This window comes from Carnobacterium sp. 17-4, from assembly GCF_000195575.1.
GTDB lineage: Bacteria > Bacillota > Bacilli > Lactobacillales > Carnobacteriaceae > Carnobacterium_B.
Genome location: NC_015391.1, coordinates 2400315 through 2457985, shown reverse-complemented (window position 1 = coordinate 2457985; position 57671 = coordinate 2400315). Strand labels below are relative to the sequence as shown.

Here is a 57671-nt window from a genome sequence, read left to right as displayed (position 1 = left end):
CATTTTGTTTACTGTAAAAAACAAGAAATACCGTTCTTAAAGAAAAGGTATGAGAAATTAACATTGAGTAGCTTAGCAATCTAACAAAAAGACGAAAGTAGGGGATCGTATGGAAAACAGCACCGTGAAAGAAAAAACACTATATACTAACTGGGAAAATGAACTAGAGGAGAATTACCAAGAAACGGTGAGTGTGCGAAGATACCTTCATCAACATCCCGAAGCATCGTTTGAAGAAACAGAAACGGCAGCGTTCATAGTGGAGCAGCTAAAGTCCTATGGCATAACAGACGTCCAAGAAAATGTCGGAAATGGTTATGGAATCGTGGCAAAAATTGGAGGTACTCATAGTGGGCCTACAATTGCTTTCAGGGCTGATTTCGATGCACTACGTATCCAAGAAGAAAATACGGTTGACTATAAATCCCGGAATCCTGGTGTTATGCATGCCTGTGGACATGATTCACATACAGCCACCTTACTTAGTGTTGCCAAAGTATTAGCTAATCATAAGGAAGACTTGCATGGGAGCATTGTGCTGTTGCATCAAAATGCTGAGGAGGTACTGCCTGGGGGTGCCAAAAGCATGGTAGAGGCTGGTGCAATGGAAGGCGTCGACTATGTATTTGGTCAACATGTCCAATCGTCGGTTCCAGCTGGAAAGGTTGCTTATGTGAATGGACATGCCATGGCAGCTGCCGATTTCTTTGAGATCCACATCCAAGGCAAAGGTGGACATGGTGCATATCCACAAGACACGATAGATTCTGTTATTATTGTGACTAAGATAGTGGAAGCTCTGCAGACTTTAGTGAGCCGAGCAATCAATCCGCTTCATCCAGCTGTCGTTACAGTCTCGACAATACAAGCAGGTGGGGAAGCGAACAATATTATCGCGGATACTGCAATCATCAGAGGAACGGTTCGTACTTATCAAGAAGAGGCTCGTGACACGATTCAACGGGAGATGGAAGTAATGGCTAATAGCGTGGCTTCTATGTATCACGGCACCTGCGAATTAGTCTACACAAGAGGCTATGATGCTGTCTATAATCACCCTAAAGAAACTAACCGTTTTGTAGAAGTGATGAAAGAAAAATTTGGTGAAGAGGAAGTGATCGAACGCGAACCCACAATGGGAGGAGAAGATTTTGGCTATTTCTTAAAAGTGACGCCAGGGACGTTCTTCAATGTGGGAGGTGGAAATCCAGAATTAGAAGCAACTTACCCGCATCACCATCCTCGCTTCAATATTGATGAAACAGCGATGATAAAGGCAGGAAAAGCCTTCTTGGCCATTGCTGAAGATTACTTGACTATTAAATAAAAAAGCAATGTGACAAAAAAAATTATGTGGAATTATCTTAAGTTACTATAAAAACACTTCTCCTTTTTGGAAAGTGTTTTTTGTTATGATAGTGACAGTGAGGTATGTATGCTGTCTACTAGAAAGTTGTTTGATAGTATATGACAAAATCAGAATTCATTACTTTATATGAGTAGTATAAAATCTTTACCCCTTTACTAATGCATTAATACAATTGCAAATATCCATATATGCAAATTAATATAATCGACATATAATGAAAACGTATTCAAGAGAGGTGAAAACATGATTAATATGTTTGACGTCAAACATAAAAGGATAATCCAATTTATTTTAGACAATAAAAGAACTAATTATGAAGAATTGTCAAAATATATAGGCATATCTAAAAGAACTATAGCAAAATATCTGAATGAGATACGCGATCTTATTCAGCCATTAAACGTTAATCTAGTAATCAAACAAGGCGAAGGTGTTCATTTTGAAGGAGAAATACAAAAACTAGAAGAAATGATAAAGTCTCTGAAGGATTATGAATTAAATTCTAAAGATAATAGACAGATGAAATTATATTCAAAATTTATTTTATCTTCAGATCATCTAAAAGTGCAAGAATTGGCGGATGAGTTTTACGTGAGTAGATCCACTTTAGAAAGCGAATTAAGAAATGTTAAGAAAGAGTTTTTAACTCAAGGATTTAAAATAAAAAGTAATCGACATGGCATGATACTGGACATAAATGAGAAGGAAAAAAGAGAGCTAATCTCAAAATTAATCAACTATTATTGGGGAGGTCTTTCATACAATAGTGATAAAGGTGAAGAATTGATTTTGCAAATTCAAGTTTCTTCAGATTTAGAAAAAATTTTTGACGTTGATGTACTAAAAAAAGTAGCAGATAATTTGAATTTGTTCTCACAGAATACAAAATTATTATTTACGGACTATGAATACCAGTCACTAGCTATTCATTTGGTCATTGCTTTGGACAGAATAAAAAAGAAACTATTTTTAACTAACAAAGATAACACGATGGAAAAAATGAAACTAGAAAAAAATACAGTTTTTTTGATTCAGTTAGTTGAAAAAGAGTTTAAATTATCTTTGCCAGATTTTGAGAAGGAACACTTGAATAATCATATTCTGGCCATACAAAATAGTGTCTTAAATAACAAAATCCAACAATATTATTCAATTAAAACAAATATTGAATTAAAAGAATTGATTACTAATAAATTAATAGGCATCAATGCAGATGATGAATTGATAAAAAGTTTGATGCTACATTTGGAAGCTGCGATTAAAAGATTACAATTAGGTCTCAATATCTATAATCCCTATACAGAAAAAATCAAATTTTCTTTTTCTAGAGCATTTGAAACAGCCGTTCTTTTAGTAACAACTATCGAAAAAAAATATTATATCAAAATGAATGATGACGAGATAGCATTTATTGCATTACATTTTGAATCTTTCTTTGAAAGAATACCGACGAAAAAAAAAGTAAAGAAAAAAGCAGTCATAGTATGTAGTAGTGGATTTGGAACGTCAAAGTTGTTGGAACAAAGGATCAAAAGTATTTTTTATGAAGAAATAGAAATAACGAGAGTACTTTCTTTAGGAGATTTAGAAAAAAGCGTAATAAGTGAAGATCTTATTATAAGTACCATTCCTGTTAAGCAACATGAGGTTCCGGTAGTTTTAGTTAGCCCATTGTTGGGTAAAGAGGATAGAGGAAAAATTGAAAACGCTGTAACTAAAACAAGTTACACAAAAAAAAGTTGTGATGTTTTTATTGAGAATCTAGAGGATAATCTCATATTTATTGAAGCGGGTAAAGAAACTAAACATAATGTTTTAACTAAGATTTGTACTACCTTAATAGAGGAACACTATGCAAAAAAAGGAGTACTTGAGAGTTCACTTACAAGAGAAGAAATATCGTCAACAGCAATGGGTGTTTTTGCTATGCCACATGCTCAAATCGAATATATCAATGAGTCTAAGATTGTAATCTATATAAATAAAGATGGAATTGTATGGAATGGGGACACAGTAAATATTATTTTCTTTTTTGCCTTAAATCAACAAGTGAAAGAGAGTATTAATGATATTTATTCCTATTTTAATGAGTTAATTTCTGATGATTTTGTAATGAATAAATTAATACACGCAAGCAGTAAAAATGATATATATCAATTATTAAAGCAGGTGAGAGAATGACAACTAATAAAAAAGTATATAAAGAAAATATTGTACTAAATTTAAATGCTTCAACCAAAATCGAGGTGGTTGAAAAATTAGCAGAAAGATTATTTAAGAATGGTTTCATAGATAATTTAGCAGAATTTATTAAAGATGTTAAGGATAGAGAAGAACATATGACAACTGGTATTGGAAACGGTATCGCTATTCCTCATGGGAAAAGTAGTTCTGTCTTAGAATCAACAGTCATTTTTGCGAAAACAACTGAGGATATTGAATGGGAGTCATTAGATGACAAACCAGTAAACATCATTTTTTTATTAGCTATATCTAAACAAGATGCTGGGGATAAACATTTGAGAATTCTAGCAGATATTTCTGGAAAGTTAATGGATGATGACTTTGTTTATGCTATTAAGAAAGCTGGCACAGAAAAAGAAATTGAAGAGTTGTTATCAAAAGTATAACTATAGAAAAGGATGGTTAATTATGACTAAAATTGTAGCTGTTACAGCTTGTATCGCAGGTATTGCTCATACTTATATGGCTAAAGCGAATCTAGAGAAATTTTCAAAAAAACATGATATCGAAATTAAAGTAGAAACTCAAGGAGCTATGGGAATGGAAAATAAATTATCAACTTCTGATATAGAATCTGCTGATATTGTTATTTTTGCAGTAGATACTAATGTGTCCGAAAGAGACAGATTTTCGGGTAAAAAAATTATTGAAGTTGGGACTACGGAAGTTATAAAAAATGGTGAAAAAATTATTGAGGATATTTTAAATAAAATAAATAATTAAAATGAGGAAGGAGAACAGAAAAATGAATATAAAAAAATTAGGTAAAGAAATGTTAAATCACTTCCAGAGTGGGGTTTCATATATGATTCCTTTAGTAACAGCAGCTGGATTATTGACATCTATTGCAGTTATATTTGGTGGCTCTGATGTTTGGGATCAAACAGAAACCTTCTGGGGTGTCATAAGAATGATAGGACAAACCGGGCTGAATTTTATTGTTCCTATGATTTCGGCTTATATTGCCTATTCTATTGCGGATCGACCAGGATTAGCTCCTGCTTTTATAACAGGTATGATTGCGAATGAAATGGGAACAGGGTTTATTGGAGGAATGTTCACAGGTTTAGCTGTAGGGTATCTAGTTAATCTTTTAAAGAAAATGCCAATTCCTCCTCAAATTATGAGTTTAAAGTCTCTTATTATCATTCCTTTTATTAGTACTGCTGTAGTAGGATTAGTTCTTTGGTATGTTATCGGTACGCCAATTACAGTTATGACTGAAACTTTGACAGTTTGGTTAACAGGAATGTCAGGGGCTAACGCTGCTTTATTAGGAGCGATACTAGGTGGTATGATGGCTTTTGATATGGGAGGTCCAATAAACAAAATAGCTTACGCGTTTGGTGTAGCAAGTTTTTCTTCAGGTGGGTTCGGAGCAAGTACTGCAATGCTACTGGCTATTGCTATCCCTCCACTGGGAATGTTCTTGGCTACTATATTAAATAAAAAATTGTATTCAGAAGAAGAGATAGAAAATGGGAAAACGGCAATCATTATGGGACTTGTAGGTATCACAGAAGGTACGATTCCTTTTGCAGTAGCGGATCCTGTACGGGTCATTCCAAGTATCATGGTTGGAACAGCAGTAGCAGGTGGGATAAACGGAGCATTCGGTATTACACAGGAAACGATGTTGTCAACATTTATGGCCATACCATTTACTTCTAGACCCTTGCTATACGTTGTTGCTATAGCAATTGGGGGTATTGTTACTGCCCTTATGGTAAATGCATTGAAAACAATGAAGTACAGAAAAGAACAAAAAAAAGAAGTTAACGTAGCGAAATAAAAAAAGTTTAAGAAGGGAAGTTTTAACAAATGCCAAAGGCACATTTTGTTCAGCATACTCATTGGGATAGAGAGTGGTATTTTACCACATCAGATGCACTTGTTTTGAGTGATCAAGTGTTTACAGAAGCACTCAAAGAACTGGAGGAAAACACACATGTTAACTTCTGTTTAGATGGACAATCTTCTATTTTAGATGATTATATTGAAATTCATCCTGAAAAAATTGATTTAATAAAAAAATTAATTGCAGAAAACAGATTATTTGTCGGTCCTTGGTACACACAAACAGATGCGTTGCTAGTAGATGCAGAATCAATATTGAGAAACTTAATTATTGGAATCAACGATACTGTCAATAAATATGGGAATCCGATGATGCTAGGTTATTTACCTGATACTTTCGGGTTTAATGCTCAGCTGCCCACGCTATTAAATCAGGTCGGTATTGATAATTTTTTAAGCTGGAGAGGCTTGAATTTTGATAAACTAGTAGAATCTCCTTACTTCATTTGGAAAGGTTTAGGTGGGAAATCAGTTTATGCCATTAATTTTCCATTTGGATATATGACAGGCCTACTTTATGTAGACGCACTGGATGATCTTCAAGAATTTGTTGAGGACAGATTAGATCCAGCTATTAGGTTTAATGCTAAGCGTGGTAATAATGAAGATATTTTAATTCCTTCAGGAATTGACCAGAAGAGTATGATAGAAAATTTTGATCAAGTTATAGAAAATATTAACGATATCAGTCAATATCGAAATGTTATTAGTAATTATCCTGAATTTGTTGATATTATTCGTAACAAAGGAAACTTGCCAACTTATCAAGGGGAACTACGTCAACCCGTTCACTCACGAGTGCATAGATCAATTGGCTCTGTTAGAACAAGAATCAAATTAGAGAACTATAAACTAGAACAGAAACTCATACGTCACATAGAGCCTTTAATGATTATTGCTAAGGGGAATGGTGTGTCTGTGGGAAATGGACTAGTAGAAAAAACTTGGAAAGTATTACTAGAAAACCAAGCTCATGACAGTATTGGGGGATGCGTATCTGATAACGTAGCAGAAGATATTCATCACAGATTCAAGCAAGCTAATGAATTAGCAGATGGTATTGAAAATCTTATAAGCAGGCGGATTGCTGATGCGTTAAACTTGAAAGATAATGAAGTAATTGTGTTCAATACTGATGTTAAGTCGTTTAAAGGAGAAAAGATAGTCCATGTAGTAGCTCCAAATAAAAATATTAAGTTTGATAGTGTTTCGGATGTTGTTTTGATCAATGAAACATATTATCCAGCACGAGAGAACATCAAAAGAGAGATACCTAAAGGCCATATATTTATTGAAGAACCTCCTTATTATGAATTAGATATCCGAATGAATATAGAGTTACCAGCACTAGGTTACAAAGTAATTAGTTTTAGAGAATCTGACAAACCTTTAGAAAATAGGAAAGTATTAGAAGAATCAACTTCTGTATCTATAGACAATGACTATTATAATATTAAATTTGATAAAGGGAATATCTCCCTAAATTATATCAAGGAAGATAAGGTAAGCTTTATTGAAGTAGTGGATTGTGCTAACGATGGAGACACTTATGACTTCTCTCCGCTTCTTGGAGATGAAGAAAAAATATTTGTATTTAAAAAGGCACAAATAATAGAAGATGAAATAGAAAAAACTATAGAAATTACTGGAATGATGGAGCTACCATATGACTTGAAAGATAGGGTCTCGAACGTTCCAGAATTAGGCACATTGGAAATGAAAATTCTTTTAAGCTTAAGAAAAAATTCTGATTTGATTATAGGAAAAATAATAGTAGATAATCAAATCTTGTCACACAGATTGAGATTAAGAATAAATAATTTGAATAAAGATGAGAGTTCGACTGCTCAAATTCAAAATGGTTTTATAAAAAACATACCTGATGAAGTTCCAGAAAATTGGAAAGAAATATATGTAGAAAAACCAGTAAATATTGAAATTTTTGACAAAAGTGTAAGTGTTCAAAGTGATAATGATTATATGACTATTTTTGTCGAAGGATTAAAGGAATATGAAAGAGTAGGAGATAGTTTATTTGTTACATTAATGTCAACAACAGGGGAATTAGGAAAGCCTGATTTGGCATGGAGACCAGGCAGGGCTTCTGGGGATACAACTAACGAAGGTCATATCATGATGCCTACACCGCTAGCTCAAGAGATAGGAGAAAATAATTTTTCATTCGCAATTAGAATGGCAGATGGCATGCTAGAAGAATCTAAAATAGCTCATATTGCACATGATTGGGTAAGTCCTTCTGTAGCCTATCAGCGCCAGGACCTTAATGTCTTTATCAATCGACTTGATAATAAAATATGGCCGTTACAGCATCCAATTAAGCCAGAGAGAGTATACTCTCAATTAGATGTTTCAGAAGAATTGATTGTATCTGCAGCTTACCCGTCTTATAAAGAAGAAGGAGCATTTATTATTCGGTTAGCCAACCCTACTGGGGAAAAAATAACAGTAGACCCTAAATTACTTGAAAAGGCAAAAATTGTAAATGCTCTAGAGGAAACCATAGAAAAAACGAATTCTATTTTACCGTATGATTATCTTACCCTTTTGTTTGCTCATGATGATTTCTAGATATAAAATAAAAGATTAAGTAGTGATTGAATGAAATAATCCCAGAAATTAGACTTTTTAAATCTAACTTCTGGGATTATTTTTACGGAGAAGTATAGCTTTGAATGTAAATTGTTCAGTTTTATGTAGTAGAGGTGAATTAAGGAGGCTACCGTTTTCTAATGCCAACTTTTAATTTATACAAATGAGTACTAAAAAGTTGTAGTTGAATGCAATTCGAACCGAGTTCTTGTCTGGCTAGATCTTACCTCTAGGCACATTTCCATGTTTGAAAAAATTCTTTCAGATAAATAGTTATGATTATTATAGTATGATTAATTTTTCTGTAAAAGGAAACTTGTATATATGAATTAGTGAGAAATATAATGTCTTAAATACCAGTATACTACTTCTATAAATGGATAGACGTTTGGATGGCGTTCAAAAACACAGTTGCTGCTTTTGAATGAATGGCATTCTTTTTCCATATCATATTTAAGTTAGCCTCTAAACGGGGTCTTAAAGGAACAAATGTTAGATTCGTTCCTTGCGTATTTATGATTCCATCAATACATAATGCACAACCTATGCCTTCACGTACCATAATAGAAGCATTGTACAAAAGATTATAAGTACCGATGATTTGTTGACTCTCAAGATTCTTCCCCATCCAGTCACCAATTTGATTATCGACTAAGGATTGGCTTGAAACAAAGAGTGATAGAAACTGTAGATCATCAGGTAAGATAGCTTCTTTTTTTGCATAGGGGTGATCATTGTGGAATAAAATGCCCCAATGATCGGTTCTAGGCAGTCTTAAGTAATCGTATTTTTTCTTTTCTACTGGATCGATAACGATCCCAAAATCCAAGATCCCCTTGTCCAATTTCTCAGAAACATCATCTGCATTTCCACTATATAAATGGATTTTCACATCAGGATATTCTTCAGTTAAGACACGTACACTTTCAGCTATAAATTGCATGGCTTTGGTTTCGCCACCGCCAATGACGATTTCCCCGCTGATCGTTTCATTACTCGATAAGTTTGTCATTGTGGTATCGACCAATGAAAGGATTTCTTTACCACGGTTTACCAAATAGTGCCCATCTTCAGTTAAGGTGATTTCGCGGTTTCCGCGAGTAAATAATTGAACGCCCAACTCTTCTTCCAGTTCTTTTAGTTGCTTAGATAAGGTCGGTTGAGACAAATGTAAGGATTCTGCTGCTTTACTAATTGTTTTTTCTTGAGCCACCGTCAAAAAATAATTCAATACACGAAAATCCAATAGGTATCCCTCCTAGGTATAGGTGAAAAGCATAGATGAGTATGCTGTATAAGTATTAGTCAGGTTCAGTTTATCCTAGTATGATGGGTTTAACAAGAAATAAACGAATAGGTGGTGAAAAGCTATGAAAGACTTATTAAGCCGAATTATTAGGAAAGAGATAGTGAAAGGTTCTTATTATTTTGAAGAAATACATGAGCAAAAGGTCGAAAATGAAAGGTTAGTCATGGAATTGAATACGGGTTACCATACTCCCACAGAGGTACGCACATCCCTTGAAAAAATTACGGGTCAATCGATTGATTCTTCGGTTACGGTATCTTTACCCTTTTACACAGATTTTGGAAAACACATTTCATTTGGGAAAGATATTTTTATCAATCAAAACGTTACCTTTGTTGATTTAGGCGGTGTTTTCCTTGAAGATAATGTCTTGATCGGACCTGGCGCGCGTTTAATCACAGTGAATCATTTGGTGGATCCAGCAAAAAGAAGAGGAATCATTGTAGATTCGATTCGAATCAAAGAGAATGCTTGGATCGGAGCAAATGCAACCGTTCTGGCTGGCGTAACGGTTGGCAAAAATGCTATTGTTGCAGCAGATGCTACAGTCACTAAAGATGTACCAGACAATGTGATTGTTGCGGGTACACCTGCGAGAATCACTAAAGAAATCGACTTTCATTAATCTGTTAAAAAATAAATAGAGATAGAAAGAAGGAACTAAAAATGGTAGTAAACGAAACGTATACATTAATAAATGGAGTTAAAATCCCTAAATTAGGTTTAGGAACTTGGATGATAGATAATGAAGCAGTTGTTCAAGTTGTAAAGGATGCGCTTGATTCAGGTTACCGTCACATTGACACAGCTGAAGCTTATCTTAACGAAGAAGGTGTAGGTCGTGGTCTTAAAGAGTCTGGTGTTAACCGCGAAAATGTTTTTGTCACTACGAAACTCGAAGGTGATATCAAAAATTATGAGGAAGCGGTCAAAGCAATCGAGAAATCACTCGAACTTTTAAATGTGGATTATATCGACTTAATGATTATTCATAGTCCACAACCTTGGGCAAATTTCCGTGATGGCAACCATTACTTCGAAGGGAACTTAGAAGCATGGCGTGCCTTAGAAGAAGCGTATGAAGCAGGCAAATTACGTGCAATTGGTGTGTCTAATTTCGAGCAAGTAGACTTGGAAAACTTGATCACTAATGGAACAGTCAAACCAATGGTAAATCAAGTTCTTGCACACATTACCAATGTTCCAACCGACGTCATTGAGTATTGTCAAAGTCAAGACATCATTGTCGAAGCTTACTCACCAATTGCTCACGGAGCTATTCTTGATCATGCAGTTGTTAAAGAGATGGCTGAAAAATATAAGGCTTCACCTGCTCAATTAAGTATTCGCTATGTCTTGCAATTAGGCACAGTTGCTTTACCCAAAACGACTAATAAGGATCATATGAAATCAAATGCTGATATCGACTTTACAATCTCTGAAGAGGATATGAATACGTTAAATGAGTTGCCTCTTATCGAAACCTATGGTGACGATCAGGTTATGCCAGTGTTTAGTTCACAATACAACAAAAAGTAAGTGATATGCGTTATACTGAAGGTCATTCGATACATTTATTGAGAGGAGTTTTTTAATGAAAGTATTAGTTGTAGGTGCCAATGGAAAAGTAGCTCGTCATTTTGCTGATTTTGCTAAAGAGGATTCTGCTATTGAAGAAATCGCAATGATTCGCAAAGCTGAACAAGTGAGTTTCTTCGAAGAACGAGGGATTGAAACGGTTCTTTTAGATCTTGTTAAAAATTCAGTAGATGAATTGGCAGAAGCTATGAAAAATGTCGATGCAGTTATCTTCAGTGCTGGAGCTGGTGGAAGTGGCGTGGACAAAACCATTTTGATTGACTTGGATGGAGCCATTAAAACAATGACTGCTGCAGAACAAGCAGGTGTTAAACGTTTTGTTATGGTCAGCACCTTCCGCACAGGACGTGAAGAAATGGCTAAAGAACATGATTTGCAAATTTACACCATCGCAAAAAATTATGCGGATGAATGGTTAAAAAATCGTACAGAACTAGATTGGACGATTGTCCATCCTGGTATGTTAGTTGATGAACCTGGTACCAATAAAATAAAAGTTGGTATGGGACAAGACATAAATGAGATTCCACGTCAAGACGTAGCTCAAACCTTGATTTCGGTACTTCATAATGACAACACGATCAAACAAGAATTTGAAGTTCTAGCTGGTGATACAGCTGTTGAAGAAGCTATCCGTAATTTAAACTAAATAAGCAAAAGACCCCAAAAGATAAGCTTTTGGGGTCTTTTTATGCAGTAAAACACATCATATGATTGGTGAGATCGTTTGATTCTTCTAAATTTCAGCCCGGATTTAGTTAGTCCAATTCCAACATCCATAAGCTGTAATCATGAGAATCTTCCTGCATCTCTGGCACATAGCGGTTTGTTACTGTCTTTTCATGGATCAATGCAGCCACTACTTCTGCTTTGCGCTGTTTTACCTGTTTGAAAACTGGGTAGGACATGGCTAATCCTAAACCCAAATGTTTAGAGTCTACACCTAAATACAGAATGATATAGCGTTTAGCACGCCATCGTGTATATAAAATTTTTGCTAGATTTAGCATAGTCATTTTTCGATAAATCAAATTGCCATAGTCTGGCAAGGTAATTAGAAAGCCAACAAGCTGCTGATCTTTGTAGGCCAACTTCACCATAGAAAAATCGATCACTTGTTTTAAATCGGCAAAAATTTGACTGAACTGTCCAGCTGTAACCTCTTGATACAATGGAAAGTCTTTGTAGAGTACTCTTAAAAGTTCAAAGACTTCAAGCGAAACGGTTGGCCAATCTTCTGGTTTAGGAGAAACAAATCGGTAGCCTTTTTCCACAAAGGATTGGTAACGTTTGGCTAATTTTTCTGATTCATATTGAGGCGGAATCGTGCGATAAAAATTCGATGTGTAGTGCTCGACCTCTTTAAAACCTGCCGCTTGCCATAACTTCGGGTAATACGCTGGATTGTGCGGTTCACTCGTAAATGGCGCTCGTTCAAATCCTTTAACTTTCATTCGATAGCCTAGCCAAAAACTTCCTTGAACAGGACCAATGATGCGCTGGGCATTTTCGTTTCGTACTTTGGCACTCAGTGTTTGGATAAACTGAATCATGATAGTTACATCATCTATCGCTTCAAAATACCCAAAGTAGTAGTCATCCAAGTGGTGTGGTTTGATTAGAGCCCCACGAATCACCATTTGGCCATCTTGGTAACCGTTGAATGCTTGGAAAGTATAGGTTGGACTCAATGGATGTTGTCCGCGGATCTGTGCTTGTTCCTCTGAGACCGACTGCATCCATTCTTCCTTTTTGTAAATCCGTTGCGGGAATTGCAGGAAATCGGCTTCTGATCGTTCACCTGAAACCACTGGGGTGATTTTTAATGAATTAGGAGTAGTCATTTTCATCCTCCAAACGTTTGATCAGGCCGGTCTGTCCGTTTATTTCAATCCACTCTCCAGTCGTTAGTTGTTGTGTGGCTTGTTTGACATTGACGACAGAAGGAATACCTAATTCGCGAGAGATGATTGCTGTGTGGGATAAAAGCGATCCTTTTTCCGCAATGATCCCTTTTGATTGAGTCAGTAAATACACCCATCCCGGATCCGTCATTTTTGTGACGATAATTTTATTATAGGATTGCTGAACATTAACGGCTTGAATATCTTCGACAACTAAAACTTGCCCTCGAACTACGCCTTTTGAACAACCGATTCCTTGGAAGTCCTGGTGGTTGGTTGAGACGATCTGCTGCTGATTGATATTTTGTGGATATTTTTCAAAAATACTTCCAGCATAGATCAACCGGCTGAATGCAGGTAGTTTCTGATCTACAGACCGTTTATATTTCCGCTTTTGTATCTCTGTCTGCATGTTTGAAAGGTCTCTATGGCTAGCCAAGTCGAATAATTCAGCCATCGTTAAATAAAACACATCTTCTGATTGCTCAAGACGGTTTCCTTTTACCAACTGTTCGCCCAGGGTGATAAAGATGAGGCGCATCATTCCATAAATTCTTGTGCGATTCAATCGAGAACTTTCTCTGTATTTGATCCCTGTCATAGCGCGTTTCTTCAGCCCATTCACCAAGGGATTCCGTGATTTGCTTGTTGCCGTTGCTTTAGAGTCAGTACGTATAGCTGTTTGCGGCAATTCCAACTGCTGTTGGATCAGTTGAATTAATGAAAAAGGATGACTACGAAAGGTTGCTGTTTCCAATTTTAATTCTTCTGGAGCTCGATCTCCAAATTGATGAATGAAACGTCGAATATCTTGTGTGATAGGATCTGTATCTTCATCAATAAAATCAGCTGCACGTTCCGCAGAAAGACTGTCGATTTTTTTTCGATAGTCACTATTTTGTTCTTCCTGAATGGCATAAATAATTTTATTCAGTTCAAAAACTGGCTTCATACTTTCAATTTGTTCAATCCCGGCTATTTCTTCTTGGACTTCTTCAGGCGGACAGACCTTTTTTAACAGCCCAGTATAAACAAACGCATAGAGATCATTGATCAAAGTGACATCCCATTGTTCCAATACTTGTCGTTTGATCTGCTCAAATAATTGATGAAGTTCTTCAAATGAAGCCTCTCGCGTATACGTTTGATTGAAATGTTCAGAGATCGCTTCAAAATCTGAATCGAGTTGTTTCATTGAACGAGGTACTTGGATAAAACTCTTAATGATGCGTCCTATGATTTTCAGTCGAGTTGATCGGCTGATTTTGACTGTAGTTGCAGAGATATCGGTGGCTTGAACACCTAACATGTCTTGCCAAATAGGGATGATCTGTTTAGAAAAAGGCAGAAGATGAAGTAATTTGTACCAATTAGTGATTTGATAATACACACGGCTGTTTACTTGAGCAATCATATTTTGAAAAATGGGCTCAAACGATTGAAGTGTCTGCGTATCGTTTTTTAGCATACGTTTGGCCAAACCTCTAAAAATACTCCCATAAGCTTCTTGAATGAAACTGAATGTCAAAGGAGTCGTTGTTCCGGGATAACTTTCTACGATATTGCTATTATCTAAAATAATCACCGGTTCTGTAGGCATTTTTGTGATGGGGCGTGCCTGTAAAACGTACAGTTGGTCATTCAAAAAAGTAAATTCAATATCCATTCGCGGACCAAAGATGTCCGTTACTTTCTCCGCCATGGATTCTAACTCGACTTGTTGTTTCTCTGTTAAGATTGGAGAAGTCCCAGAAGTTTCAAAGTAAGACAATTGATCATCCGAATGGATCGTAACCATCGTTGTATCTACTTTATCTTCAACGATCCCGCTACCAACGCCAACGCCGACAACAATTAACTGTTCGTTCAATAACCCTTGAGGATTCGCGGTAAAATAGACCCCAGATAAATCTCCTGAAATCATGTCTTGAAGGATGACGTATAATTTAACAGCTTCTAACGAGATGCTATTTTCAAAGTAGTAACTCAATGCAGAGGGCTGGTACAACGACAAAAGAGTTTCCTCTACAGCCTCAACTAAGTCATCTATTTCAACAAACAAACGCGTAGAAAATTGTCCAGCAAATGAGGCAGAGGCATCATCCTCAACGTTTGCTGAAGATCGCACAGAGTAGGTATGCTTGCCAGATGCGTGTCTGCTAAATTCATGGATAGCTGTAAAATCTTCTTGCAAAAATTTCGCCTTAAATTCTTGCTGCAATCGTTGACTCAATTCATTCAATGTATCGTTTCCTGTTTGATATGCTGCTTGCTGCTCCTTCAAGAAGGTATGTACATCTGTTTCATCAAAAAGATCAAATGAAAAAACTGAAAAAGGAGGGACAACGAGACCCTGCTCTTTCATGAGATACAAATTAGCTGCTTTTGAACCTACCGATCGACGGTGAAAGTTAGTGAGTTGTTTCATCTTACAAACCCCTGTATAAATAGATGTGCTGCAACCGAAAGAACCATCGTTGTTTCCGTAATGTAGGTATAACGTTCCACTCGATTTTTGATACTGAAACGTGTCGGATCATGAATGAATTGTTGAAATTGAATCGTCATCCAGATGACATTCACCAATAGAACAACGACGCCGATTTTTGAAATGTTCCATAATAGAATAAAATTCGTTAAAATATCAATAATCGTCAGCACTTGAACGAAACGTGTGGCTTTTTGATAAGTGAAGAGTTGGGAGTATGTCACATATTCTGTCTCGTCTTTGGGTGCTCTTATTTTACGGCTGATTTCCCATATCAAACTTGGGAAATACATCGTAAATGCCAGTAGGACAGTAGGTAATGACAGCAATGGCAATTGATATTTGTAACAAACGAATGTGATGATATAGATATTCATGACCATCATCACAGGATTATGAGTAACCAGTGCTAAAGGCAATGATTTTTGAATTTTGACTTTGCTGAAAAACCACAACGACATCAAGGTTCCATAGATGAATAAAAAGAGAAACCAGCCTATATTATTCATAAAGAAGACATTCAGCACAACGGTGATCGTGACCATGACAGCCAAAGCAATAGCTAAATCACGTTTCTTAACTCTACCAGAAGGCAGTGCTCGATCAGGAAATAATCGTTGATCGTGTTCGTAGTCTTTAAAATCATCTGCGATCCTAAGTGCCATCAAAAAAGTAAATATTGTCCAAACTCCGGTCCATTCTTGTATTCCTATTGAAAAATCTGACTTTCCTACGTTAAGCAGTAAGATAAAGTAGATTTCAAAAAAGTAGATGATCGCTAATAGGAATCGCGGAATTAGTGGGTACATTTCTTTATAGTAAGTTAATAATCTCTTTAGCATGTTTTCAGACCAATTCCTTCCCCTATGTTGACTTGTGTTTCTGTATTTAGATTCGAATAATAATCAATATCTTGATCAACGGTAACGGTACCCTTTGGATAGGCCACCAGTATAGTGGACCCGCCTAGGCTAAACCAGCCTTTTTCTTTCCCTCGCGGATAACTATCGAATGGTTGATTATAAATCTTGCCAACCAAAAGTGCTCCGACTTCCATCTGCATGATCATACCTAATTTCTTTGTTTCGATTAGACAATACTCTCTTTTATTTTCTTTGAATAATTGAAAGTGTTGTTGTGCGATTTCTCTGACCGTATGTAATTTTCCGCGAATTTTTCGACGATGAATAACCGTGCCTGTTTCACTTACCAGATAACGATGGTAATCATCGACTGCTAATCGGTAAATAAATAATGTGCCACCCTCATAATAATCAGCTAAAGAACGGTCTTGAAGGATATCTTCTAAATGATAGTTCTGTCCTTTGACGATAAAAGTCTGATCACTATGAATGGGAACAGTTAATAGTTTCGCTTGCGCAACAGCGCAAACGCGATTAGATGGACTTACGTAAACGTTGGTCGCTTTTAATTTTCGGATAAAGAATTTTGCAAAAGACTGGTAGTTTGCGGATTCGTAATCGCTTAAGTTGATGTCATACTCTTTGACAAATGGAGCGATTTTGTTTTTAGAAAGTCGTGTATGGTCAATAGCTGTCCATGCGATTGAAAATAATGGAGAAGTGACCATGGGAAGCAAAACGTTTCCCCACTTTGTTTGATACAATCGTTTTAGCCATGCTGCTTGATATTCCTTAGGTTCAATGATCGATTTCGTTTCACGCTGATAGACCTTTACCATACTATAATCTCCATAATCCAAATAAAGTCACGAGCGCCAGTCCTAGGAAAAAGAGATACATCACTCGATTGGGTTTAGGAATTTTAATATCCCAGATGAATAGAAAAGCCATCATAGGAGCAAGCAATAGAAGAACATATTGAAAACTACCGCTTGTTAACCATTCACTTATCAAATAACCGACTGGAAAAACAAGTGCACCATAGGTAACCGGAACTCCCCGAAAATAAGGCGCTCTTTCTGCCAGATTGTCCTTTGTTTCACGATTGAAATAAGCCAGTCTTGTAACAGCAGCGATGACATAAATAATAGCTAAAAAAATGTTCACTAAAGGGAAGCGACCTTGTGAAATCAATAAAATTGCAGGTAACGCCGCAAAGCTGATCATATCGCATAAAGTATCGATCTCCACACCAAATTGTTCTTGCGCTTTTGTTCTATCAAAGGAACGCGCAACCATGCCATCAAATAAATCACAAAGCCCGCTCACAATAAAGCAGCTCATCGCCCAAATCATCTCACCTTGAATGATGAAATGCATTGCTACTAACGACAGGGCGGTCCCAAAATAGGTTAAATAGACAAACTTTCCATATTCTCCAATAAACATCTTTAGCACCCACCTTTTTGAATTGTAATTTCACCAGTTGTTCCATTCATTGTAGCATTCATACCGGTTTTTAATTTCTCTGTAGCTTGTGTTGCACAGACAATTGTTGGAATCCCAAATTCTCTGGCAACAATTGAGGCATGGCACAAAACGCCGCCAGTCTCTGTAATCAGGCCTTTAATGGAACCAAAGGCGTGACTCCATCCTGTATCTGTAAAACGAGTTACCAAGATTTCGCCAGCCTCCAACTGGTAGATGTCTTTAGGATCTAACAGAATTCTGACTTTTCCAGAAACAATCCCATCGTTCGCACCGATTCCAGATAAACTGAATTGTTTATCTACCATAAGATTTTCAATCTCTGGAGAAGCACTTGCCTCCATTAAATCTCCTGGAGGAACAAAGTGGCGATAAGCCTGACAATACATACGATTGTCTTGAACAGATTTTTGAAGACTTTCTTGAGATAACTGGTTGGTGATAAAAGAGTGTATTGTTTCTTTCTCAAGATAGAAGAGGTCTTCTGCTTGATCAATATACCCTAGTTGGGAATACCGTTCACCTAATTTCAAAGTGACTTGACGAATCAAATGATAAAAACGAGTTGATACATCTTTAAACTCCTCACGCCACCACAATAATTCACGTAGCATTTTGATATTTTTCATTACTTTGGTACGTTGCCATTTAGAGATGTAGGGCTTTATCAGTTTTTTCATCTGATTATCTGTCAGCGTTTGTGAGAAGGGGCGTTGAACGGTCGTGAGTTTCTCTGGATGATCCACGTAGTCTTTCAACAGATCAACAACGAGCTGTTGGTCTTCGCTGTAACTTGGCACCAATAAATTCAGTTCACGATTTGAATGATAGCCAAAGGTTTCTTGAAAAGCTTGAATCCGTTGCGCATCCTGACGATGGGGCTGTTTGTTTAGCAACGTGTTGATTTCTAATGAACTATTTGTCATCCATTCCTGCTTGAACTTGTCGTTTGTAACGATGATCTCAACGATCTCATACAGATCCTGTAGCGGTTGGATATGTGAAACTGTGCCTAATTTTGAGATAAGCTGGAAAAAGGTCTCTAATGGCAATGTTTTTAATAATGTTGTTTTTTTCATGGAAAGTTGTACTGTGTTGACATATACTTGCCAGAAATAAGTCTGTTCACTTTGCAAGTAAGCATCGTTGATGACGGTTTCCCATAACGTTTCAATGTCTTGCTGATCTGTTGTGGAAGATAGCGCTTGGATTTTTTTATCGATTGAGTTATATAGTTTTAATAGTTGCGTATGTTGCTGTGCTGCCGTTTGACGCTGTTGCTGAGTCGTTTTAGTGATGCGAGTCGCCACAGTTAGTAAATGGCTGATCGTCTTAACTGTCAGCTTGCTTTTATAGCCATCTCCTTGATAATTTTTATAAACGCCAAGCTCGTCATCAAATTCGCGTTCAATATAGCCAGGTATTCGTGACATGGCTTCTTTGACAACACCAATATTCCAATAAGGTCTTGCAAAATGATTGATGGATAGTTGCTTGATGTTCATTGAATCGTATAACTTATTTTGAATCAGAAATTTTTCTAACGAGGTCTGCCATGATTCACGGTATAAACTCCACATCAATCCTGGACAAGGCTGAGCAGCGACACCGCCATCACGAAAATTCGTAGTGGTCCAATTGCCTTCATTGATTTTTCGACGGATGGTTGTGATCGGGCGAGCTTGCAAGAAAAATAAGGAATCTTTGCTGAAGCAAAATTCTACATCGACAGGATAGCCATAAAAGGTTGCAATCAAAAGCAATTGTTCTTGAAGTTGCTTCAACTGGTCTGAAGATAAAATTTGGGAGGCATTTATTGGCCCAATTGTTGAAAACCATTCGATCGTCAATTGTTCAGGGGTAACCAGTCCGCTAACAAGCTTTTCTCCTTCGCCTTCTACTACTTCAAGCGTTAACTGGCGATCATTATTTGTCAAAGGATTGAGAGTAAACGCCACACCACTGGACACTGCTGAAACCTGTTCTTGAATAATGACAGACATTCTTAGATTTTGAATATCCAATTGATGTGTCTGCCAATAACTTAAAACAGCTGGCTTAAAAAGAGACGCAATGCACTGCTTTAACGCAGAAATGATTTCGTCAGTCGTCGTACAGTTTGCAATTGTGTCGTATTGTCCAGCAAAAGAAGTGGATGCTTGGTCTTCCATCAGGCCACTGCTTCGTACGATATAGGTTTTATTAGGAGGCATTAGATCGCTTATTTCTGTATGCAATTCCGCTGGGAAACTCAGCTGGTCCAGATGTTGAACAATCGTTTCATAAGTAGGCAGGTTAGGTTGAACCGTTGATTCTAATCCTACTAGTTCTGGGATTGCTTCCATCCATAGTGAAGTGAGCTTATCTTCTGAAATGAAATAGCCTTTAGGTACCTGAAGGCCTAACTGAGATAAATCGATTAACGCATTTATTTTACCGCCATACCGCGGATTTGTTTCTGCAGTTTCTATTAAAGTCCAATAGATTGTTTATACACCTCTTTGTACATCTAAAATAATTAGAATGGATTTTTTCTTAATTTAAACCAATACAATAATTGATTGACTACGACATGAGTACCGGCTCCCAAAATGATAAATCCGAAAAATTGAGTCCAACTGATTGGAACCAGAACCGCTACAACTAGAGCACAACCCAGCAATGAATCTGCTTGATCAATAAAAATAAAGAACCATTTCCATTGATTATTTGCTGGTTTGCCAGGCATGATTTCTAAGCGGCGTTTCATAAAACTATTCGGTAATTCAAAAACAATATAGGCTAGTCCTAATAAAAGTCCAATCCAAAGATTCGTTAGTATAGAATTGGCATAGACGTCGTAGAATAGATTCAGCGATTCAAGGGAGGGAATAGTTTTTAGAATGAGTCCCCAGACGATCTGAGATAGTCCGCCAAAAAGAATCATACCAATAAAACCTTTCCAAGTTTTGTTTTGACCAAATAGTCTCTTTCCATCCGATAATAGTCTACCTGCATCCATGGGGATATTTAAACGGTGATACGTAGGGTATTTGCAAAACACCATATTGGCAACACCTGCAAAAATAACGGACATCAACGTGACGTATAAACTTAAAATTGTTTCCAACACAGTATTTTCCTCTTTCTCTTATAAAAATATAAAGGTTTCTCTTTATGTTAAACTATTTTTGTGAATTTTTAAACAAAATCAATTCATTGAAAAGATAAATGCCGTTTTGGGCATTCTATCTCATCTCGAGAACCTTCTTTAGGCAGGTTGTTGAGGAACAATTCTTTTATTTATTATACCTCAGTCAGCAGTGCTAAAGAACTGTTGAAACGTTATTTTAACTATTAAAAAGTCAGAATGGCAGGGTTACAAGTAGAGCTATCCTTATGGTTCGGGTTTAATAGAAATTAAGACACTAATAAACTTAATTTTAGTGCTATTGAAAATATGGTATATTAAAAAAAACTGAATAAAGAAGGGAAGCCCATGCTGACAAAAGAAGCCGCTCAACACGTTATCTATGAAATTATGAAACTTTATCCTGATGCTGTCCCAATGATGCGTTATCAAAATCCATTTCAATTGTTGATGGTCGTTATATTAAGTGCTCAGGCAACCGATGTGTCAGTCGCTAAAGTGAAAGACCAGTTATTCGAGCGCTATCCAAATCCTCAAGCTGTTATCGAGTCTTCACCTGAAGAAATTGAATCATACATAAAAACAGTCGGACTCTACCGGAATAAAGCAAAGTATATTTATAAAAGCAGCTGTCAATTACTTGAAATATTTGATGGGGAAGTTCCAAATACACGCAAGGAACTGCAATCATTAGCTGGAATTGGACCTAAATCAGCTAATATACTATTGAATGTCGCTTTTAACCAAGATGCCTTTGCAGTGGACACACATGTCGAGCGAATCTGTAAGCATCACAAAATAGTAGAAGAAAATGCCACGCCTAAGCAAATTGAAGAACGCGTGACAGAAATTATCCCAGCAAAATATTGGGGAAGAGCACACCAATCCATGATCTCATTCGGAAAAGAAATATGTACACCTAGAAATATGAAGTGTCATGATTATCCACAGTTGTATGAGAATTTAGAAGAAGTAGATCCAAATGACTCAACTGATGCTGGCTAAATAATCGGTGCCATAAACAAAAGATCCTCCTTTGTACTAAGCATTGAAAGGCTCATACAAAAGATGATTTATTGAATAAATTATTTAGTTTTTTCAATTTTTTGATTTCTTCAAAAAACGTTTCTTTTTTTGCGTGATTATCTCTATAAAAAGTCTCAGCCATCACTTTATTTTCAATTTTCATTTTTGAACAAGTCTTTTCTAGGTCAATGAATTAACTTTTTCTTTTAAAACGACTGATTTTAGTCCAAATTTTACTTTGTAGACGTTGGAAAGTCAAAAATTGTTGGCGAGAGCGCTCGATTCTGTTGTATCGCTTAGGATTCTTTTTATAAAATTGTTGGTGATAGTTTTCAGCCGGCCAAAATACGCTTGCAGGCTCAATGGATGTAACGATTGGACGTTTGTACTTACCAGATTCTACTAATCGCTGTCTGGATTTTTCAGCAATCTGACGTTGGTCCTCATTCTTAACAAAAATAATCGGACGATATTGTCTGCCTCGATCTTGAAATTGACCAAACGCATCTGTAGGATCTGTCAGCTGCCAATAAAGCTCCACCAGGTCAGCGTATTGAATGATTCTCGTATCAAAAATAATCTCTACCGCTTCTACATGACCTGTATACTGGCCACTCACTTGGTCGTAAGTGGGATGGTCCATATTCCCACCGGTGTACCCAGATAAAACAGAAATGATTCCATCGCGGGTCTCGAAGGGCTCTACCATACACCAGAAGCATCCGCCAGCAAATACCGCAGAATCTTGATAATTCAAATCATCAAGGGAGTGTTTCGTAAAATCAAATTGTCCGTTGGCATCAGTATTGCCAATAAGGCTGTTATAAAAATCAGTCACATCGGCTGTTAAATTATTTCTTAAGGCAAGTGGACGTAATTCAGCTTCAAGCTTTGAAAGCTGATCGTCAAAATTCACACCGTTCTCTAGGGCGTTTTTGGTCGTCGACAATGCTGATCGTTCCCAATCACGAGTTCCAGGATTTAGGATTAGATTGTAGAGAGCATTGATGGTCTCTTCTTGATTCATTTTCATATTGACGACCCTCCTTATGTTGGAAATTTCAGTACAGTGTTCTGAATAAATCTATTTAACAAACTGTTTCTTTATATCATTATACATTAGCAAGTCTGGTCTAAGAAACTTTTAAAAACAACAAATAATTCTCTTTGAGGTAAACGGATGTCTCTCCTTATAAATATTTAGTAGAGAAGGAAATGAAAAATCCTCTTTGAAAAGGAGTTTTTGTTTGTTGGCTTCATGTAAACATGCTAGTATAGAGAACGTTGTTATAATTTGAGGATAAAGATAGGGAGATCAGTATGTTAGATAAAATAAATAAAGTACCGGCAGGAACTTTTCTAGTTCCGATGTTGTTGAGTGCCTTGGTCTATACGATTGCACCAAATTTTGTGCGCATAGGCGGTTTGACAGAAGCGGCATTTTCAGGAGATGGGTTAAACTTCATCTTAGGGGCCATTTGCTTGTGTTCTGGAACAGGGATCGATGTTAAACGGCTAGTCAAAATATTGAAGCGTCAAGGGATTTTATTAGTTGTTAAATTCATCCTATCTATTCTATTAGGTCTAGGTGTGATTGCGCTATTTGGCCAAAAAGGTATCTTGGGTATCAGTAGTGTAGCTTTAGTAGTTGCTTTAAGTAGTATTAATCCAGCTCTTTATTTGTCGCTGGTAAATGAGTTTGGGAAAGAAGAGGACCCTGCAGCATTTGGCCTGACTGGGTTGTTCAGTATCCCAGTAGTACCAATCATTGTGTATAGCTTGACTTCATCGAGCGGTAGTATGGATTGGTCACCGGTTTATTCTACGCTGATTCCGATTGCAATTGGGATGTTACTTGGAAATATCGATAAAAAATTTACGACTCTATTTGCTCCAGGAGTACCAATGTTGATTCCATTTATGGGATGGAATATTGGACAAGGGATTGATTTAGTGGAAGCAACTAAATCAGGATTATTAGGTCTTGTACTCGTCGTTATTTATTATATCTTTACCTCTCCAATTTACTTCACAGATAAAAAATTATTGAAGCAAGATGGTATTGCCGGACTTTCCATGATCTCTATTGCGGGCGTTTCGGTGTCTGCTCCAATGTTATTGTCTCAGACTCATCCAGAGTTAGCACCCTATGTGACAAGCGCTACAGCGCAGCTCTTAACAGGAGTTGTGGTAACTAGTTTGCTTACTTCATTTTTGGTGAAAAGATTGCATTCAAAAAATACAAAACGTCAAGCTAACAAATAGATTTATTCTCCGCCAAAAAAGAGAGTTCTCTAAACGAGAACTCTCTTTTTTGTAATTAAAATAAGTTTTTGATTTTTTCAATGTTTTTAATCATAACAGAAGTGGTTCCATCTGGATTATTGATAAACTCTACAACATCTGGGTCTCTGTAAAGTTCAATAGGAATGCTGATCTCAATTCCATTATCTAAACGAAATTTTTGTTTGGAATATTTTGGTCCGGCAACGGCAACTTCAGCAGGAGCGCGATCCACGTAGCCTAATTCTTTGATTTCTTCAAAAAACTTTTCTTTTTTTGCGTGGTTATCTCCATAAAGAGTCTCAGCGATTATTTGGTTATCAATAACGTTTTCTTCCGTCATACTGTGAACAAGTGCATCTTTCGTATCAGCTAGTACTTGAAATTCTTCGTCATCAAATGCTTTGCTTGTTTTTTGAACAGCCTTTTTGATAATCGAGATATTCTCTTTGAGACTCGGCTGAGGTTTGTCTTCTAAAAACAGTTCGGTAAAATAATAGATTTTCTCTGCTAATTCATCAATTAGGTGCTTTTTCTCAATCACATGGTATTCCATGGTGTTCAAATTCAACACCATTCCTTCATGAATCGCCTGGCGTGCACTCGGTAAGATGGAACGATTGATGATCAACTGATTCGTCAACGTGTCTTCTTCATATGAGACATAGTGAGTGATGCTGTCAGAATAATTTAATTTGAAAAGGCCTAACTGAGGAACTTCGTCCAAAGTGAAATAAACAAAGAGTAAGTCAGCTGGTGGTATCTCAGGGTTGAGCTTTGTAATGGAAAAGAATTTTTCGGTCAATGTTTTTGTTGTTTCAATAAAATCTTCTTGAATAGTAGAAAAAGGTTGAATCAAAGGGTTATTTTCTGCTAATATCCCAGTTTTCATATTATCTGAGTCTTCTACTTTTTCAATCATAGCGTGAAGATAATCAAAAGTGAATTTCTCCGTAAGATCTAGTCCAGCAAAAGAGAAAATAGGTTCGTTGCTGTTCAAATCAAAAATGTGTAAAATAGCTTCTTTTATATAAATCATCTTGTTCCCTCCGTTTTCAGTCGCGCTTATCAGTATCTCACAAATGAGACATTCGCAAAAGAGATTTTTGGGTGAAACGTTACTGTAAGAGTTTGAACAAAATGGTTTAGAATATTGACTCTCATCTATTTTTAATGTTATTCTTCTTATGAGTAATAGCTGAGTAGGTCTTTCTTTTTAGTAATAAAATTAGCTATACACCAGTAGTGTGGGATTCATTCATTTTTAAATCAAAAAGAACTATTAAGAAGGAGAAATGACTTATGAGGTATCACTACACAGAACAGGAAAAAGAAAATGTAGTCACGAACTTTATGGAAAATAATAAAGTGACTAAAGTGCCAGCGAAAGAAAAAAAGAAATATATTTTATTAGCGGAATTTATTACAAGATTCGAACAAGGGAAAATATATACGGAAAAAGAAATAAATGCGGAGTTACTTAAAGTGTATCCAACAGGAGAGTATGTTGAGCAGAGAAGGTATTTGATTACATTTAGTTTTTTCAAAAGAACCAGCGATGGTAGTCAATATTGGCTAAACCTCGAAGAATAAAATTATTATCAACAATAGCCTACACATTAAAGGTGTTAGAAGACTAAAAAGACGACAGCTAGTTTAATTAGCTGTCGTCTTTTTAGTCGCTGAGATCGTTTAAATGATTGAGTAATTCTATTTAATTATTAAAGGAATCAGAAAATGGTCAATGGCCAATCAATGTATAGACTACTAAATAAACGTTTAAACAAATAATGATAACGGTAGCTGTCCAAGACACTATTTTGACCCAAGTTGAGTTTACGAAACTTCCCATTTTATGTTTATCACTGGTGAATAAAACCAGTGGAACGAGTACAAAGAGGAGTTGCATACTTAAAATAACCTGACTGAATATTAAAAGATCGGTAGTTCCATTTTCTCCAGTCATAATGGTCACAATAAATACTGGAATTACAGCTAGTAATCTTGTGATAAGTCAGGGGAATAAACTATTACAAAACAAGTGTTAAAGTGACAAAATATCTTCCGAATGATACGATTATAATTGGAAAGGCTGCTAGAATTTTTAGGTTATTAAGTAAACAAAATACGAAAAGTGATGAAAAACTATCACATAGAAAAAAGAGGAAATAAACAAAATAGTGAGAATTTAAAGGAGGTTTTTAGATGGTTTATGCAGACTATCATGTGCATAGTGATTACAGTGACGACTCTTGGTATTTAATGGAGGATGTTGTAAAAGATGCTATTCAATTGGGATTAAAAGAGATTTGTTTTACAGATCATGTTGATTATGGGGTTAAACTCGATTGGAAACCAAGGGAAGAATTTCAAGTAGGTAAGAATAAAGAGGTTAAAAATGTTCATTATGATTTATATTTTGCAGAGCTAGATAAACTTGCTAAGAAATATGAAAAAGAGATAAACATAAAAAAAGGATTGGAGTTTGGTATGCAGGTCCATACGATCCCTCAATTTGAAAAACTTTACCAGTCCCAAGATTTTGATTTCATTTTATTATCGGTACATCAAATTGAAAACAAAGAATTTTGGACAGGGGAATTTCAAAAAGGACACACTCATAAAGAAAGTTATGATAGATACTACGATGAAATGTATCAGTTGGTCACTACTTATAAAAATTATAGTGTGTTGGCGCATATGGACTTAGTGAGACGTTATCTAGATAAAGAAGTCGATAGGTTTGAGTACAATAAAGATAAAATAAAAGAAATATTAAAATTAGTCATAGCAAACAATAAAGGCATAGAAGTAAATACATCCTCTAGTCGTTATGAAATCAACGGACTGACACCTTCCATAGAAATCCTAAAACTGTATCACGAACTTGGCGGTAAAATTATTACAATTGGAAGTGATAGTCATAAACCAGAACATCTAGGTTATAACATTAAAGAAGCTAAAAAAATATTAAAAGATATCGGCTATATTCAGTTTTGTACTTTTGATAAAATGTCGCCTATTTTTCACGAATTATGAAAAAGATTGTCTATTTTAACTGCATTTCACAAACAATCTTTAAAAATTAAGTAAACTAATTATATGACGGCTTTAACCCGATCTTCTGACGGTGTTAAAGCCGTCGTCTTTTGATTTTGATATTAAAAATACCATCAATTAGATGAAATCAAAAGAAGTGGCAAATGATTTTTCTTTAAGACGAGTTATTTTTACTAAATTAGACCTTTTAGGCGCATTAATAAAATGACCATTGCAACGGTCATTTGTCAGGGAAGCGTTTTCTTTAAACTGGGTTACTATAAATACAACAAGGAGGGGTGGCTTTGAGTTCAACCAATAGTCGTGAACAAAAGCTGTTACTGTTTCTTTCTAAAAATCAGGATTACGTTACTTCAGAAGATTTGACAGAAATATTAACTGTTTCTAAAAAAACAGTCTATCGTTTGATTAAAAAAATTAACGAGGAGTATGTGGAAGGTCCTTTAATTCTATCTGAAAAAGGAAGAGGATATAAACTAGATCACGAAAAGTTTATCAACTATCAAAAAAGCAGCAAGAAATACAAGGAAAATCAATTTTCTACTAACGAGAGACGTAAACGCATCATGGAAGAACTATTGTTGTCTTCGCCAAAACCTTTAAATATCTATCAATTATTTAGCAACTATTATGTAGGTGACTCAGTTATTTTCAATGATGAACAAATCATGAGCGAAGAACTTAAAAAGTATAACTTGGTTTTAGAACGAAAAAACAGAACATTAGCTATATTAGGGGAAGAAGTTAACATCAGAAAGGCCATTAAAGATAGTATTGAAATATTTAATATTATTGACATTGACGATTTGAAAAGTAATCAAGAACTTAATTTCAATAAGTACGATGTTTTGTTTATATTAGATCAATTAAGGATCATTGAAAAAGATTTAGAAATAACCATTCCCTATCCGTATAATGTAAACATTTTTTCGCATTTATATATACTGCTCAGTCGCTCAAGAAAAATCCCAGCTTTACTATTTACGGATAAAATTACTAATGAAGAAATGGAAAATATGAAGAGAGATAGTATTTTGTATCAGATTGCAAAAGTTACTGTTAACAATATTGAAAAATATTTAAACAGTAATTTACCGGATATTGAGATTTATTTTCTTTACCAATATCTGGTTTCATCAAGGATGCAGGGATCAATCGCTAAAACGTCTACTTTTTCACCAAAAGTTATCCAAGTGACTAAAGTCTATATTGAAGAAATGAGTATCAAATTAGGTATTGATATCGAAAGTCAGTCTATTTTTATTGATTTAGCCAATCATATCAAACCAATGCTTAATCGGTTAGAACACAAAATTAGAGTTAAAAACAACTTATTGAATCAAATTAAGGTAACTTACGAAGAAATATTTTTGGAAGTGACTAACGTATCTAACTTTGTAAGTGAAAAATTCAGCTTGCCAATAATAAATGATGATGAAAACGGCTTTATCACTCTTTATTTTGCAAAGATCATTGAGACAAGCCAATATCAACAACCTATAAAAACACTTATCATGTGTACCACAGGTATTGGAACATCAGAACTTTTAAGAGCAAAAGTAGCAAAAAAATTTCCTGAAATAGAAATTGTAGATGTAGTAGCATCAAGAAATATACAACTATTCAAAAAGAAATATGCAGATGTTGAATTGATTTTGAGTACTGTCCATATTGAGGATGCTATACCCATTCCTTACTTATTAGTAAGTGCGATGTTTACTATTGATGATCAGAAGAGACTTCAGAAAAAGACAGAGGAGATTCAACATGGACGCTAATTTATATTATCAAGTTTATTTTGATTATGAGTTGAAAACAAAAGAAGAAGTGTATTCCTTTATCTCTGAAACTGTCTGTCAAGATGCACCTTCTCAAAAAAAGGAAATAATAGAACAATTATATGAAAGAGAAAAAGTAGGCAGCACATTAATTGCTGAACATGTGATGTTGCCTCATATAGAAAGTAATCAAGTAAAGAAGAGCCAAATCCTATTTATTCGGTTATCAGACCCAATAGTACAATGGGATCATAAGACAGAAGATATCCAGTTATTGATTGTTATTATATTAAAGAAAAAAGAAAATGATCAAATAAAGAAAAAGATTGCCTTATTTACTAGAACCTTAGCAGACGAAGACTATTTAAATAGATTGTTGAAGTTTGATGAGCAAAGAGATTTTGAAAAAGAAATTAGAAGATTTTAGGAGGAATAGTATGAAAATAGTAGGAGTAGCAGCATGTACAGTTGGAATCGCACATACGTATATTGCACAAGAAAAATTAGAAAATGCCGCAAAAAAATCCGGATATGAAATCGCCATTGAAACGCAAGGAACAATTGGAATAGAAAATGAATTAACTGCAGAACAGATTGCAGAAGCAGATGTGGTTATTTTAGCAGTAGATGTAAAAATCTCTGGACGTGAAAGATTCGACGGAAAAAGAATCATTCAAGTTCCGACAGAAATTGCAATCAAGTCACCAAATAAATTAATTGAAAAAGCGGCAGAAGTTGTTCTGCAGAAAAACTAATTTTTAAAATGAGAGGAGAGAGATAACGAATGGAAGTAAAAAATATTGTCGATTTAAAAACAATCAAAACCAAGATGCGTGCTAGAACTAAAGATGAAGCATTGAAAGAATTAACTGAATTATTATTAAAAAATGAATACATTACGGATGTGGATGGTTTTATGAAAGATATTTACGCTAGGGAAGCAGAAGGACAAACAGGGATTGGGAATTATATTGCTATTCCTCATGGGAAAAGTGATTTTGTGAAGAAAATAGGAGTGGCGATTGGAATTATTGAAGAAGAAATTCCATGGGAAACATTAGATGGTAAAGGAGTAAAAGGAATCATTCTTTTTGCTGTTGGAAATGACAATGATGGGGCACAAAATCATTTGAAATTATTATCGTTATTTGCCAGAAAATTAGGAAATGATGAAGTAGTTGCAAATATACTACAATCAAAAAAAGCTGAAGATGTAAAAGCAGCTTTTAGTAACTAAAAAAGGAGATGAAGAATTATGAAAATAGTAGGAGTAGCAGCATGTACAGTTGGAATCGCACACACATACATTGCACAAGAAAAATTAGAAAATGCCGCAAAAAAAGCAGGTTATGATATTGTCATTGAAACACAAGGAACAATAGGAATAGAAAATGAATTAACTGCAGAACAGATTGCTGAAGCAGATGTAGTTATTTTAGCAGTGGATGTGAAAATTTCTGGACGTGAGAGATTTGATGGGAAAAGAATGATTCAAGTTCCAACAGAAATCGCGATTAAGTCACCAAATAAATTAATTGAAAAAGCGGCAGAAATTGTTGAACAAAGTAATCAAGAAGCTGTATAGGAGGAAGGAAAATGAAAAAAATTAAAGAATTGAATCTTAAAGGCCATATGTTGACAGCGATTTCATATTTGATTCCAATTGTTTGTGGAGCAGGTTTCTTAATTGCAATTGGTATGGCTTTTGGTGGAACTAGCCAAGCTCAATTAATCCAGGGTGAATTTTCAATTTGGGATGCTTTAGCAACAATGGGTGGAGCAGGTTTAGGTTTGCTACCAGTAGTTATTGCTACAGGAATTTCTTACTCAATTTCAGGGAAACCAGGTATAGCACCAGGTTTTATTATTGGGTTAACGGCTAACGCAATTGGCGCTGGGTTTATCGGTGGACTTTTAGGAGGATATTTAGCCGGCTATCTTGTAGTAGGAACTTTAAAATACATTAAAGTTCCTAAGTGGGCTAAAGGATTGATGCCAACTTTGATTATTCCATTTCTAACTTCAGTTGTTGGTGGCTTGATGATGGTTTATGTTATTGGGTTACCAATCGCTGCTTTTACTTCGTTATTAACAAATGCTTTAGATAGTTTGGGATCATCTTCATTGCTGGTATTTGGTGGAGTGATCGGTTTACTGAGTGGAGTTGACTACGGTGGGCCAATTAATAAAACGGTGTTTGCCTTTGTGTTGACAATGCAAGCAGAAGGTCTAAATGGTCCAATTACAGCATTACAATTAGTAAATACAGCGACACCAATCGGTTTTGGATTGGCTTATTTCATAGCAAAAGTGTTTAGAAAAAACATTTATACACCAGTAGAAGTTGAAACGTTGAAATCAGCAGTTCCAATGGGTGTTATCAATATTGTTGAAGGTGTAATTCCAATCGTTATGAATGATATTGTTCGTGGTGTAATTGCAACAGCTATCGGTGGAGCAGCTGGTGGAGCAGTGTCTATGGCTTTAGGAGCAGATGCAACTGTCCCATTTGGTGGGGTATTAATGATTCCAACGATGTCTAGACCATGGGCAGGAGTGGCGGCACTGGTAGTAAATATTCTGGTAACAGGAGTAACTTTAGCTTTAATTAAGAAAAATGTGACAGAAGATGAAATGAGTAAGCAAACGGAGATTGAAGAAGCGGATATTAATTTAGATGACATTCAAATCTTCTAATGCATATATGAGAGCAATTAAGATATTTACTCAGAAGTACCTAGATAATTTTATAAAATAAATAGTAAATAAATGGAGGAATGATAAAATATGAAAAAAGTAGCATTTTCACCATCACTGATGACAATGGATTTAGATAAATTTAAAGAACAAATTACTTTTTTAAATCATCATGTAGACTCTTATCATATTGATATTATGGATGGACATTATGTTCCTAACATTACATTGTCACCATGGTTTATCGAAGAAGTGCGCAAAATAAGTGATTTGCCTATGTCTGTTCATCTTATGGTTACAGATCCAAGTTTCTGGGTTCAACAATTGGTGGATATGAAGTGTGAATGGATCTGCATGCATGCAGAAGTACTAGATGGTTTGGCATTTCGATTGATTGATCAAATACAAGACGCGGGATTAAAAGCAGGAGTAGTATTAAATCCTGAAACTCCTATTGAAACAATTTTTCCTTACATTGAATTAGTCGATAAAATTACGATTATGACAGTTGATCCCGGTTTTGCTGGACAACGTTTTATTGACAGCACGCTAGATAAAATTGTTGCTTTGAGAGAATTACGAGAAGCAAATGGCTATCAATATGTTATTGAAATGGATGGCTCATCTAATCGAAAATCTTTTAAACGAATTGATGCAGCTGATCCTGATATTTATATTATAGGTCGTAGTGGTTTATTTGGATTAGATGAAGATATTGAAAAATCGTGGGAAATTATGAATAGAGATTACGAGGAAATGACTGGAAAAGTAATATTGTAAGAAAATTAAAGAGATCTGCTTCGGAAATAATTTTCCTGTAAACATATTGGTTAATTCTAATTATTTAATTACAGTAATAACAATGAAATGAAAACTGAAAAGGCTGTAGATATACATGGAAAATGTATATCTACAGCCTTTTTAGTTTGAAAGGTGAGATCTATCTCTCAGTCTCATAGTTTGTTTACAAAAAGTTACTCTTTCCACACTTAAGGGTTATATAGTAAATGATAACTAAATGATATAGAATTATTCTATAAAGGAGTTGTTAAATTTGGTGCAAGTAGTGAGTAAGTTAAAAGATCAGACGAGCTTTACAAATACGGAAATGAGAATTGCCGACTATATCATCCAAAATATCACTAAGATTCCTACGATATATATTGAGGATCTAGCAAAATTAACATATACTTCTCACTCAACCATTATCCGTCTCTGTAAAAAAATGGGATACGATGGATTTAGAAGTTTTAAGGTAGCTATTTCAAGTGTAGTTTATAACCAACTGCATCTGCCTAGTGAAGTGGATGTAAATTTTCCCTTTAAACAAGAAGATTTAACCATAGATATAGCTAAGAATATGGCAAATTTAACGATTGATACAATAAAAAAAACGTTAAATCAATTAGATGAAGATTTACTACAATCAGTGGCAGAAATCCTTTTCAAGTCTGAACGTATTTTTCTGTTTTCTCGTGGTGATTCACAAGTTCGAGCTAGAAGTTTTCAAAATAAATTAGTAAAGATTAATAGATTCGCTATTATTTCTGAAGAATATGCAGATGAGGCATGGAATGCTTCTAACCTTACTCCGAAAGATTGCGCTCTATTTCTATCTTATAGTGGAACTAGTCCTCAATATAATCGCATTTTACAACATTTTTCTAACAAAAAGATCCCAACCATTTTGATAACAGGAAATATAGAATCTGTTTTGACTAAGGTAGCTACCAAAACGATAGCGGTAGTCCAAGAAGAATATGATTTTGTAAAAGTAGGAACTTTTGCATCACAAATTGCCTTTCAATATGTATTAGACACATTATATTCTATTTTATATGCAAAAGAATATAGAAGTAATTTGGAAAATTTAAAAGAAAAACAGTCACTAATTCAAAATGGAATTTTGTCTGAAGAGCTATGACCTATTCCTATATTGAAAAAGCACCTGTTTTTTTACTTTGAAAATTTATCCTAATACTATACCAGCAGATTCTAAACCTTTATCTACAATGGACATAACCATTTCACTATGGTCCAAGTGTTTTGTCATAGCCTCAACGTCAGATTCTCTTATGATTCTTTCAAATTCAGTAAATTCCTCATACATTCGATGCGGATGAACTTTAAAATCAATTATTTCGCTCTTGTTTTGATGATTTATTACAGTAAACTGGTCAATGGTACTGGTAGGTCCGTCAATAATGATAGCTCCTTTATCGCCTTGAATAATGGTTCGTATCGGAGCTGTAGAATCTTTAGCACCTATACAGACTACTTTTTTATCCCCATAATCAAGACTCATGATGCCAGAAGTGTCAATTCCTTTTTCAACATTTGCTAAGTAACTGACTTTTTTTGGTTCCCCAAAAATACCTGTTACAAAATGAATGTTGTAAATATTAATATCCATTAAAGCTCCCCCACCCATTTTAGGATTGAAAGCTGGTAATATATCTCCTTTTTTGAAGGCATCATACCTTGATGAATATTGAGAATAATTACATTCAATAATTTTAATAGCTCCAATAGTATTGATGGCTTCTTTTATTTTTTTATAATTGGTTAAATATTGATTTGTTATAGCTTCTAATAACAAGACATTGTTCGTTAAAGCTAGTTCTCTTAGTTCTTTCATTTCAGATGAATTTAAGGTAAAAGGCTTTTCGCAAATAACATTTTTTTTATTCAGTATGGCTTGTTTAGCAAATGAAAAATGCAAATGATTAGGTAATGCAATATAAACGGTATCGATATTCTTACTTTTTAAACACTCTTCATAATTAGTTGAGACTTGACGAATGCCATAGTTGTTTTTTAAAATCTTCATTTTATCAATACTTCTATCCGTTCCTACGATTGCCTCTAAGTGAATCTCTGTAATATCACAGACCATAGCTAAAAAATCATTTACTATCATTCCAGAACCTATAATTGCGAGTTTCATTATAAACCTTCTCTCTTAGTTGAGTGATCCTTGTTTTTTTGGGTTGTTTAACAAAGGGTGTTGATACAACAAAATAAAATTTCTTCTGGAATAGACAGGTTTACTTGTGGAAAGCCGTGTGACCGTCTGAAGCCTTTTGAATTCAGACTTTCAAGCCTTAAACAGAGCGTAATCGCTGAAGCGCTAACGCTTTGTAATTCGCATTGAATCCTTAGACATGGCTACAAGCAACCCTTATTCCTCCAGAAATATCCTATAATCAATTTAACTAATCTATCAACACTAAAAATTATAGAGCCGATTTTTTAAACTAATTGATAAGTTAGTATTTAATACTTTGAATACCTTCTTCAAGTATTTCTAGTTGACGAATCGTTTCTTCATCTTTCACTGTTTTATCTTTTCCATTTATAATAGACTCATGTAATCCTTCATAAACATGACTATAATCCCCAATTTCTGAAATGACTTTTTCTTCGTGATAGAGTCCATCAGCATCTATATAGGTCACAGTACCATAATGATCTGGAGTATCCACACCAAAATCAGAATTAGTTGGCATATAAAATGATTTTAGATGTTCTTCCTGTCTATCTTTCTCGTGCTTGATAAACATGCCCTTTTTACCATACAGAACAAAACTTGGTCGTGGTTTTATTCTGAAATAACTCGATTTTACAGAAACCTTAATTTTTGAATAGTAAAAGTCTAAGTCAAAATAATCATTCATTCGATTAGGGCCCAATAACTGTCTTACATCATAATGAATGGAATCTGGTTCTCCAAAATAAGAAAGAACTTGATCGATTGTATGACATCCATGTCCATATAAATAACTACCAGCGGCTGATAATTCTGTACTGTTTTCTGGAACTTCTGGTCTGAAATAATCATAGTGCATTTCAACTTCTAATAATTCACCAATAACGCCACTTTCAATAACTTTTTGAGCAGTTAGGAAATCTGAATCGTAGCGTCTATTTTGGTAACATTGCACGATTAAATTTTTTGATTTTGCTAACTCAAAGAGTTCTCTTGCTTCTTGAGCTGTTTCGGTAAAAGGTTTTTCAACGAGTGTATTTTTCCCATTTTCTAGTGATAATTTTGCAAACTTGAAATGCAATGAATTTGGAAGGCAAATAGCCACCAACTGAATTTCTGGATCATTCCAAATATCCTCTAAATTAGTTGTGTAGTTGACTCCAGGAATCTTATCCCAATCGCTATCCTCATGCCGTGAATAAATTGTTTTCACTTTAACGTGCTCTGCTTTTAATGCGAAAGGTAAATGATAGCGGTTCGTACTTTTTCCATTACCGATATAAGCCATTGTTAACATAAAAAAACCTCCTATAGTATCTGATAATTAGATTATATAGGAAAAACGACTGAAGTAGGCTGGTATTCGTTCATTAAGGTTCTCATGTTCTTCTTTTGGCTCACAAAAATGGCGTAAACTGAACATTATGTTCAATTTTGGAGTTATACCATTGGTTTAATGATTAAATTACTACTAGTTATCAATTGAGAATGTTAATTATGGTAAAATGAAATCGGATTCATTAAAAGGAGGAAGAATAATGACCTTTAAATTGAGCATAACAGAACTAGCAAACAGGATAGATCACACTTTGTTAAAAGCAGATGCAAAAAAAGAAGGATTTGAAAAATTGTGTCAAGAAGCGAATGAATATGGTTTTAAAATGGTGGCAATTAATTCAGCTCCTGTTGCTTTATGCAGTGCATTGTTAAAAGATAGTCCCGTTCATGTTGGAGCCGCCATCGGTTTTCCACTTGGTCAGACTACTATTGCTACGAAAGTATTTGAAGTTACGGATGCAATTAAAAATGGCGCCGATGAAATTGATTATGTAATTAATATTAGCGAGTTAAAAGACGGAAACATCGCTTATATTGAACAGGAAATGAAAGAAATCGTAGCTGTCTGCCAAGCGCAAAATGTTTTAAGTAAAGTAATTTTAGAAAATTGTTATTTGACTAATGCAGAAAAAGTTGTGGTCTGTGAAATTGCCAAAAGAGTTAAGCCAACTTTTGTCAAAACATCAACGGGTTTTGGCACTGGTGGCGCCACTGTTGAAGATGTAAAACTCATGAAAGAGATAGTTGGAACAGAGGTTAAAGTGAAAGCAGCAGGTGGAATACGCGATTTTGCGACGGCTAAAGCAATGGTGGAAGCGGGTGCTGAGCGTTTAGGAACAAGTTCAGGAATTAAGATCATTACTGAGTATAGATCATTCGTTAAGTAGTAGAATAGTAAAATTAGCAGAAATAAAAAAAAAAAGAGCAAACCTTAAAGGCTTGTTCTTATTTTTGTACTCTATATAGTTATTTTTGTAACCATTCTCTTAAAGCAGTAACAAGTGGTGTTAATGGTTTGCCTAATGTCTTTTCAAAATCGTTTGAACTAACGTCTAGTTCGCCATTACGAATATCATTTTGAATCATTAAGATAAATCCTACAACAGCTTCAGGGACGCCAGTGCTGATTAATGCAGTTTGATAATCTGTATCAGTCATTTCAATGACTTCGAATGCTTTGCCACTAGCAATTTTAAGAGCATCTGCTAATGCTGCATAAGTAATAGGTTTACCAGTTAACTCAAGCACTTCGGGTGTTGCTACTTTTTCAGTCAAGACATTGATAGCAGCTTCGGCATATTCACGTTTTAGCGCCCAACCTATTTTACCGTCTCCAGCAGAGTAGGTGAACGGATGGCCAGCTGCTGCAGCATGTAAGGTATCATTTTCATTTTCTAGATACCAATTGTTGCGTAAAAAAGTGTGGGGAATGTTAGCTTCAGAAATTAAACGTTCCGTTAAAATATGATCTTGTGCTAAAGGACTTTGGGATTGAGGACCTTTAGGAAAGCTTGTATAGGCAACAAATGAAATACCAGTCTCTTTAGCGGCCTTTACAACATTTGTGTGCTGTTCGACACGTGAAACGGTTGCACCGGGTTGTGAGGAAATAAAGAGTAAACGATCAATGCCCTTGAAGGCCTCAAGTAAACTTGGGTAGTCACCAAAGTCACCTATACGAACTTCAACTCCTTGTTCACGTAGTTTAGCAGCTTTTGCTTCGGTTCTTGCTAATGCTACAATATCTGTTAACGCAACTTGCTCTTTTAAATAATGTAATGCATAAGTACCTAGTTCTCCTGTTGCTCCTGTTAGCAAATACTTCATATTTAATCAACCTTTCTATGGGTAAAATGATTTAACTTGTTTCTTTTATGTTCTCCTATTATAATAGGACTCTAAGTAACTTATGTAAAGTAAGTACTTTTAAGTTACCTAGTAACCAATAAGTAACTAAAGCGAAAGAAGTGGATTTCAATGCGTAATAAAGAAGTAGCTTGTCCAGTAGAGACAACACTTTTGTTGATAAATGATCGTTGGAAAGTGATGATATTAAGAGAATTGCTAGATGGTACTAAACGATTTGGCGAATTAAGAAAAGCAATCGGAACAGTTTCAGCAAAAGTTTTAACAACTCATCTACGGTCTATGGAAGCAGATGGATTGGTCGACCGTGAAATTTTTGCAGAAGTCCCTCCACGTGTGGAGTATACATTGACGGAATTAGGCAATAGTTTAAAACCAATTTTAGATGCGATGAAGGATTGGGGCACAAACTATCAAGAAATAGTTGCTAGTGAAGGTGAGCAGTCGGAAATAAAGATTATTTAGTTGAAATGCTTTTCATGAAGGGGAGAGACTAAAGATGAGTTTAGACAAACAAGAGATTGAAAAAGCTGTTTATGCCGAAAAAAATACGGATGGATTTGCTCAATTGATGCAAGAGTTCAAACAATTAGGTATTAAACGCTATGATTATTTAGTTGCGGAGGGATTATACCGCTATTTTGACGAAGAAAGTTCAATCGACTTGACCTTAAATGGGAGACCGAAAAAAGTTGCTGAACAAAGTGGGTACGAAGCTATACAAACAGCCGTAAAAAGAGCCCAATCTGGAGAATTTGATTTTGAAACTTTTTGTGAGTTAGCTGGAAAAGCTGGCGTTTCTTTTTGGACGAGTGACTTAGTGTCGAAACAAGTAGTTTATTATGACTTGAATAAGAAGCCTCTATTAGTTGAACCGATTCCTGGATTATAAAGATGGCTTTACGAATTAACCGATAAGATAAAGAACCGATGAATTTTTTTAAGAAGTGTTTAGTTGAAATATCAAATAGAGATGTGCAAGTTGAGAGGAGAATAATAATGGGATTACTAGTAGATGGCAAATGGCATGATCAATGGTATGATACAGAAGGCAACGGTGGGCGTTTTATTCGGCAAGAATCGCAATTTCGTAATTGGATTACAGCAGATGGAAGTGCTGGTCCAAGCGGAGAAGGCGGGTTTAAAGCTGAACCAGGGCGCTATCACTTATACGTTGCATTAGCGTGTCCTTGGGCAAACCGTGCATTGATTATGCGCAAATTAAAAGGATTAGAAGAAATGATTTCGGTATCTGTCGTGAATCCTCTAATGGCCGAAAACGGTTGGACATTTGAACCAGAAGAAGGTGTGATTCCTGATCCTGTGATCGATGCCAAGTTTCTCTATGAACTGTATACGCATGTAGAACCAGAGTATAGTGGACGCGTGACTGTACCTGTTTTATATGATTTAAAACAAAATAAAATCGTAAACAATGAGTCTGCTGAAATTATGCGCATCTTGAATTCTGCTTTTGACGAAATAGGTGCAAAAGAAGGCGATTATTATCCTGAAGAGTTGCGTTCTGAAATTGATGCGATTAATGAGAAAGTCTATCATTCGGTCAATAATGGGGTATACAAGGCAGGATTTGCGACGAAGCAAGAGGTCTATCAAGAAGAAGTGGCCAAACTTTTTGACGCACTTGATGAATTGGAAGAACGGTTAGGTAAAAACCGGTACTTGGTAGGCGACCAAATCACTGAAGCAGATTGGCGCTTGTTTACGACGTTGATTCGTTTTGATAGTGTCTATTATGGTCATTTCAAATGCAATATTAAACGCATTACAGATTACAAAAATTTATGGCGCTACACAAGAGAATTGTACAATTGGCCAGGAATAGCTGAAACGATAAACTTTAAACACATCAAAGAGCACTATTATTGCAGTCATAAAAATATTAATCCGACCGGTATCGTTCCAACAGGACCAGAATTAGATTTTAGTTTAGATTAAATAGATAGCAAATGAGATAAAGGGGCAATTATATGAAAACTACTGCAATACGCTTTTTGATAGGAGTAATGGCTATTTTAGGAGTAACCGCTTGTGCAAAATCAGAAGAAAAAAGCAACAATATAAACGAAAATACAGGTGATTATGGTGTGTTTTTGAGTTTAGATGGAAGTGAAGCAATCGAAGCTAGTGAAGGTTACGAGACGGCCATTATTGATGCACAAAATCTCTCCAAATCAGAAATTGCGGAGATGCAAGATCGAGGTCAAGAAGTCTATAGTTATTTAAATGTAGGATCATTAGAGACTTACAGACCTTACTTTGAAGACTTTCAGCATCTTACTTTGAGGCCTTACGAAAATTGGGAAGAAGAATATTGGGTTGATGTAACCAATGAAGACTGGCAGGAATTTAGTGCAGTCACTTTAGCTAATGAACTTCTTGATAAAGGAATCGATGGCTTTTGGATTGACAATGTAGATGTATACTGGCAATTTCCAACAGAAGAAACGTATGTTGGAGTGGAACAGATTTTAAAGACACTCATGAGCTATGGCAAACCGGTCCTTATTAATGGAGGAAATGAATTTGTCAGTGCGTATTTTCAAAAAAATCAACAGGTAGATGATATCTTGACGGGTGTAAACCAAGAAACAGTCTTTTCCGCTATTGATTTTGAAAAGAATGAACTAATTGCTCAGTCCAAAGAGAATCAAGACTATTACTTAAATTATTTGGATACTCTTGATGAAGCTGGAAAAGAGATCTATTTGCTTGAATACACTACAGATAATGGGATAGCAAAGGAAATTAAAAATTATGCGAGTAAAAGAGACTGGCAGTATTATATTTCTAATTCAATTGAGTTGGATGGCTAGACTGAATTAGCTGCAACAAAAAGGGCTAATAATTTTTTTCTCTTTTTCTATAAATAATAGCCAAAAATTGATGGAATATATGGTTGATTTATCAAGCAAAGACTGCATTTAGATGGTGCTCAAAAGCAAATTAACATTTGATACTTCAATTAGTAAATGGTATTATAAGTGTATATAAATCTAATTTAACTTGCTCTTCTTTCTTATAGCTAATTTAAGAATGAGAGCCAATTAAATCTGAACAGGCGGTGAACTCTTAGAGGTTCATGCGGCCGGATCACACATGTGTGATAGCAGAGTAGTGCCAAAAAGGCACACCTGTGGGACAGTACTACTGTCCTATAGGTGTGCCTTTTTTATTTTTACTTTTTATTAAGGAGGGGAAATCTAACCACTAACTTAAAAATAATTATAGAAAGGAAGAGGGAAATGTTGAAGTTTTTAAGCAATACGCGTTCAGGACAGTTTTTAGTCATTGGAGTATTTTTTACAATTATTGGATTTATTTTAAATACGATGGGAGGTTTTTATAGTTCACTTTCTTTTTATGTGGCAATTTTCTTTTTAGGATTCTTTTCAGCTAAAAAAGCGGTGACAGAAACAATCCATTCTAAAGCTCCCAATGTTGATTTGCTAATGGTTTTAGCAGCATTAGGTGCATGTTTGATTCATTATGAATCAGAAGGAGCTGTATTACTGTTCATTTTTGCTGGTTCAGAAGCTCTAGAATCCTATGCAACCAATAAATCAAAAAGTGCTATTTCTGAGTTGCTATCTCATGTGCCTTCTACAGCGCAACTGCTAAAAGATAATGATGAAGTGAGTGAAGTACCTACTGAATTGTTAAAAGTTGGTGACGTTGTAGTCGTTTCAAAAGGAGCACAGATACCTATTGATGGGTATTCCGACCGAAAAACACAAATCAATGAATCCAGCCTTACTGGGGAATCAATGCCTGTTGAAAAAGAAAAGGGAGCCGAAGTATTTTCTGGGACTTTCAATGAAGGAAATGCCTTTCATCTTGAAGTGAATAAAACGAGTGACCAAACCGTCTTCTCAAATATTATACGAATGGTAGAAGAAGCACAGAAAAGCCCTTCGAAAATTTCGAAAATTATTGATCGTTTTGAAACGAAATACGTACTAGTTGTTTTAATTATGGTTCCATTGTTCATTGCGAGTCTTTATTATTTTAACGGGTATAGCTTTGAGGAAGCTTTTTATAGAGGTATGGTTTTATTGACCGTTGCTAGTCCATGTGCTTTGGTCGCTTCTGCTACACCAGCAACACTAAGTGCTATCAGTAATGGAGCAAAAAATGGGGTGTTAGTTAAAGGCGGAGCAGCAATGGAGTCTTTGAATACGATGGATATTTTATATAGCGATAAAACAGGGACACTGACATTTGGTGATTTCAGAGTATTAAATTATGAAGTTCCAGAAGATATTTTGAATGAAGTGGTTTATATGGAACAACAATCTAACCATCCAATAGCTAATGCTATTGTGGCAGCTTTTGAAAACAGAAACTTTAAAGGCATTGATACTTCAGAACCTGTGGAGGAAATAGCTGGACAAGGTGTTAGAAAAGGAGCAATTGAAATAGGGAAACCAAGTACGTTTATTGGGTATCCTGATAAAAATTATTATCTTGATAAAGTAGTTGAAGAAAATACAACGATTTTTGTGGCGAAAAGTAATGAAATTGTTGGGTACATTTCTCTTTCTGATGAAATTCGGTATGAAGCAATCGAAGCAGTAGCTGGTTTTCAAAAAGAGGGTATTCAAGTTGTACTTTTGACTGGAGACAATGAAATGGTTGCTTCGAAAGTTGCTAAGGAAGTCAAAGTAAATGATTATGTAGCCAATTGTCTTCCAGAAGATAAGATTAAACATATCCTAAAAAGTCAGCGAAATAAAAAGGTGGTAGGCATGGTTGGAGATGGAATCAATGATGCACCCGCATTAGCGAATGCGGATATCGGCATTGCTATGGGTAGTGGATCATCGGTGGCTATAGAGTCAGCTGATGTGGTGATTGTAAAAAATGATTTAGGTAAATTGCTTTATAGTTATCACCTGAGCAAACGATTGAACCGAATTATTAAACAAAATATTTTCTTCTCTGTCAGTGTGATCATCATATTGATGATTTTAAATCTTTTAGGTTATTTAGATTTGCCGGTAGGAGTTGTCTTCCATGAAGGATCGACAATTTTAGTTATTTTAAATGGATTGCGTTTGTTACGTTAATAAAAAATATAAAAGTGTGTGAGCCTATTGGAATTTCCGATAGGCTCACACACTTTTATTGGTTTAATCTTTTAGTTGTTTCCTTGCTGTATAAAATTCTTTATAAGCCAAGTAACTAGCAATCACAGATGCAATACTTGTAGTGGATAGCAGCATAAAGGTAACCATAATTTGGTACTTTATCGCATGCGTAGGGTTTACACCAGCAAACATCAATCCAGACATCATACCGGGCAGACTAACAATTCCAATGGTCTTTGCAGATTCGATTGTTGGGAGCATTCCTGCACGAATACTATCACGTACTATGGAGATAGAAGCTTGTTTTAAATTTGCTCCTAATGCCAGTTTTTCTAATACTTGTTGACGTTGGTCTTTAAATTTTGAGTTCAAATTGCGGTAACAAATTCCAATCGCAATCATTGAGTTACTAGCAATCATTCCTGATATTGGAATGACCTGAGAAGGGATGAATAAAATAGCTCCTGATAAAAGTAAGACAATCAAAGTTAAACTAGTAGCTGTTAAGATGGCAATAAAAGATATTTTAAATGCATTTGATATACCATTGCTTTTCTTCCCCGCATTAAAAGAGGCATTAAAAATAATAACTAAAACAAGTGCTAATGTCACAATAATATTATTTAGTTTAAAGACATAGCCTAATAAATAACCAACAGCAAATAATTGGATAACGGCTCGCACAACACCAATTAAAATATCTTTACCCAATCCTAATTTTTCTTTATAAACCACAATAAGTGCTATACCAACTAAGGCAGTTGCAAATAGTAAAGATGAATTATTAATAGCTAAGTTCATTTTGGTTCCTCCATTTCACCATTAACTAAGTGAATAATACGATTTGAAGCTTGAATCTCGACTGCATTATGGGTGACCCATAAAATTGTAACGCCTTGTTCTTGATTCAGATTACGGATTAAATCACGAATAATTTCTTGGTTTTCATGATCTAATGCGCTAGTTACTTCATCTAGTAAGAGGACTTTAGGCATAAATAAAACATTACGAATCAATGCTACCCTTTGCTTTTCCCCACCAGATAATGCGTTGACTGATTTAGTTAAATACTCTGCTCCTAGGCCAACTTTTTTTAAAGCATCTAAGGCTTTTTTTTCATTAAAAGGCTGATCTCTGATAACAAATGGGAACATGAGATTGTCTTTTACAGTTTCTCCAAAAAGTGTAGCCGTCTGGAAACAATAGGAGACTTCTTTTCGGTAATCAGTAGGTTCATAGTCATCAACTAGTTTACTTTGATAAGAAACGGTTCCTTCAGTTGGAGACAAGAGTGAAGCAATAATTTTTAATAAGGTACTTTTTCCACTTCCTGATGGTCCTGTAATCGTTAAGAATTCTCCCTCTTCAACAGATAGCGTTATTCCTTTTAAAATGGCTTTTCCATCTAATTCGTAGCCTAGTTGGGTTGTGTTTAATAGTGGTGTCTCCATATATTCTCCTCCTTAGAGTAGTTTTATTTAGTTTATATTTAATAAATTACAAAAAAGGAGAGCCCAATATTTAGAGCTGTTGCTCAAATGTTTGGACTCAAAACATTCCTTTTTATAAAGCGAGGCTTTTTTTAGTGTTCATTAGGATCATTTTCTGCGTCTTCATGAGTTGGGTGAATAGTTCCTTCAACATGATCAGGACCCGCATAAATGGTATATAATTTTAGTGGTTTGTCACCAGTATTTTTAATATTGTGCCACATATCTGCTGGAACCAATACGGCTTCATCTTCAGAAACAACTTGTTCAAAATTTAAGTTATCTTCAGAGGGTCCCATTTGGCATAGCCCTTGACCTTCTTCGATACGAATAAATTGATCAATTCCATGATGCACTTCTAAGCCAATATCATCGTTTGGTTGAATAGTCATGACGGTTACTTGTAATTTAGCGCCTGTCCATATCGTTGTACGGTAGTTATCATTTTGCACTGTAGCATCTTCAATATTTACAACATAAGGTTTTTTGCCATGATCTTTAAAATCAATACTCATTATCCTAATCACTCCATTTCATAATAGTTATTTAATTGTATTAATTACAATCTAACTATAGCAAATTATCATTTGGAAAACAAGTGTTAGTGCCTTAAATGAGGCTACTATTTTTTTAGTCTGTTTTAAACAAATATGCTTTACAAATTATACCCCATGGAGTATAATTTGTAAATACGGTGCAGGGTATTATGTTAGGAAGACTATTTAGCAACGAAAATAGAAAATAAATTAAAAATAGGAGGAATAAAGATGTTTTTTAAAACAGTATCATCTATTTCAACCAATGAATTAGAGAAAAAGTTAGTGGAGAGACCTCAAATTATTGATGTACGTGAAGCTCATGAGTTTCAAGGAGGTCATATACCTGGAGCTAAAAATGTCCCATTAGGTAAAATCGCTCATTATACCCCCAATGGTAAAGTTTACGTGATCTGTCAATCCGGCATGCGTAGTAAAAAAGCTTCGAAATCTCTAATGAAACAAGGCTACGATGTAGTAAATGTTCGCGGAGGCATGTCTTCTTGGGCTGGAGCTAAAAAGGGAGGGAAAGTGTAATGAAAGTTGTTATTATAGGAGGAGTAGCTGGTGGGATGTCTGCAGCTACGCGCTTAAGACGTTTGAATGAAACGGCTGAAATCATTGTGTTAGAAAAAGGTCCGTATGTGTCATTTGCTAATTGTGGTCTACCGTATTATGTCGCTGGTGAAATTGAAGAACGCAGTGACTTGTTGGTTCAAACACCAGAAGCTTTACAAGCGCGTTTTGAACTAGATGTTCGTCCACATAGTGAAGCAGTAGCAATAGATGCTTCATTAAAGGAAGTAACTGTTCGAACATCAGAAGGAGACTATACCTTATCTTACGATAAATTGATTCTTTCTCCAGGTGCTAAGCCGTTTATTCCACCAGCTAAAGGGCTAGAAGAAGCAAAGAATATCTTTACATTGCGTTCGGTTCCGGATGTTGATGCAATCACGGATTTCATGGAATTACATCAGCCTAAAAAAGCTGTCGTGATTGGAGCTGGATTTATTGGATTAGAAATGGCTGAAAGTTTAGTTCATCGTGGATTAGACGTTACAATTATTGAGAAAGCACCACACGTTTTGCCGCCTTTAGATGAAGAAATGGCCGCTTATATTACTAAAGAATTAAAAGCTAATGGGGTCAAATTGTATACCGGATTGGCTGCTGAATCATTTGAAGCAGAAGGAAAAGTAGTTGTACTTGATACTGGTGAGCGCTTAGAAAGTGACCTAACATTAATGTCGGTAGGGGTTAAACCTGAAACGACATTGGCTCTCACTGCAGGTATTGAAACAGGCATACGTGGTGGGATAGTGGTAAATGAATACTATGAAACAAGTCAAAAAGATATCTATGCTGTCGGAGATGCGATTGTAGTAAAACAACAAATCAATGGAGAAGATACGATGATTGCTTTAGCTTCTCCGGCGAATCGTCAAGGCAGACAAGTTGCTGATGTGATTAGTGGATTGCCGCGAAAAAATAAAGGGAGCATTGGTACGGCAATTGTCCGTGTATTTAACCAAGTGGCCGCTTCAACTGGTTTAAACGAAAGACAATTGAAAATGACAAATGAAAAATTTGAAATCGTTCATATCCAAGGAAAAAGTCATGCAGGTTATTATCCAAATGCAGGTACTATTTTGCTAAAAGTATTATTTAATCCTGAAAATGGAAAAATTTATGGTGCACAAGCGATAGGTGAAGATGGAGTAGATAAACGCATTGATATCATTGCAACGGCCATTAAATCAGGCATGACGATACATGATTTGCCAGAGCTAGAGTTTACCTATGCCCCACCATTTGGATCAGCAAAAGATCCGGTAAATATGGCTGGTTATGCTGCTTTGAATTTGATTGAAGGAGTAAGCGAATCGATTCAATGGTATGAATTAGAATCAAAGCAAGAAGAAGGCTATCTATTGTTAGATGTGCGTAATGAAGGAGAACTTGAAAAGAATGGTCGCTTAAAAGGAGCACTAAATATTCCTTTAGATCAGTTACGTGAGCGATTATCAGAAGTGCCTAAAGACAAACCAATCATTGTAAGTTGTCACAGTGGGTTGCGCAGCTACATTGCTGAAAGGATTTTAAAACAAAATGAATATAAGGCTAAAAATTTGGATGGAGCATTTGCTCTTTATTCAACAGTTAGACCAGAAAAGGTGGAAAAATAATGTACAATTCAATATCAATGCCAGAATTTGAACAAAAATGGAGAAAAGAAACCATTTCATTAGTCGATGTTCGTGAAAGCGATGAATGGGAATCTAAACATATAGAAGGCGCTATTCATGTACCTTTAAGCGATTTATCAAATGAAAAAGAACAGTTAAACAAAGAACAAGAATACTATGTAATGTGCCACTCAGGAGCTCGCTCTGCAATGGCTTGTCAACAGTTAGCAAAAGAAGGATACAAAGTAACCAATGTTATGGGCGGTATATCTGCTTGGAGAGGTGATACAGTCTAATGGAATATAATGTGAAAATTGTAAACCGGTTGAAACGTTCTGACGGACAATTGCATGGCGTATTAAAGATGATGGAAGATGGAAAAGAGTGCGTGGACATCGTGACACAATTGTCAGCTGTTCGTGCCAGTCTTGATCGGGCTATTAGCTTGATTGTGGCTGAAAACTTAGTAGAATGTGTACAAGAAAACATTAAAGAGGGCGGTACTGGAGAAGAAAATATCCAACAAGCCATTAGTCTGTTAATGAAAAGCAGATAAAGACAGTTCAATCTTGTAGAAGACTGATAGTTTCTTACATGCAATGATGAACAGTCAAATAGTTAAGTTTACAGCCAACTATTTTTAATAGATATCCCCAAAAGGCTAATTCTACGTCGTGTGGAATTAGCTTTTTTCGCCTTCATGGTTGAATCAAATACAAAAAAGAGATAGATTTATAGATTAAATAACAGGTATAATGAACGTGTAGTTGGAAATTTATAAGTAAAGTAGTTTTTTCAACGTTATAATGAGGGATGAGAATGAAGAATGGCTGAACTAGAAAAATACATAAATTGGACGTTTTCTGAAAAATGCGCGATTCCAAGCGATATCAATGATCGATTGGTTCCAGGAGAAGAAGCAGTAGAAGCGTTTAAAACAATTAGAGATGTGGCTATATTTACGAACAAACGACTGATTGTTCGTGATGCACAAGGATTACGTGGGAAGAAAATCGAGATTTATTCTTTACCTTATAGTTCAATCAACATGTGGTCCACCGAAAATGCAGGAACTTTTGATATCAATGCGGAAGTTGAATTATGGACGAGAGCAGGCAATATCAAAATTGGCTTAGGAAAAGATATCGATATTAGAAAATTTGATGATTTGATTGCGTCGATTTTACTTTAAATATCTAGCAATCTGTGTGATGGGGTTATTTCATAAAAAGCCAAAGAAATAAATTGTAAACGCTGCAATCACTTGTGTCTTTGACTTTTTTTGAGCTTTTCAAGATTTCAAACTTGATGTGGGTCAATTTTCCATTGCGACAGATGGACTATACTGCTGTTATAAAGAAAAATAACCTACACAAGAAAGAAGGAATTCACTAATGGCAACATTCAATGAAGTGGCGGAGCACTATTTTGAAAAATTGGATATGTTTACACTAGCAATTACGCGTGCACACGGGAAGAACCATCCTGAAGCATTTGAAGTACGAAATTTGTTTAATATAATGAAGGAAAAGACAATAGAAGCAGGTACCACCGGTAAGCCATATTTAGAGGAAGAATTTACCCAATTACGTAAAATCACATCCAACTATACTATTCCTGGAGATGTGTGCGGAACCTATGCGGGGGTATACAACATGCTATCTGAAGCAGATCAAGCTTATCACGCATAATTTTCGGATTGGAAAAATAATGGATCCCAGAAAGAAAAAAATTACTTCTGGGATTTTTTTGCTCGTTATGAGATATACTAAAGTTGTGCCAGTCAAGTCAAAAATTTTCTAACTGAAGACAGGGTATATTTAGAGAGAATTGAAAGAAGGAAAAGAATACCTATGCTAACAAAAGAAGCTGCTCAACACGTGGTCTATGAAATTATGAAACTTTACCCCGATGCTGTCCCAACGATGCATTATCAAAATCCTTTTCAATTGTTGATGGTCGTTATATTGAGTGCTCAAGCGACTGATGAATCTGTTGCGAAAGTAAAAGAACGGTTATTCAAACGTTATCCAAATCCTCAAGCGGTTAGTGAGTCTTCCCCGGAAGAAATTGAATCGTACATAAAAACAATTGGGCTTTACCGAAATAAAGCAAAGTATATTTATAAAAGCAGTCATCAATTGCTTGAAACATTTGATGGGAAAGTTCCAAATACACGTGAAGAATTGCAATCATTAACAGGAATCGGGCCTAAATCAGCTAATATTTTATTGAATGTTGCTTTTAACCAAGATGCCTTTGCAGTAGACACGCATGTTGCACGTGTTTGCAAACATCACAAAATAGTAGAAGAAAACGCCACACCCAAACAAATTGAAGAACGTATAACAGAAATTATCCCCGCCAAATATTGGGGAAGAGCGCATCAAGCAATGATTTCGTTTGGAAGAGAAATATGTTCACCTAGAAATCCTAAGTGTCATGAATACCCACAGCTGTATGAGAATTTAGAAGAAATAAAATTAATGGACTAAGTTATCTTTGGGAGGGGAAAAGCCCAACACCAGCTATAAAAAAACAGGTTATTCAATGAACACAACTGTTCATGAGTAACCTGTTTTTGTGCAATAAACCGATAAATCACGGTTCTGATTTTAAGAGAGTTGTTTGAGTTTCTTTCGTAATGTCCATCATCGATTGGAAGAATTGAGTAACTTGTGGCTCGAACTGTGGATCTTTTAAGCGAGCGATATTTCTCTCAATAACAGCTTTTTCGCGAGTGGCATCCAATACCGGTAAGTTGTGCTGCTTTTTGTAGCGACCGACTTTTAAAACTGTGTTTAGCCGTAACTCAAACAAGCGAGTAAGTTCTTGATCAATCTCATCAATCTCTTTGCGGTACTGTTCCAATTCATTCATTAGATTGTCCTCCAAGCATCAAATCCATTAATCCGATAGCGGTAACTGCCTCTAATACTGGCAATACGCGTGGAACGATACAAGGATCGTGACGTCCTTCGACTTCAAGTTCAGTCTCAGTTCCTTCTTGGATATTGATCGTCTGTTGCTTCTTTTTGATGGAAGCAGGCGGTTTAACAGCAGCTCTGAAAACAATCGGCATGCCATAAGTAATCCCGCCAATGATTCCACCGTTATTGTTGGAGCGTGTTTTGATGCGCCCTTGTTCATCGTAGTAATATTCGTCGTTTGCTTCTGAACCGCGCATTTTGGTAATGTCGAATCCTGTTCCAAATTCAATACCCTTAATGGCTGGAACGGCAAATACGAGATGAGCCAGTTGAGATTCAACTGAGTCAAAGAATGGATTTCCATACCCAGCATCTAATCCTAAGACGAATGTTTCAACGACCCCGCCTACAGAATCTCCATCTTCTTTTGCTTCCAAAATCAAGTTGGTCATTTCTGATTTTTTTTCCGTATTAAACAAAGGAAGCTGTTCTTCTTTGAACTGTTTAATTTGCTCTAAAGTGACTGTTTTTTGATCCTCAAAAGTTTCATCTTCGATTGTTCCAATCGATTGAATATGAGATCCTACTGTTACACCTTTTTTTTTCAGCCATTGCTGACAAATGGCACCTGCAAATACGAGAGGAGCAGTGATCCTTCCTGAAAAATGGCCGCTGCCACGATGGTCATTGTGGCCGTTGTAACGCACACGTCCAGGGTAATCAGCTTGTCCCGGGCGCATAACATCCTTCAGCACACTGTAGTCTTTGGAGCGCGTATTTGTGTTCCAAATGATGGCAGTCAGTGGTGCACCAGTTGTTTTCCCATCTAAAAAGCCGCTTAAAATTTCTGGATGATCTTTTTCTTTTCTTGGTGTCGTCAATTCATTTTTCCCCGGCGCTCTGCGTGCCATTTCAACTAAAACCTGGTCCATATCTATTTCCAAACCTGGAGGCAGGCCATTGATGGTAATACCAATCGCCACACCATGTGACTCTCCAAATAGTGAGAGTTGTAAATTTTTACCCCATATTCCACTCATGTATTTTTCCTCCTAGTTGTTGGAATGTTTCCCAAAAGTTGGGATAAGACTTCTTGACACAATCTGTGTCTTTGATGTGAATCTGTTCTTTGCATACGGTTGAAGCAATAGCCAACATCATAGCCATGCGATGATCCTTATGACTCCAAACTTCTTGACCGCCGGAGAGTTCAGAAACCCCTTCGATCAAAAGTGAATCTCCTATTATCTCAATCTGTGCACCTAAAGCAGCCAATTCTTTTTGAGTGGCGACTAATCGGTCACTTTCTTTGATCCGTAGACGTTCCAGATTGATAATTTTTGTTTTGCCTTTGCTTAATGCAGCGACCAGAGCCACTACTGGAATAATATCTGGTACTTGAGCTCCATCTATGACACGTTCACTTTCAGTAGAACCGCCATTCACTGTATCTAAGATCGAGACGATAGCTTGATCACCTTGTAAAGAATCTGAATCCAATCCATTTACCAAAAGCTCATTCCCTAATGCATTTGCACTCAACCAGAAGGCTGCTTGTGAGTAATCCCCTTCAACTGTGTAATCACGAGCGGTATAAGTTTGCTGGCCTTTAATGCGGTATTCTTGTCCATCCTCATCTTGTTCAATCACAATGCCAAAGGATTGCAAGACAGACAGGGTCAAATCAATGTAGCCTTTCGATTCTAAATGAGTCGTAATTTTTAGGACAGAGTCTTCGGCAAGTAAAGGCAAAGTCAGTAACATACCGGTGATAAACTGGGAACTGATATCGCCACGCATTTCATAGATACCTGGTGTCAAAGGTCCGGCGACACTCAACTGTAGGTTTTTAGTTGCGGCTTGTTCGTAGTGGAGCGATTGAGCCTCGAATAATTCTTGATAAGGTTCAAGCGGACGTTTGCCTAAATGTCCTTGACCGATAAAGTGCGTTTCTCCTGTAAATAGTGTCGCTAAAGGAATCAGAAAACGCAAGGTAGAGCCGGACTCATTGCAATTGATTGTGCGCCTTTCTTTAGCTGCTCCATTGCGGATGCCCTCGATAGTCAATGTCTGATTATCATAAGAAATAATCGCTCCAAACGAACGCATACCCTCGATAGTTGCAAGAATATCATCAGATAGTTGAATATTCTTGATCGTACTGCGACCTGCTGCTAAACTAGCGCAGATCACTGCTCGATGCGCCATACTTTTAGAAGGCGGGACAGTAACGGTTCCGCTTAATTTCTTAGTGGTAAGGGTTAAGTTGGTCATAGTGTTCCTCCAGTGTCTAAAGAATCGAAAAATGACAGAGCCGTTTGATGTACAGTAGCGCGTCCAAAGTCAGCCAAAACAATCACGGATAAACTGCCTGCAATATTTTTCTTGTCTTTTTTGATATAAGGCAATAGTTTAGGATAAGCTTCAGGGTTTTCTAGTTCTATAGGTAATTGATGTTGCTGTAAGAGAGTGATTAACTGATCAGTGGTTCCAACTGTTGTCATCCGTTTGGATTCTGCGATTCTTGAAATAGCCACCATACCAATAGCCACACCTTGACCATGGGTATATTTTTCATACTGGTAATAGGCTTCTATAGCGTGTCCCAATGTATGCCCAAAGTTCAACACCATTCGTTCACCCAAATCTTTTTCATCTGCTTGCACAATCACTTGTTTAATCGTACAACAGGTTTCAATGAGCCAATCAATGTGCTGCATGACTTCTTTTCTAGAAGACAAGTTCATCAGACGATGAAATAAATTAAGGTCTTTTATACAGCCATATTTGATTACTTCTGCCATTCCATCAGCAAAGGCAGAATCCGTCAAGGTTTCTAGGACCAATGGATCGATCAAGACGAGTAGGGGGTGATAAAAAGTACCAACTAAGTTTTTCCCCTCAGGTAGATCGACGCCCACTTTTCCTCCTACACTACTGTCAACTTGCGCTAGAAGTGTAGTGGGAATTTGGACATAGGAGATGCCTCTCAAGTAAGAAGAAGCGGCAAAACCAGTAATATCCCCTATCACGCCGCCGCCTAGAGCAATGATCAAGTCGCTACGTGTTAATCCGAAATCCGCAAACGCACTGTAGAGAGTGGGCAGCGAGTCAAATGTTTTAGTCTGTTCTCCCGGAGGCAAAACACTGCACTGCACTTCATAATCTGCTGCTTTTAAATCTTTTATAATAGATTTAGCGTAAAGGTCATAGACGGTTTCATCGGTGACAATGGCAATTTTAGCTCCAGTAAAGATTTTTGAGACTTCATTACTGACGCGGTTGAGTATTCCTTTTTCAATCTTTAATTCGTAACTCACTTCATTTGTTGGAAGTTTAACGGTTAAGACAGACATTGATTTTATCCTCCCACAATTTATTTGGTCAAAATAGTAGCTGCTTCATCGATTGAACGACCTTCGAACTCAGCTAGCTTACGAGCTTTTTCCATCAATCTAGCGAATTCATCTGGTGTCAAACATTGTTCGCCATCGCTCCAAGCGTTAGCTGGATCATTGTGAACCTCAATCATTAAGCCATCTGCTCCGGCAACGATACCTGATTTAGCGCCTGCTTCAACCAAGTAAGACATTCCACCAGCATGGCTCGGATCAATAATAATTGGCAAGTGAGAGAGTTCTTTGATGACAGGAACAGCTTGGATATCTAGTGTATTGCGGGTTTCTGTTTCAAATGTCCGAATGCCGCGTTCGCATAAAATAACATTTTTATTTCCTCCAGCCATGATGTACTCAGCTGACATCAACCATTCTTTGTAGGTTGCAGATAAGCCACGTTTTAAAAGGACTGGTGTATTCGTTCGTCCAACTTCTTTGAGTAAATCAAAGTTTTGCATGTTGCGTGCACCAATTTGAATGATGTCTACTGAGTCAACAAATTGATCGACCCATTTTGTCGACATCAATTCAGTCACAATAGGCATGCCCGTTTCAGCTTTAGCAACTTGGAGCATTTTTAATCCTTCTAATTCAAGACCTTGGAAACTGTATGGAGAAGTTCTTGGCTTGAATGCACCTCCGCGTAAGAAGTTCGCACCAGCTTGTTTAAGTTGTTTTGCAATAGTCACAATTTGTTCTTCACTTTCTACAGAACATGGTCCCGCGATAATTCCTAATTTAGTACCACCGATTGTTTCGTCACCAATTTTGATGATAGAATTCTCAGGATGAAATTTTCTATTCGCTCTTTTGTAAGGATCTTCTACTCGAATAACTTGCTCTACTTCCGAAAAAGCATGCAATTGGTGAGCATCGATCCCACTAGTATCGCCAATCAGACCTAAAAAATCGCGCTTGATATCGGTAAAATGACTCACGGTAACTCCTTGAGATTCTAATTTAGCAGCTAGTTCTTTAACCTCATTTGCTTTGATTCCTTGTTTTAATACGATTATCATAGTCATTCTCCTCTGTATTGTTTAGTTTATTTTGTACAAACACCACACCATTACTGGCTCATAACGTTCTTCAATCGTGTACCCGACTCTTTTTTCTTTTTCAAACACATCCTCGCTAATAATCGTATATTTCAGATTTTTTTTACAAAAGGCTGACCAAGCTTTGAATTTACTGTCTGAAAATTCAATTACGGTATCTTCGTTTTTTTTAATTAAATATTTTTTCAAAAAAATAGTGGTGGCTGGATGAATCATCGCTCGGTTTTCTGCATAAAAGCTATTTTTAATTAGAACCATAGGCTTGGTTTTTCGTTGGAAGACGTCTACCAATTCAACTTTATCCCAGTAATCATAATTAAATTCTTTCCACCCATAATCTTTTCGGGCACTTTTAAAAGCTACAGGGAACAAGACGTATTGTTCGGTTAACTGATGAATATTGTGCAATAAGCTGTCAAAAGATGGATAGCCTACAATACCATCGTCTTCTGATTGTAGTAAAGATTCTGCGACTGTATAACTATCCGTGCTGCTGGGTCCTAACGTATGAATGATCATCTATCTTCCTCCACTAAAATTATTGAAAAACGAAAAAACGCCACACCCGATAGTCTATTGAAAGATTATCGAATGTAGCGTTAGGTAAGTTCACTAATAGTGTATATAAAAATCAGATTAGTTCGTTGCCCCTTCGATTTCTTTCAAAATCTATAGGGCAACTGTTGTTAGCAGCTTAAAAAACTTTAGCCTCTATAGATTTTCTCATAAAGAAGCTAAAATAATAATTATTCAATTGTGAGTCCATTGCAGTTTTAAGTTGTGCTTGTAAGTTCATGGTGGTCTCTCCTCAATTGATCATTATCAGCTGGTTCCCAACTGTGAGACCAATACTAGCAAGTAAAAAAAATATTGTCAACAAAAAACAAAAAAGAATTTTAAAAAATAATATTAAAAATAGGTTAAACGTTTGGTACCAAAAGAATGAGAAGCATTAAAATAATTTTAAAAAAATTTTTTAATTGAACTTTAGGTTTCTTTTGTCTATACTTCAACACATTATCACAGGATGGGAAGAGGTGCCCTATGAAATTTTACGGATTATTAGGAGAATCGCTTGTACATAGCTATTCTCCAAGCCTTCATAAGTTAATTTATCAAAAAATAAGACTAGATGCTGCTTACAAGCTCTTTGCGTTTCCTCCAACAGAATTAAAAAAAGCGATGGAAGGTATTAGAACGTTATCTATCAATGGGGTAAATGTCACAATACCTTATAAAGAAACCGTTATTCCTTATCTAGATGAAATTGATTCATTTGCAAAAAAATTGGGAGCAGTGAATACGATTGAAAATATAAATGGGAAATTAATCGGACACAATACAGATTACGATGGCTTTGGTCTGATTTTGAACCGTAGACAATGGAATGTGAATGGGAAAATTGCAGTTGTTTTAGGATCAGGTGGTGCCTCAAAAACAGTCGAAGCGTATTTAATGGATCATGGGATTAAGATGATCTATATTGTATCTCGGAATCCTGAACGGTTTAAAAACACAAAAAATAAAAGGTATACCAATTATGAAAATGCCCAATCTTTAACGGGAGATTTTTTAATTAATACCTCTCCTGTTGGGATGTACCCTAATGTTAAAGAGACTCCTTTAAGTGAAAAAGTTATTCAAAGATTTGATTATCTGATTGATTTGATTTACAACCCTAGTGAGACCACTTTCTTACGATTGGGATGTGAAAACAACAAACAAACGGCTAATGGGTTAGATATGTTAGTGGGTCAAGCTGTTCGAGCAGTAGAAATCTGGGAAAAGTGTTCGATTGATGAGCAAGTTACAGAAGAGTTGATTTCTGAATGGAAGAGACAAACTGGTGAAAGCTTATGAAGACGAATATAGTGTTGATTGGGATGACAGGTAGTGGTAAAAGCACGATTGGAGAAAAACTTAGTCAACAACTAGGCATGCCGTTTAAAGATATCGATCTTTTTATTGAACACACAACAAAACAAACCATTCCGGAACTATTTGAAGTGAGTGAAGCTCATTTTAGAGCAATAGAGACAAAAGCATGCAAAAAACTAGCAGTAACTGAAGATCACACGGTCATTTCGTGTGGTGGCGGAGTCGTTCTGAATCCCGAAAATATTCAGGCACTAGGAAAAACAGGCTGGATTGTGTTTATTAATCGGCCTATCGAACACATCATTAAAGATATCGAAATTGGTCATCGACCATTATTAAAAGGTGGCAAAGATAAGCTGTACCAATTATATGAACAACGTTTGGATTTATACCAGTCATTCGCCGATTTTAGAGTGGATAATCAATCCAATTTAGAAGATGTACTGAACACTATCAAGAATAATCTTCCAAAAACCATTACGCATAAAAGGAGAGGTTAGCATGAAAATCGTTATTATTAATGGACCAAATTTAAACTTTTTAGGTACCCGTGAACCCGAGATATATGGTAGGCAAACATTGAAAGAGATAGAAAGTAAGATTCAACAATACGCTGAAATTCAAGAAGTAGACTGTTCCTTTTTTCAAAGCAACTCAGAAGGGGATTTGATTGACCGAATCCAACAAGCCCATATGGATAAGGTAGACGGGATCGTTCTTAATCCTGCAGCGTATACTCATTACAGCTATGCCATTCAAGATGCAGTGAAGTCAGTAACGATACCAACTGTAGAAGTGCATTTAAGTGCCATTCATTCCCGGGAGTCTTTCCGGAAAGAGTCTGTCGTAGCACCAGCTTGTATTGGACAAATTTCAGGATTTGGAGCAACAGGTTATTTGTTGGCTATCCAAGCATTGAAAGAAGTCAGAAATAAAGGTGAGAACGAATGAACATTGCGATTGTCGGTTTAGGAGTCATTGGTGGTTCGTTTGCTAAAGGTCTTCAAGCAGCTGGTTATACCAATGTTTACGGGATAGACGTCAGCGAATCCACGTTAAAAATAGCTGTAGATCAAGGAATGATCAAACAGGGATTTGTAGAAGCTAATGACATTTTGCGGGATATGGATGTCATTATGATTTCTCTTTATCCTAACCAAATTGCGCCATTTGTCGAGCAATA

At 36.0% G+C, this 57671-nt stretch carries 62 protein-coding genes and 1 riboswitch (2 of these 63 cut by a window edge); of the genes, 39 read left to right on the top strand and 23 right to left on the bottom strand.

All coding sequences use genetic code 11. From position 1 onward, the window contains the following. The 7 genes from CAR_RS11660 to CAR_RS11630 all read left to right on the top strand — a co-directional run. Positions 1 to 84: the 3' portion of an ABC transporter ATP-binding protein gene (locus tag CAR_RS11660; RefSeq protein WP_013711939.1), read on the top strand. The gene continues 888 nt to the left of window position 1, outside the view; the window shows 84 of its 972 coding nt (coding positions 889-972); the start codon falls outside the window, past its left edge; the stop codon is at positions 82 to 84. 25 nt (positions 85 to 109) lie between these two features. Further along, complete coding sequence (locus tag CAR_RS11655) at positions 110 to 1327, top strand: M20 metallopeptidase family protein (RefSeq protein ID WP_013711938.1); 1218 nt, start codon at positions 110 to 112, stop codon at positions 1325 to 1327. A 285-nt stretch (positions 1328 to 1612) separates the two neighbouring features. Then, positions 1613 to 3550 carry a BglG family transcription antiterminator gene (locus CAR_RS11650; protein ID WP_041556684.1) on the top strand — a complete coding sequence of 646 codons (1938 nt, stop codon included), beginning with the start codon at positions 1613 to 1615 and terminating at the stop codon, positions 3548 to 3550. Continuing rightward, a complete protein-coding gene (locus tag CAR_RS11645; RefSeq protein WP_013711936.1) occupies positions 3547 to 3999 on the top strand; it encodes a PTS sugar transporter subunit IIA in 453 nt (150 codons plus the stop codon). The genes CAR_RS11650 and CAR_RS11645 overlap by 4 nt, the downstream gene beginning before the upstream one ends. A gap of 22 nt (positions 4000 to 4021) precedes the next feature. After that, complete coding sequence (locus CAR_RS11640) at positions 4022 to 4336, top strand: PTS fructose transporter subunit IIB (RefSeq protein ID WP_013711935.1); 315 nt, start codon at positions 4022 to 4024, stop codon at positions 4334 to 4336. 22 nt (positions 4337 to 4358) lie between these two features. Then, a complete protein-coding gene (locus CAR_RS11635) occupies positions 4359 to 5405 on the top strand; it encodes a PTS fructose transporter subunit IIC (protein ID WP_013711934.1) in 1047 nt (348 codons plus the stop codon). Between the two features lie 29 nt (positions 5406 to 5434). After that, complete coding sequence (locus CAR_RS11630; RefSeq protein WP_013711933.1) at positions 5435 to 8059, top strand: glycoside hydrolase family 38 C-terminal domain-containing protein; 2625 nt, start codon at positions 5435 to 5437, stop codon at positions 8057 to 8059. Between the two features lie 391 nt (positions 8060 to 8450). Here CAR_RS11630 and CAR_RS11625 read toward each other — a convergent pair whose 3' ends face one another. Further along, positions 8451 to 9326: a LysR family transcriptional regulator gene (locus tag CAR_RS11625; protein WP_041556682.1), complete on the bottom strand. Its 876-nt coding sequence runs from the start codon at positions 9324 to 9326 to the stop codon at positions 8451 to 8453. 124 nt (positions 9327 to 9450) lie between these two features. Between CAR_RS11625 and CAR_RS11620 the strand changes: the two genes are divergently transcribed. From CAR_RS11620 to CAR_RS11610, 3 genes are read left to right on the top strand one after another with little or no spacing between them, the layout of a single operon-like run. Beyond that, positions 9451 to 10014, top strand: a complete 564-nt coding sequence (locus CAR_RS11620) for a DapH/DapD/GlmU-related protein (protein ID WP_041556679.1) — start codon at positions 9451 to 9453, stop codon at positions 10012 to 10014. Between the two features lie 41 nt (positions 10015 to 10055). After that, the gene (locus CAR_RS11615) at positions 10056 to 10928 is read left to right on the top strand and encodes an aldo/keto reductase (protein ID WP_013711930.1); all 873 of its coding nucleotides are present in this window, start codon (positions 10056 to 10058) and stop codon (positions 10926 to 10928) included. A gap of 55 nt (positions 10929 to 10983) precedes the next feature. Continuing rightward, positions 10984 to 11637, top strand: a complete 654-nt coding sequence (locus CAR_RS11610; RefSeq protein WP_013711929.1) for an SDR family oxidoreductase — start codon at positions 10984 to 10986, stop codon at positions 11635 to 11637. Positions 11638 to 11746: 109 nt separating this feature from the next. Here the strand turns inward: CAR_RS11610 and CAR_RS11605 are convergent, their stop codons facing one another. The 7 genes from CAR_RS11605 to CAR_RS11575 all read right to left on the bottom strand — a co-directional run bounded on the left by CAR_RS11605 (position 11747) and on the right by CAR_RS11575 (position 20840). Next, positions 11747 to 12832, bottom strand: a complete 1086-nt coding sequence (locus CAR_RS11605; RefSeq protein ID WP_052303149.1) for a hypothetical protein — start codon at positions 12830 to 12832, stop codon at positions 11747 to 11749. After that, on the bottom strand, positions 12819 to 15320 hold the full coding sequence (locus CAR_RS11600; protein WP_013711927.1) for a phosphoenolpyruvate synthase: 2502 nt from the start codon (positions 15318 to 15320) through the stop codon (positions 12819 to 12821). The genes CAR_RS11605 and CAR_RS11600 overlap by 14 nt, the downstream gene beginning before the upstream one ends. Continuing rightward, a complete protein-coding gene (locus CAR_RS11595; protein WP_013711926.1) occupies positions 15317 to 16222 on the bottom strand; it encodes a prenyltransferase in 906 nt (301 codons plus the stop codon). The genes CAR_RS11600 and CAR_RS11595 overlap by 4 nt, the downstream gene beginning before the upstream one ends. After that, positions 16216 to 17082 carry a phosphatidylserine decarboxylase gene (locus tag CAR_RS11590; protein WP_013711925.1) on the bottom strand — a complete coding sequence of 289 codons (867 nt, stop codon included), beginning with the start codon at positions 17080 to 17082 and terminating at the stop codon, positions 16216 to 16218. The genes CAR_RS11595 and CAR_RS11590 overlap by 7 nt, the downstream gene beginning before the upstream one ends. 1 nt (position 17083) lies before the next feature. Continuing rightward, entirely contained in the window at positions 17084 to 17692 is a 609-nt protein-coding gene (locus CAR_RS11585; RefSeq protein WP_013711924.1) for a CDP-alcohol phosphatidyltransferase family protein, read from the bottom strand. A gap of 2 nt (positions 17693 to 17694) precedes the next feature. Next, complete coding sequence (locus CAR_RS11580) at positions 17695 to 20163, bottom strand: PEP/pyruvate-binding domain-containing protein (RefSeq protein WP_274413436.1); 2469 nt, start codon at positions 20161 to 20163, stop codon at positions 17695 to 17697. Positions 20164 to 20249: 86 nt separating this feature from the next. Next, entirely contained in the window at positions 20250 to 20840 is a 591-nt protein-coding gene (locus CAR_RS11575) for a CDP-archaeol synthase (RefSeq protein ID WP_041557006.1), read from the bottom strand. Positions 20841 to 21209: 369 nt separating this feature from the next. Here CAR_RS11575 and nth (CAR_RS11570) point away from each other — a divergent pair, with 369 nt between their 5' ends. Next, on the top strand, positions 21210 to 21866 hold the full coding sequence (gene nth, locus CAR_RS11570; protein WP_013711921.1) for an endonuclease III: 657 nt from the start codon (positions 21210 to 21212) through the stop codon (positions 21864 to 21866). 214 nt (positions 21867 to 22080) lie between these two features. On the opposite strand, the gene msrA is transcribed toward nth (CAR_RS11570), so the two are convergent. Next, positions 22081 to 22914, bottom strand: a complete 834-nt coding sequence (gene msrA / locus CAR_RS11565) for a peptide-methionine (S)-S-oxide reductase MsrA (RefSeq protein WP_193352105.1) — start codon at positions 22912 to 22914, stop codon at positions 22081 to 22083. A gap of 293 nt (positions 22915 to 23207) precedes the next feature. Between msrA and CAR_RS11560 the strand changes: the two genes are divergently transcribed. Then, complete coding sequence (locus CAR_RS11560) at positions 23208 to 24152, top strand: 2-keto-3-deoxygluconate permease (protein ID WP_013711918.1); 945 nt, start codon at positions 23208 to 23210, stop codon at positions 24150 to 24152. 55 nt (positions 24153 to 24207) lie between these two features. Here CAR_RS11560 and CAR_RS11555 read toward each other — a convergent pair whose 3' ends face one another. Further along, the gene (locus tag CAR_RS11555; protein WP_013711917.1) at positions 24208 to 25209 is read right to left on the bottom strand and encodes a nucleoid-associated protein; all 1002 of its coding nucleotides are present in this window, start codon (positions 25207 to 25209) and stop codon (positions 24208 to 24210) included. Positions 25210 to 25472: 263 nt separating this feature from the next. Here CAR_RS11555 and CAR_RS11550 point away from each other — a divergent pair, with 263 nt between their 5' ends. Next, the gene (locus CAR_RS11550) at positions 25473 to 25763 is read left to right on the top strand and encodes a DUF2087 domain-containing protein (protein ID WP_013711916.1); all 291 of its coding nucleotides are present in this window, start codon (positions 25473 to 25475) and stop codon (positions 25761 to 25763) included. 148 nt (positions 25764 to 25911) lie between these two features. Here CAR_RS11550 and CAR_RS13055 read toward each other — a convergent pair whose 3' ends face one another. Continuing rightward, entirely contained in the window at positions 25912 to 26181 is a 270-nt protein-coding gene (locus tag CAR_RS13055) for a divalent metal cation transporter (protein ID WP_274413435.1), read from the bottom strand. A gap of 194 nt (positions 26182 to 26375) precedes the next feature. Here CAR_RS13055 and CAR_RS11545 point away from each other — a divergent pair, with 194 nt between their 5' ends. The 9 genes from CAR_RS11545 to CAR_RS11505 all read left to right on the top strand — a co-directional run bounded on the left by CAR_RS11545 (position 26376) and on the right by CAR_RS11505 (position 33629). After that, positions 26376 to 27209 (top strand): histidinol-phosphatase HisJ family protein, encoded by an 834-nt coding sequence (locus CAR_RS11545; RefSeq protein WP_013711915.1) that lies wholly within the window; start codon positions 26376 to 26378, stop codon positions 27207 to 27209. Between the two features lie 305 nt (positions 27210 to 27514). Beyond that, on the top strand, positions 27515 to 29008 hold the full coding sequence (locus CAR_RS11540; protein WP_041556675.1) for a BglG family transcription antiterminator: 1494 nt from the start codon (positions 27515 to 27517) through the stop codon (positions 29006 to 29008). Continuing rightward, positions 28998 to 29435 carry a PTS sugar transporter subunit IIA gene (locus CAR_RS11535; RefSeq protein WP_013711913.1) on the top strand — a complete coding sequence of 146 codons (438 nt, stop codon included), beginning with the start codon at positions 28998 to 29000 and terminating at the stop codon, positions 29433 to 29435. The genes CAR_RS11540 and CAR_RS11535 overlap by 11 nt, the downstream gene beginning before the upstream one ends. A 10-nt stretch (positions 29436 to 29445) precedes the next feature. Continuing rightward, positions 29446 to 29763 (top strand): PTS fructose transporter subunit IIB, encoded by a 318-nt coding sequence (locus CAR_RS11530; RefSeq protein WP_013711912.1) that lies wholly within the window; start codon positions 29446 to 29448, stop codon positions 29761 to 29763. Between the two features lie 29 nt (positions 29764 to 29792). Further along, positions 29793 to 30245 carry a fructose PTS transporter subunit IIA gene (locus tag CAR_RS11525; protein ID WP_013711911.1) on the top strand — a complete coding sequence of 151 codons (453 nt, stop codon included), beginning with the start codon at positions 29793 to 29795 and terminating at the stop codon, positions 30243 to 30245. An 18-nt stretch (positions 30246 to 30263) separates the two neighbouring features. Then, the gene (locus tag CAR_RS11520) at positions 30264 to 30593 is read left to right on the top strand and encodes a PTS fructose transporter subunit IIB (protein WP_013711910.1); all 330 of its coding nucleotides are present in this window, start codon (positions 30264 to 30266) and stop codon (positions 30591 to 30593) included. 11 nt (positions 30594 to 30604) lie between these two features. Then, complete coding sequence (locus tag CAR_RS11515; protein ID WP_013711909.1) at positions 30605 to 31705, top strand: PTS fructose transporter subunit IIC; 1101 nt, start codon at positions 30605 to 30607, stop codon at positions 31703 to 31705. A 90-nt stretch (positions 31706 to 31795) separates the two neighbouring features. Next, positions 31796 to 32485, top strand: coding sequence for a D-allulose 6-phosphate 3-epimerase (alsE, locus tag CAR_RS11510; protein WP_013711908.1), 690 nt, complete (start codon positions 31796 to 31798; stop codon positions 32483 to 32485). A gap of 277 nt (positions 32486 to 32762) precedes the next feature. Then, the gene (locus CAR_RS11505) at positions 32763 to 33629 is read left to right on the top strand and encodes a MurR/RpiR family transcriptional regulator (RefSeq protein WP_013711907.1); all 867 of its coding nucleotides are present in this window, start codon (positions 32763 to 32765) and stop codon (positions 33627 to 33629) included. Positions 33630 to 33674: 45 nt separating this feature from the next. On the opposite strand, the gene CAR_RS11500 is transcribed toward CAR_RS11505, so the two are convergent. Continuing rightward, the gene (locus tag CAR_RS11500) at positions 33675 to 34652 is read right to left on the bottom strand and encodes a Gfo/Idh/MocA family protein (protein ID WP_013711906.1); all 978 of its coding nucleotides are present in this window, start codon (positions 34650 to 34652) and stop codon (positions 33675 to 33677) included. Between the two features lie 322 nt (positions 34653 to 34974). Continuing rightward, positions 34975 to 35991, bottom strand: a complete 1017-nt coding sequence (locus tag CAR_RS11495; protein ID WP_013711905.1) for a Gfo/Idh/MocA family oxidoreductase — start codon at positions 35989 to 35991, stop codon at positions 34975 to 34977. Between the two features lie 241 nt (positions 35992 to 36232). Between CAR_RS11495 and deoC the strand changes: the two genes are divergently transcribed. Beyond that, positions 36233 to 36919 carry a deoxyribose-phosphate aldolase gene (gene deoC / locus CAR_RS11490; RefSeq protein ID WP_007722103.1) on the top strand — a complete coding sequence of 229 codons (687 nt, stop codon included), beginning with the start codon at positions 36233 to 36235 and terminating at the stop codon, positions 36917 to 36919. 79 nt (positions 36920 to 36998) lie between these two features. On the opposite strand, the gene CAR_RS11485 is transcribed toward deoC, so the two are convergent. Further along, entirely contained in the window at positions 36999 to 37859 is an 861-nt protein-coding gene (locus CAR_RS11485; RefSeq protein WP_013711903.1) for an SDR family oxidoreductase, read from the bottom strand. A 150-nt stretch (positions 37860 to 38009) separates the two neighbouring features. Between CAR_RS11485 and CAR_RS11480 the strand changes: the two genes are divergently transcribed. From CAR_RS11480 to CAR_RS11460, 5 genes are all read left to right on the top strand, one after another. Next, complete coding sequence (locus CAR_RS11480) at positions 38010 to 38363, top strand: winged helix-turn-helix transcriptional regulator (RefSeq protein ID WP_013711902.1); 354 nt, start codon at positions 38010 to 38012, stop codon at positions 38361 to 38363. Positions 38364 to 38397: 34 nt separating this feature from the next. Continuing rightward, the gene (locus CAR_RS11475) at positions 38398 to 38790 is read left to right on the top strand and encodes a DUF1398 family protein (RefSeq protein WP_007722100.1); all 393 of its coding nucleotides are present in this window, start codon (positions 38398 to 38400) and stop codon (positions 38788 to 38790) included. Positions 38791 to 38897: 107 nt separating this feature from the next. After that, positions 38898 to 39857: a glutathione S-transferase family protein gene (locus CAR_RS11470; protein ID WP_007722097.1), complete on the top strand. Its 960-nt coding sequence runs from the start codon at positions 38898 to 38900 to the stop codon at positions 39855 to 39857. Positions 39858 to 39889: 32 nt separating this feature from the next. Continuing rightward, positions 39890 to 40735: an endo alpha-1,4 polygalactosaminidase gene (locus CAR_RS11465; protein WP_013711901.1), complete on the top strand. Its 846-nt coding sequence runs from the start codon at positions 39890 to 39892 to the stop codon at positions 40733 to 40735. A 227-nt stretch (positions 40736 to 40962) separates the two neighbouring features. Continuing rightward, positions 40963 to 41066: riboswitch (NiCo riboswitch) on the top strand. 98 nt (positions 41067 to 41164) lie between these two features. Beyond that, entirely contained in the window at positions 41165 to 42988 is a 1824-nt protein-coding gene (locus CAR_RS11460) for a heavy metal translocating P-type ATPase (RefSeq protein WP_013711900.1), read from the top strand. A 63-nt stretch (positions 42989 to 43051) separates the two neighbouring features. On the opposite strand, the gene CAR_RS11455 is transcribed toward CAR_RS11460, so the two are convergent. From CAR_RS11455 to CAR_RS11445, 3 genes are all read right to left on the bottom strand, one after another. After that, positions 43052 to 43810 (bottom strand): ABC transporter permease, encoded by a 759-nt coding sequence (locus CAR_RS11455; RefSeq protein WP_013711899.1) that lies wholly within the window; start codon positions 43808 to 43810, stop codon positions 43052 to 43054. Next, positions 43807 to 44460 (bottom strand): ABC transporter ATP-binding protein, encoded by a 654-nt coding sequence (locus tag CAR_RS11450; RefSeq protein WP_007722090.1) that lies wholly within the window; start codon positions 44458 to 44460, stop codon positions 43807 to 43809. The genes CAR_RS11455 and CAR_RS11450 overlap by 4 nt, the downstream gene beginning before the upstream one ends. A 131-nt stretch (positions 44461 to 44591) precedes the next feature. Next, positions 44592 to 45014, bottom strand: coding sequence for a cupin domain-containing protein (locus CAR_RS11445; protein WP_013711898.1), 423 nt, complete (start codon positions 45012 to 45014; stop codon positions 44592 to 44594). A 252-nt stretch (positions 45015 to 45266) separates the two neighbouring features. On the opposite strand from CAR_RS11445, the gene CAR_RS11440 reads away from it, so the two are divergent. The 7 genes from CAR_RS11440 (at position 45267) to nth (CAR_RS11410) (ending at position 49719) form a co-directional block, all read left to right on the top strand. Beyond that, positions 45267 to 45572: a rhodanese-like domain-containing protein gene (locus tag CAR_RS11440; protein ID WP_013711897.1), complete on the top strand. Its 306-nt coding sequence runs from the start codon at positions 45267 to 45269 to the stop codon at positions 45570 to 45572. Then, positions 45572 to 47224: an FAD-dependent oxidoreductase gene (locus tag CAR_RS11435; protein WP_013711896.1), complete on the top strand. Its 1653-nt coding sequence runs from the start codon at positions 45572 to 45574 to the stop codon at positions 47222 to 47224. Before CAR_RS11440 ends, CAR_RS11435 begins: the two co-directional genes overlap by 1 nt. Further along, positions 47224 to 47520: a rhodanese-like domain-containing protein gene (locus tag CAR_RS11430; protein WP_041556673.1), complete on the top strand. Its 297-nt coding sequence runs from the start codon at positions 47224 to 47226 to the stop codon at positions 47518 to 47520. The genes CAR_RS11435 and CAR_RS11430 overlap by 1 nt, the downstream gene beginning before the upstream one ends. Beyond that, positions 47520 to 47780 carry a metal-sensitive transcriptional regulator gene (locus CAR_RS11425; protein ID WP_013711894.1) on the top strand — a complete coding sequence of 87 codons (261 nt, stop codon included), beginning with the start codon at positions 47520 to 47522 and terminating at the stop codon, positions 47778 to 47780. The genes CAR_RS11430 and CAR_RS11425 overlap by 1 nt, the downstream gene beginning before the upstream one ends. A gap of 270 nt (positions 47781 to 48050) precedes the next feature. Then, on the top strand, positions 48051 to 48416 hold the full coding sequence (locus CAR_RS11420) for a PH domain-containing protein (protein WP_007722078.1): 366 nt from the start codon (positions 48051 to 48053) through the stop codon (positions 48414 to 48416). Between the two features lie 202 nt (positions 48417 to 48618). Further along, positions 48619 to 48915: a hypothetical protein gene (locus CAR_RS11415; RefSeq protein ID WP_013711893.1), complete on the top strand. Its 297-nt coding sequence runs from the start codon at positions 48619 to 48621 to the stop codon at positions 48913 to 48915. 162 nt (positions 48916 to 49077) lie between these two features. Continuing rightward, positions 49078 to 49719 carry an endonuclease III gene (gene nth / locus CAR_RS11410; protein ID WP_013711892.1) on the top strand — a complete coding sequence of 214 codons (642 nt, stop codon included), beginning with the start codon at positions 49078 to 49080 and terminating at the stop codon, positions 49717 to 49719. 106 nt (positions 49720 to 49825) lie between these two features. Here the strand turns inward: nth (CAR_RS11410) and CAR_RS11405 are convergent, their stop codons facing one another. The 6 genes from CAR_RS11405 to CAR_RS11380 are packed head-to-tail and all read right to left on the bottom strand — an operon-like array spanning position 49826 to position 55129. Next, the gene (locus CAR_RS11405) at positions 49826 to 50104 is read right to left on the bottom strand and encodes a chorismate mutase (protein WP_013711891.1); all 279 of its coding nucleotides are present in this window, start codon (positions 50102 to 50104) and stop codon (positions 49826 to 49828) included. Further along, positions 50097 to 51194, bottom strand: a complete 1098-nt coding sequence (gene aroC / locus CAR_RS11400) for a chorismate synthase (RefSeq protein WP_013711890.1) — start codon at positions 51192 to 51194, stop codon at positions 50097 to 50099. The genes CAR_RS11405 and aroC overlap by 8 nt, the downstream gene beginning before the upstream one ends. Beyond that, a complete protein-coding gene (gene aroA / locus CAR_RS11395) occupies positions 51175 to 52428 on the bottom strand; it encodes a 3-phosphoshikimate 1-carboxyvinyltransferase (protein ID WP_013711889.1) in 1254 nt (417 codons plus the stop codon). Before aroA ends, aroC begins: the two co-directional genes overlap by 20 nt. Further along, positions 52425 to 53510 (bottom strand): 3-dehydroquinate synthase, encoded by a 1086-nt coding sequence (gene aroB / locus CAR_RS11390; protein ID WP_013711888.1) that lies wholly within the window; start codon positions 53508 to 53510, stop codon positions 52425 to 52427. The genes aroA and aroB overlap by 4 nt, the downstream gene beginning before the upstream one ends. Before the next feature lie 20 nt (positions 53511 to 53530). Then, positions 53531 to 54571, bottom strand: coding sequence for a 3-deoxy-7-phosphoheptulonate synthase (gene aroF / locus CAR_RS11385; protein ID WP_013711887.1), 1041 nt, complete (start codon positions 54569 to 54571; stop codon positions 53531 to 53533). A gap of 21 nt (positions 54572 to 54592) precedes the next feature. Further along, complete coding sequence (locus CAR_RS11380; protein ID WP_013711886.1) at positions 54593 to 55129, bottom strand: hypothetical protein; 537 nt, start codon at positions 55127 to 55129, stop codon at positions 54593 to 54595. 525 nt (positions 55130 to 55654) lie between these two features. On the opposite strand from CAR_RS11380, the gene aroE reads away from it, so the two are divergent. The 4 genes in view from aroE to CAR_RS11360 are tightly spaced (at most 1 nt apart) and all read left to right on the top strand, a layout consistent with a single transcriptional unit that may run on beyond the window. Continuing rightward, positions 55655 to 56470, top strand: coding sequence for a shikimate dehydrogenase (gene aroE / locus CAR_RS11375; RefSeq protein ID WP_013711885.1), 816 nt, complete (start codon positions 55655 to 55657; stop codon positions 56468 to 56470). Further along, complete coding sequence (locus CAR_RS11370) at positions 56467 to 56988, top strand: shikimate kinase (protein WP_041556671.1); 522 nt, start codon at positions 56467 to 56469, stop codon at positions 56986 to 56988. Before aroE ends, CAR_RS11370 begins: the two co-directional genes overlap by 4 nt. A gap of 1 nt (position 56989) precedes the next feature. Then, positions 56990 to 57439 carry a type II 3-dehydroquinate dehydratase gene (gene aroQ / locus CAR_RS11365; protein ID WP_013711883.1) on the top strand — a complete coding sequence of 150 codons (450 nt, stop codon included), beginning with the start codon at positions 56990 to 56992 and terminating at the stop codon, positions 57437 to 57439. Then, on the top strand, positions 57436 to 57671 hold the 5' end (the start) of the coding sequence (locus CAR_RS11360) for a prephenate dehydrogenase (RefSeq protein WP_013711882.1). 601 nt of this gene lie beyond the right edge of the window; 236 of the gene's 837 nt are visible here — the first part of the coding sequence; the start codon lies at positions 57436 to 57438; its stop codon lies beyond the right edge, outside the window. Before aroQ ends, CAR_RS11360 begins: the two co-directional genes overlap by 4 nt.

Coding starts and splice junctions, on each gene's coding strand:
- CAR_RS11600 (WP_013711927.1), bottom strand. CDS start 15,320: ATGAAACAACTCACTAACTTTCACCGTCGATCGGTAGGTTCAAAAGCA.
- aroA (WP_013711889.1), bottom strand. CDS start 52,428: ATGACCAACTTAACCCTTACCACTAAGAAATTAAGCGGAACCGTTACT.
- aroE (WP_013711885.1), top strand. CDS start 55,655: ATGAAATTTTACGGATTATTAGGAGAATCGCTTGTACATAGCTATTCT.
- alsE (WP_013711908.1), top strand. CDS start 31,796: ATGAAAAAAGTAGCATTTTCACCATCACTGATGACAATGGATTTAGAT.
- nth (WP_013711892.1), top strand. CDS start 49,078: ATGCTAACAAAAGAAGCTGCTCAACACGTGGTCTATGAAATTATGAAA.
- CAR_RS11380 (WP_013711886.1), bottom strand. CDS start 55,129: ATGATCATTCATACGTTAGGACCCAGCAGCACGGATAGTTATACAGTC.
- deoC (WP_007722103.1), top strand. CDS start 36,233: ATGACCTTTAAATTGAGCATAACAGAACTAGCAAACAGGATAGATCAC.
- CAR_RS11530 (WP_013711912.1), top strand. CDS start 29,446: ATGAAAATAGTAGGAGTAGCAGCATGTACAGTTGGAATCGCACATACG.
- CAR_RS11655 (WP_013711938.1), top strand. CDS start 110: ATGGAAAACAGCACCGTGAAAGAAAAAACACTATATACTAACTGGGAA.
- CAR_RS11465 (WP_013711901.1), top strand. CDS start 39,890: ATGAAAACTACTGCAATACGCTTTTTGATAGGAGTAATGGCTATTTTA.
- CAR_RS11405 (WP_013711891.1), bottom strand. CDS start 50,104: ATGAATGAATTGGAACAGTACCGCAAAGAGATTGATGAGATTGATCAA.
- CAR_RS11595 (WP_013711926.1), bottom strand. CDS start 16,222: ATGCTAAAGAGATTATTAACTTACTATAAAGAAATGTACCCACTAATT.
- CAR_RS11445 (WP_013711898.1), bottom strand. CDS start 45,014: ATGAGTATTGATTTTAAAGATCATGGCAAAAAACCTTATGTTGTAAAT.
- CAR_RS11500 (WP_013711906.1), bottom strand. CDS start 34,652: ATGAAACTCGCAATTATAGGTTCTGGAATGATAGTAAATGATTTTTTA.
- CAR_RS11480 (WP_013711902.1), top strand. CDS start 38,010: ATGCGTAATAAAGAAGTAGCTTGTCCAGTAGAGACAACACTTTTGTTG.
- CAR_RS11430 (WP_041556673.1), top strand. CDS start 47,224: ATGTACAATTCAATATCAATGCCAGAATTTGAACAAAAATGGAGAAAA.
- CAR_RS11450 (WP_007722090.1), bottom strand. CDS start 44,460: ATGGAGACACCACTATTAAACACAACCCAACTAGGCTACGAATTAGAT.
- CAR_RS11560 (WP_013711918.1), top strand. CDS start 23,208: ATGTTAGATAAAATAAATAAAGTACCGGCAGGAACTTTTCTAGTTCCG.
- CAR_RS11555 (WP_013711917.1), bottom strand. CDS start 25,209: ATGATTTATATAAAAGAAGCTATTTTACACATTTTTGATTTGAACAGC.
- CAR_RS11590 (WP_013711925.1), bottom strand. CDS start 17,082: ATGGTAAAGGTCTATCAGCGTGAAACGAAATCGATCATTGAACCTAAG.
- CAR_RS11650 (WP_041556684.1), top strand. CDS start 1,613: ATGATTAATATGTTTGACGTCAAACATAAAAGGATAATCCAATTTATT.
- CAR_RS11610 (WP_013711929.1), top strand. CDS start 10,984: ATGAAAGTATTAGTTGTAGGTGCCAATGGAAAAGTAGCTCGTCATTTT.
- nth (WP_013711921.1), top strand. CDS start 21,210: ATGCTGACAAAAGAAGCCGCTCAACACGTTATCTATGAAATTATGAAA.
- CAR_RS11620 (WP_041556679.1), top strand. CDS start 9,451: ATGAAAGACTTATTAAGCCGAATTATTAGGAAAGAGATAGTGAAAGGT.
- CAR_RS11545 (WP_013711915.1), top strand. CDS start 26,376: ATGGTTTATGCAGACTATCATGTGCATAGTGATTACAGTGACGACTCT.
- CAR_RS11435 (WP_013711896.1), top strand. CDS start 45,572: ATGAAAGTTGTTATTATAGGAGGAGTAGCTGGTGGGATGTCTGCAGCT.
- CAR_RS11440 (WP_013711897.1), top strand. CDS start 45,267: ATGTTTTTTAAAACAGTATCATCTATTTCAACCAATGAATTAGAGAAA.
- CAR_RS11640 (WP_013711935.1), top strand. CDS start 4,022: ATGACTAAAATTGTAGCTGTTACAGCTTGTATCGCAGGTATTGCTCAT.
- CAR_RS11520 (WP_013711910.1), top strand. CDS start 30,264: ATGAAAATAGTAGGAGTAGCAGCATGTACAGTTGGAATCGCACACACA.
- CAR_RS11420 (WP_007722078.1), top strand. CDS start 48,051: ATGGCTGAACTAGAAAAATACATAAATTGGACGTTTTCTGAAAAATGC.
- CAR_RS11645 (WP_013711936.1), top strand. CDS start 3,547: ATGACAACTAATAAAAAAGTATATAAAGAAAATATTGTACTAAATTTA.
- CAR_RS11455 (WP_013711899.1), bottom strand. CDS start 43,810: ATGAACTTAGCTATTAATAATTCATCTTTACTATTTGCAACTGCCTTA.
- CAR_RS11415 (WP_013711893.1), top strand. CDS start 48,619: ATGGCAACATTCAATGAAGTGGCGGAGCACTATTTTGAAAAATTGGAT.
- CAR_RS11460 (WP_013711900.1), top strand. CDS start 41,165: ATGTTGAAGTTTTTAAGCAATACGCGTTCAGGACAGTTTTTAGTCATT.
- CAR_RS11370 (WP_041556671.1), top strand. CDS start 56,467: ATGAAGACGAATATAGTGTTGATTGGGATGACAGGTAGTGGTAAAAGC.
- CAR_RS11585 (WP_013711924.1), bottom strand. CDS start 17,692: ATGTTTATTGGAGAATATGGAAAGTTTGTCTATTTAACCTATTTTGGG.
- CAR_RS11525 (WP_013711911.1), top strand. CDS start 29,793: ATGGAAGTAAAAAATATTGTCGATTTAAAAACAATCAAAACCAAGATG.
- aroQ (WP_013711883.1), top strand. CDS start 56,990: ATGAAAATCGTTATTATTAATGGACCAAATTTAAACTTTTTAGGTACC.
- CAR_RS11470 (WP_007722097.1), top strand. CDS start 38,898: ATGGGATTACTAGTAGATGGCAAATGGCATGATCAATGGTATGATACA.
- CAR_RS11605 (WP_052303149.1), bottom strand. CDS start 12,832: ATGACTACTCCTAATTCATTAAAAATCACCCCAGTGGTTTCAGGTGAA.
- CAR_RS11485 (WP_013711903.1), bottom strand. CDS start 37,859: ATGAAGTATTTGCTAACAGGAGCAACAGGAGAACTAGGTACTTATGCA.
- aroF (WP_013711887.1), bottom strand. CDS start 54,571: ATGATAATCGTATTAAAACAAGGAATCAAAGCAAATGAGGTTAAAGAA.
- CAR_RS11495 (WP_013711905.1), bottom strand. CDS start 35,991: ATGTTAACAATGGCTTATATCGGTAATGGAAAAAGTACGAACCGCTAT.
- CAR_RS11550 (WP_013711916.1), top strand. CDS start 25,473: ATGAGGTATCACTACACAGAACAGGAAAAAGAAAATGTAGTCACGAAC.
- CAR_RS11615 (WP_013711930.1), top strand. CDS start 10,056: ATGGTAGTAAACGAAACGTATACATTAATAAATGGAGTTAAAATCCCT.
- msrA (WP_193352105.1), bottom strand. CDS start 22,914: ATGAATCAAGAAGAGACCATCAATGCTCTCTACAATCTAATCCTAAAT.
- CAR_RS11425 (WP_013711894.1), top strand. CDS start 47,520: ATGGAATATAATGTGAAAATTGTAAACCGGTTGAAACGTTCTGACGGA.
- aroC (WP_013711890.1), bottom strand. CDS start 51,194: ATGAGTGGAATATGGGGTAAAAATTTACAACTCTCACTATTTGGAGAG.
- CAR_RS11535 (WP_013711913.1), top strand. CDS start 28,998: ATGGACGCTAATTTATATTATCAAGTTTATTTTGATTATGAGTTGAAA.
- aroB (WP_013711888.1), bottom strand. CDS start 53,510: ATGTCTGTCTTAACCGTTAAACTTCCAACAAATGAAGTGAGTTACGAA.
- CAR_RS11475 (WP_007722100.1), top strand. CDS start 38,398: ATGAGTTTAGACAAACAAGAGATTGAAAAAGCTGTTTATGCCGAAAAA.
- CAR_RS11630 (WP_013711933.1), top strand. CDS start 5,435: ATGCCAAAGGCACATTTTGTTCAGCATACTCATTGGGATAGAGAGTGG.
- CAR_RS11515 (WP_013711909.1), top strand. CDS start 30,605: ATGAAAAAAATTAAAGAATTGAATCTTAAAGGCCATATGTTGACAGCG.
- CAR_RS11635 (WP_013711934.1), top strand. CDS start 4,359: ATGAATATAAAAAAATTAGGTAAAGAAATGTTAAATCACTTCCAGAGT.